The sequence below is a fragment of the Leuconostoc falkenbergense genome (assembly GCF_014634805.1).
In the GTDB taxonomy this organism is placed as follows: Bacteria; Bacillota; Bacilli; order Lactobacillales; family Lactobacillaceae; genus Leuconostoc; species Leuconostoc falkenbergense.
The window spans coordinates 57672-101702 of sequence record NZ_BMBS01000002.1 but is presented as its reverse complement, the minus strand read 5'-3'; the positions used below and the strand labels follow the sequence as shown (position 1 = coordinate 101702).

General features: G+C 39.1%; 42 protein-coding genes and 1 pseudogene (1 of these 43 cut by a window edge). 38 read left to right on the top strand and 5 right to left on the bottom strand.

Annotation, left to right across the window (positions count from 1 at the left end):
• Positions 1 to 76 precede the first annotated feature (76 nt).
• From IEU71_RS01210 to ntdP, 4 genes and pseudogenes are all read left to right on the top strand, one after another.
• Positions 77 to 1000 (top strand): annotated as a pseudogene (locus IEU71_RS01210) (glycosyltransferase family 2 protein); the annotation flags it as partial.
• 14 nt (positions 1001 to 1014) lie between these two features.
• Positions 1015 to 1293, top strand: coding sequence for a hypothetical protein (locus IEU71_RS01205; protein ID WP_004912020.1), 279 nt, complete (start codon positions 1015 to 1017; stop codon positions 1291 to 1293).
• Between the two features lie 56 nt (positions 1294 to 1349).
• Positions 1350 to 2150: a recombination regulator RecX gene (gene recX / locus IEU71_RS01200; RefSeq protein WP_004912023.1), complete on the top strand. Its 801-nt coding sequence runs from the start codon at positions 1350 to 1352 to the stop codon at positions 2148 to 2150.
• A 53-nt stretch (positions 2151 to 2203) separates the two neighbouring features.
• Positions 2204 to 2773, top strand: a complete 570-nt coding sequence (gene ntdP, locus IEU71_RS01195; protein ID WP_004912026.1) for a nucleoside tri-diphosphate phosphatase — start codon at positions 2204 to 2206, stop codon at positions 2771 to 2773.
• Positions 2774 to 2863: 90 nt separating this feature from the next.
• On the opposite strand, the gene IEU71_RS01190 is transcribed toward ntdP, so the two are convergent.
• Positions 2864 to 3157, bottom strand: coding sequence for an AFWIR motif membrane protein (locus IEU71_RS01190; RefSeq protein ID WP_004912029.1), 294 nt, complete (start codon positions 3155 to 3157; stop codon positions 2864 to 2866).
• 118 nt (positions 3158 to 3275) lie between these two features.
• Between IEU71_RS01190 and IEU71_RS01185 the strand changes: the two genes are divergently transcribed.
• Together IEU71_RS01185 and IEU71_RS01180 are read left to right on the top strand one after the other, a co-directional pair.
• Positions 3276 to 3959, top strand: coding sequence for a rhomboid family intramembrane serine protease (locus IEU71_RS01185; protein WP_004912032.1), 684 nt, complete (start codon positions 3276 to 3278; stop codon positions 3957 to 3959).
• Positions 3960 to 4131: 172 nt separating this feature from the next.
• Positions 4132 to 4389, top strand: a complete 258-nt coding sequence (locus tag IEU71_RS01180; RefSeq protein ID WP_004912035.1) for a hypothetical protein — start codon at positions 4132 to 4134, stop codon at positions 4387 to 4389.
• A gap of 159 nt (positions 4390 to 4548) precedes the next feature.
• Here IEU71_RS01180 and IEU71_RS01175 read toward each other — a convergent pair whose 3' ends face one another.
• A complete protein-coding gene (locus tag IEU71_RS01175) occupies positions 4549 to 4773 on the bottom strand; it encodes a hypothetical protein (protein ID WP_004912037.1) in 225 nt (74 codons plus the stop codon).
• Between the two features lie 310 nt (positions 4774 to 5083).
• On the opposite strand from IEU71_RS01175, the gene IEU71_RS01170 reads away from it, so the two are divergent.
• From IEU71_RS01170 to nrdG, 5 genes are all read left to right on the top strand, one after another.
• The gene (locus tag IEU71_RS01170) at positions 5084 to 5428 is read left to right on the top strand and encodes a hypothetical protein (protein WP_004912039.1); all 345 of its coding nucleotides are present in this window, start codon (positions 5084 to 5086) and stop codon (positions 5426 to 5428) included.
• A gap of 108 nt (positions 5429 to 5536) precedes the next feature.
• Complete coding sequence (locus tag IEU71_RS01165) at positions 5537 to 5743, top strand: YqgQ family protein (protein WP_004912041.1); 207 nt, start codon at positions 5537 to 5539, stop codon at positions 5741 to 5743.
• Between the two features lie 160 nt (positions 5744 to 5903).
• Positions 5904 to 6863 carry an ROK family glucokinase gene (locus IEU71_RS01160; protein WP_004912044.1) on the top strand — a complete coding sequence of 320 codons (960 nt, stop codon included), beginning with the start codon at positions 5904 to 5906 and terminating at the stop codon, positions 6861 to 6863.
• Positions 6864 to 7099: 236 nt separating this feature from the next.
• Positions 7100 to 9310 carry an anaerobic ribonucleoside-triphosphate reductase gene (nrdD, locus tag IEU71_RS01155; RefSeq protein ID WP_036086247.1) on the top strand — a complete coding sequence of 737 codons (2211 nt, stop codon included), beginning with the start codon at positions 7100 to 7102 and terminating at the stop codon, positions 9308 to 9310.
• A complete protein-coding gene (gene nrdG, locus IEU71_RS01150; RefSeq protein ID WP_036066633.1) occupies positions 9246 to 9827 on the top strand; it encodes an anaerobic ribonucleoside-triphosphate reductase activating protein in 582 nt (193 codons plus the stop codon). The genes nrdD and nrdG overlap by 65 nt, the downstream gene beginning before the upstream one ends.
• Before the next feature lie 133 nt (positions 9828 to 9960).
• On the opposite strand, the gene IEU71_RS01145 is transcribed toward nrdG, so the two are convergent.
• A complete protein-coding gene (locus tag IEU71_RS01145; RefSeq protein WP_004916071.1) occupies positions 9961 to 10575 on the bottom strand; it encodes a DsbA family protein in 615 nt (204 codons plus the stop codon).
• A 138-nt stretch (positions 10576 to 10713) separates the two neighbouring features.
• Between IEU71_RS01145 and IEU71_RS01140 the strand changes: the two genes are divergently transcribed.
• From IEU71_RS01140 to mgtE, 4 genes are read left to right on the top strand one after another with little or no spacing between them, the layout of a single operon-like run.
• Positions 10714 to 11289 carry a GTP pyrophosphokinase gene (locus tag IEU71_RS01140; protein WP_004916070.1) on the top strand — a complete coding sequence of 192 codons (576 nt, stop codon included), beginning with the start codon at positions 10714 to 10716 and terminating at the stop codon, positions 11287 to 11289.
• Complete coding sequence (locus tag IEU71_RS01135) at positions 11286 to 12080, top strand: NAD kinase (RefSeq protein ID WP_004916067.1); 795 nt, start codon at positions 11286 to 11288, stop codon at positions 12078 to 12080. Before IEU71_RS01140 ends, IEU71_RS01135 begins: the two co-directional genes overlap by 4 nt.
• A 59-nt stretch (positions 12081 to 12139) precedes the next feature.
• A complete protein-coding gene (locus IEU71_RS01130) occupies positions 12140 to 13042 on the top strand; it encodes an RluA family pseudouridine synthase (RefSeq protein WP_004916065.1) in 903 nt (300 codons plus the stop codon).
• Positions 13043 to 13044: 2 nt separating this feature from the next.
• Positions 13045 to 14406, top strand: coding sequence for a magnesium transporter (gene mgtE, locus IEU71_RS01125; RefSeq protein WP_004916063.1), 1362 nt, complete (start codon positions 13045 to 13047; stop codon positions 14404 to 14406).
• Positions 14407 to 14452: 46 nt separating this feature from the next.
• Here the strand turns inward: mgtE and IEU71_RS01120 are convergent, their stop codons facing one another.
• Together IEU71_RS01120 and ade are read right to left on the bottom strand one after the other, a co-directional pair.
• Positions 14453 to 14941, bottom strand: coding sequence for a hypothetical protein (locus IEU71_RS01120; RefSeq protein ID WP_004916062.1), 489 nt, complete (start codon positions 14939 to 14941; stop codon positions 14453 to 14455).
• Positions 14938 to 16611, bottom strand: a complete 1674-nt coding sequence (ade, locus tag IEU71_RS01115; RefSeq protein WP_004916060.1) for an adenine deaminase — start codon at positions 16609 to 16611, stop codon at positions 14938 to 14940. Before ade ends, IEU71_RS01120 begins: the two co-directional genes overlap by 4 nt.
• Before the next feature lie 206 nt (positions 16612 to 16817).
• Here ade and glmS point away from each other — a divergent pair, with 206 nt between their 5' ends.
• The 23 genes from glmS to IEU71_RS01000 form a co-directional block, all read left to right on the top strand.
• A complete protein-coding gene (glmS, locus tag IEU71_RS01110) occupies positions 16818 to 18623 on the top strand; it encodes a glutamine--fructose-6-phosphate transaminase (isomerizing) (protein WP_004916058.1) in 1806 nt (601 codons plus the stop codon).
• A gap of 118 nt (positions 18624 to 18741) precedes the next feature.
• Positions 18742 to 19515 carry an undecaprenyl pyrophosphate synthase gene (gene uppS, locus IEU71_RS01105; protein ID WP_004916056.1) on the top strand — a complete coding sequence of 258 codons (774 nt, stop codon included), beginning with the start codon at positions 18742 to 18744 and terminating at the stop codon, positions 19513 to 19515.
• 6 nt (positions 19516 to 19521) lie between these two features.
• Positions 19522 to 20316 (top strand): phosphatidate cytidylyltransferase, encoded by a 795-nt coding sequence (locus tag IEU71_RS01100; RefSeq protein WP_004916054.1) that lies wholly within the window; start codon positions 19522 to 19524, stop codon positions 20314 to 20316.
• A 13-nt stretch (positions 20317 to 20329) separates the two neighbouring features.
• Positions 20330 to 21583: an RIP metalloprotease RseP gene (gene rseP, locus IEU71_RS01095; RefSeq protein ID WP_004916053.1), complete on the top strand. Its 1254-nt coding sequence runs from the start codon at positions 20330 to 20332 to the stop codon at positions 21581 to 21583.
• 37 nt (positions 21584 to 21620) lie between these two features.
• Positions 21621 to 23339, top strand: a complete 1719-nt coding sequence (locus IEU71_RS01090) for a proline--tRNA ligase (protein ID WP_004916051.1) — start codon at positions 21621 to 21623, stop codon at positions 23337 to 23339.
• Between the two features lie 61 nt (positions 23340 to 23400).
• The gene (locus IEU71_RS01085) at positions 23401 to 27714 is read left to right on the top strand and encodes a PolC-type DNA polymerase III (protein ID WP_004916050.1); all 4314 of its coding nucleotides are present in this window, start codon (positions 23401 to 23403) and stop codon (positions 27712 to 27714) included.
• Between the two features lie 29 nt (positions 27715 to 27743).
• Positions 27744 to 28151: a phosphate-starvation-inducible protein PsiE gene (locus IEU71_RS01080; RefSeq protein WP_004916048.1), complete on the top strand. Its 408-nt coding sequence runs from the start codon at positions 27744 to 27746 to the stop codon at positions 28149 to 28151.
• A 107-nt stretch (positions 28152 to 28258) separates the two neighbouring features.
• Positions 28259 to 29260, top strand: a complete 1002-nt coding sequence (locus tag IEU71_RS01075; RefSeq protein WP_004916046.1) for a VOC family protein — start codon at positions 28259 to 28261, stop codon at positions 29258 to 29260.
• Between the two features lie 116 nt (positions 29261 to 29376).
• Positions 29377 to 29736: a hypothetical protein gene (locus IEU71_RS01070; protein ID WP_004916044.1), complete on the top strand. Its 360-nt coding sequence runs from the start codon at positions 29377 to 29379 to the stop codon at positions 29734 to 29736.
• A 133-nt stretch (positions 29737 to 29869) separates the two neighbouring features.
• Entirely contained in the window at positions 29870 to 30784 is a 915-nt protein-coding gene (gene rbsK / locus IEU71_RS01065) for a ribokinase (RefSeq protein WP_036067300.1), read from the top strand.
• On the top strand, positions 30781 to 32199 hold the full coding sequence (locus IEU71_RS01060; protein ID WP_004916040.1) for an RsmF rRNA methyltransferase first C-terminal domain-containing protein: 1419 nt from the start codon (positions 30781 to 30783) through the stop codon (positions 32197 to 32199). Before rbsK ends, IEU71_RS01060 begins: the two co-directional genes overlap by 4 nt.
• A gap of 63 nt (positions 32200 to 32262) precedes the next feature.
• The gene (locus tag IEU71_RS01055; protein WP_004916037.1) at positions 32263 to 32760 is read left to right on the top strand and encodes a hypothetical protein; all 498 of its coding nucleotides are present in this window, start codon (positions 32263 to 32265) and stop codon (positions 32758 to 32760) included.
• 210 nt (positions 32761 to 32970) lie between these two features.
• Positions 32971 to 34086, top strand: a complete 1116-nt coding sequence (locus tag IEU71_RS01050; RefSeq protein WP_004916036.1) for a BMP family lipoprotein — start codon at positions 32971 to 32973, stop codon at positions 34084 to 34086.
• A gap of 72 nt (positions 34087 to 34158) precedes the next feature.
• Positions 34159 to 34500 carry a DUF1831 domain-containing protein gene (locus tag IEU71_RS01045; protein ID WP_004916034.1) on the top strand — a complete coding sequence of 114 codons (342 nt, stop codon included), beginning with the start codon at positions 34159 to 34161 and terminating at the stop codon, positions 34498 to 34500.
• 44 nt (positions 34501 to 34544) lie between these two features.
• Positions 34545 to 35198: a histidine phosphatase family protein gene (locus IEU71_RS01040; RefSeq protein ID WP_004916032.1), complete on the top strand. Its 654-nt coding sequence runs from the start codon at positions 34545 to 34547 to the stop codon at positions 35196 to 35198.
• Positions 35198 to 37603 carry an SF1B family DNA helicase RecD2 gene (recD2, locus tag IEU71_RS01035; RefSeq protein WP_036067610.1) on the top strand — a complete coding sequence of 802 codons (2406 nt, stop codon included), beginning with the start codon at positions 35198 to 35200 and terminating at the stop codon, positions 37601 to 37603. The genes IEU71_RS01040 and recD2 overlap by 1 nt, the downstream gene beginning before the upstream one ends.
• A 51-nt stretch (positions 37604 to 37654) precedes the next feature.
• Positions 37655 to 38626 (top strand): ribose-phosphate diphosphokinase, encoded by a 972-nt coding sequence (locus IEU71_RS01030; protein ID WP_004916026.1) that lies wholly within the window; start codon positions 37655 to 37657, stop codon positions 38624 to 38626.
• Positions 38623 to 39513 carry an SGNH/GDSL hydrolase family protein gene (locus tag IEU71_RS01025; protein ID WP_004916025.1) on the top strand — a complete coding sequence of 297 codons (891 nt, stop codon included), beginning with the start codon at positions 38623 to 38625 and terminating at the stop codon, positions 39511 to 39513. The genes IEU71_RS01030 and IEU71_RS01025 overlap by 4 nt, the downstream gene beginning before the upstream one ends.
• Positions 39513 to 40505, top strand: coding sequence for an aldo/keto reductase (locus tag IEU71_RS01020; RefSeq protein ID WP_004916023.1), 993 nt, complete (start codon positions 39513 to 39515; stop codon positions 40503 to 40505). The genes IEU71_RS01025 and IEU71_RS01020 overlap by 1 nt, the downstream gene beginning before the upstream one ends.
• Positions 40506 to 40632: 127 nt before the next feature.
• Entirely contained in the window at positions 40633 to 41391 is a 759-nt protein-coding gene (locus tag IEU71_RS01015) for an NADP-dependent (R)-specific alcohol dehydrogenase (protein WP_004916020.1), read from the top strand.
• 173 nt (positions 41392 to 41564) lie between these two features.
• On the top strand, positions 41565 to 42803 hold the full coding sequence (gene purD / locus IEU71_RS01010; protein ID WP_036067297.1) for a phosphoribosylamine--glycine ligase: 1239 nt from the start codon (positions 41565 to 41567) through the stop codon (positions 42801 to 42803).
• A gap of 275 nt (positions 42804 to 43078) precedes the next feature.
• The gene (locus tag IEU71_RS01005; RefSeq protein WP_004916016.1) at positions 43079 to 43219 is read left to right on the top strand and encodes a hypothetical protein; all 141 of its coding nucleotides are present in this window, start codon (positions 43079 to 43081) and stop codon (positions 43217 to 43219) included.
• Between the two features lie 230 nt (positions 43220 to 43449).
• A protein-coding gene (locus IEU71_RS01000) for a formate--tetrahydrofolate ligase (RefSeq protein WP_004916014.1) crosses the window boundary here: on the top strand, positions 43450 to 44031 show its beginning. 1083 nt of this gene lie beyond the right edge of the window; the window shows 582 of its 1665 coding nt (coding positions 1-582); its start codon is at positions 43450 to 43452; the stop codon falls past the right edge of the window.

Sequence of the window (44031 nt, the reverse complement as noted above, 5' to 3'; positions counted from 1 at the left end):
GAATATTTAGACATAGAAAAACCCAATAACTTTCTGGACATTTTTTTATTTTGTCCAAGTTATTGGGTTCACTTCAGCACATGCTTTTAATATCGGGTTATCTTTTTGTCGTGGTGACTATATTTTGAGTAATGATGCGGATACGGTTTGTGCGCCAGACGGATTATGGAAATACATGAATTATTTTTTGCGACCTGGTGGTCAAAATGTTGCTGCTGTCACAGCTAATATGGATGTCCAAAATCGCTCTTTGCTATTGGAAAAATCGCAAACCGTTGAATTTTCCAGCATTGTGGGTATCATTAAACGCTCTCAAATGGGTGTTCTCGGCAATATGTACGCGTACTCCGGCGCTAACACAATGTATCGCAAGGATGCCGTTCTTGATTGTGGGGGATTCCGTCAGGATCGTGCAACCGAAGACATATCGATTGCTTGGGATCAACAATTTAGCGGATGGAAAGCCGTATTTGCACCAGATATTATGTTTTATATGAATGTACCAAGCACGTTAGGTATGCTATATAGTCAAAGAAAGCGGTGGGCAAAGGGTGGCACAGAAGCATGGGTGACTAATTTTTCGCGTATTTTTAAGCATCCTATCAAAAATATTGCTAAAATAGTGCTTCTATTGGATCAAACAGGTAGTATAATATGGAGTTTTTATTATTTGATATTCACTGGTTGGTTGGCGCTCAAGTTATTTTATTTTGTTTTCACTAATGACACGGAGCAACTCATTCACACGTTAGACATGGTTTTTGTCTTCTCAGCATTTATCTCAATGGTTGGGATTTGGCAGTTAGTTGCGTCCTTGGTGCTTGATAATCACGGTGCAAAATTAAAATATCTCTTATTTGCACCCATGTACATGGCTTGGTATTGGCAAATGAATGCCATTACAATAGCTGTCACTTTCATTCCAGCCCTGAAAAGTGTCTTGGGATTAGCTGGACAAGGAACATGGGTTAGCCCAACCAGAACAAAAATGAAAAAATAAATTTGGAGGCAATCATGATTTTGCTAGGAGCAGTGCCACAATTGACCCAAAATACACAGATTAATTTTTGGGTGAGCGTTGCTGTACTTGTATTGTGCTTTTTTGGTATGATATTAGCCAGTATAGTATGCAATCAAAATCGTCGAGAATGGTATCACAAAAGAAATGAAATCACGCAGAAACATCAGTATTTGGTTAATAAAGACTTTGTTGTTAGTGTGTTGGTAGTGGCACTATGTTTGCTTTTTTTCATTTTGATGTTCATGACTTTTGGCGCTCACTTGGTGAGTTGAAACTTTATTGTGTTTCAGGCTGATTTTGGTTGACAGAGGAGAAATATCACATCGTTATGAAAATAATAACCAAAATTTCAGTTCAAAAACAAGCTGGTCGATATAACATTGATTTAGATAATCAATTTGCGTTTGGTGTATCTGAAAGTGTCCTGATTAAATATGGATTAGCGAAAGGGCGCGAACTAGATGATGACTTGATTGCTGATATTAAATTGAGCGACGAAGTAGCGAAAGCAATGCGCGTTGCCCTGAACTATCTTGGTCATTCGCTTCGAACAATAAAACAAGTTCAGCAAAAAATGCACGATAAAGAAATTCCTGAACAAGTGCAATTGCAAGTGATCAGTCAATTAGAGGCGCAACATTATCTTGATGATCTTAATTACGCCATCCATTATGTTGCCACTAAAAAAACAATTAGTCCAAAGGGACCAATTGTCATTAAAATGGCGCTTAAACAAGCGGGTGTGTCGGATATCAATATTGAAGAAGCATTAGCAACATACACTGATGAGGAACAAATCATCATTGTAACACAACTCGCCAAGAAAGCAGCTGTCACGTATAAACGAGAATCAACACGCAGTAAGCAACAAAAAATCATTGCGGCACTTGCTAAGAAAGGCTTTTCTTTTGATATTGCACAAAATGTTGTGAGTGATTTAGAGGCAGAAAATGATGAGCAGTCAGAGATAGAAAATATTCAAAGAGAAGCCGATAAATTATGGCGACGCTATCATCGTGACGATAATTCAAAACGCCAGTTTAAAACGAAAAAGGGCCTTTACGCAAAAGGGTATCCTTCCGATTTAATTGACAGTGTGTTGACCAATTTAGTGCTGGAAGACGACTAGTAAATTGTGGTATACTGAAATAGAAATTCGGTGTTAGAAGAGTAGGTAGCGTTATGAGCGTTGATAAACCAGGTCGCGGGCCACGCGAAGGTGATTTCATCACGATCAAAAGCTATAAGCACGACGGCTCGTTGCATCGAACTTGGCGCGATACCATGGTTTTAAAAACTAGTGAGAACGCGATTATTGGCCTAAATGATCATACTTTAGTGACTGAAGACGATGGTCGGCGTTGGGTGACACGCGAACCAGCCATTGTTTATTTCCACAAAAAGTATTGGTTTAACATCATTGCGATGATTCGTGATAATGGCGTATCGTATTATTGTAATCTCGCATCTCCTTATGTATTGGATAAAGAGGCGCTTAAATATATTGATTACGATCTTGATGTTAAAGTGTTTCCAGATGGCGAAAAACATTTACTGGACGCTGATGAATATGCAGCTCACAGTAAGAAATGGCATTATCCACCAGAAATTGATAAGATTTTAAAAGCACATGTCAAAATTTTGGTTGATTGGATTAACGCTGGCACAGGTCCGTTTTCGCAAGGTTATGTAGACGTTTGGTACGCAAGGTATCAGTATTTGATGCAACAGCGGTTGAAAGATCGTCGTTGAAATAAAGCATTTGATTATTTGAATGCTTTTTTGTTTGGTCATTTATATGCAAATAAAAAGGCTCAACTTGATTAAATTGAACCCAAATAATTACTTGTCTTTATCTACTTCTTCGAACTCGCCATCAAATGTCGATGGGTCTTGTTGCGTTTGATGATTCATGTGTGGTTGAATAAACCTCTGGCGAATCCAGAAAGCAAATGCAATTAATACAATGAAACCAACGACAGCCCAGAAATTTTTCACGATAAAAGATAGTAATAATATAATCACGATGGCAAAAATGAGTCGCGAAACAACACCAAATGTATTAACGAACATAAAAGTGATTAAATAAATAAAAGCTATCAAAATAAAGAATGGGACTAATAGAATACCAAGCATTGGTTGTTCTCCTTACATAACTAATTGTTGTCATTTTAACATAGGACTATTAAAAATGATATGAAGGTAGAATAGTTTATGCAAGCAACAATGGTTATAATCTGTTAAAATGGGGACTATGAAAACGTTAAAAACACATTATGTAGTTGCACCAGTAACCACGATATTATTGACGGTAACAGTTGTTGTTTTTTTGATTGAGCTGGTCGTCAGTGGTGGGACAACCGACAATAGCTATTTTTTGGTCCAAGTAGGTGCTAAGTGGGGGCCTTATATCAAGGGCGATTCGCAATATTGGCGTTTAATCACGCCTATATTTTTACACGCTGGTTTTATGCATATTGCCACTAATATGCTGACTTTATGGTTTATTGGTCCGATAGCAGAAGACGCTTTTGGTAGCCGCAAATTTTTAGGCTTATACTTCTTTTCCGGTATTTCCGGTAATATTTTTTCGTATTTATTTTCGCCAAATACGATTTCAGTGGGTGCCTCGACAGCATTATTCGGCTTGTTTGGTAGCTTAATGATATTTGCCTATCAGTACCGTCATGACCCCAACGTAAGGGCATTAGGATCAATGATGGGATTGTTTGTTTTATTGACATTGTTGTCAAGTTTTTCTGCTACAAACATTGATCTTTGGGGTCATCTTGGTGGCTTCATTGGCGGGGTAATGTTTGCCATGATTTTTGGTTTTTATAGTCGTAACGGGAAATTCAGCTGGCATGTTCGGCTAGTGATGGTATTATTGACATTGTTGTTAATCGGATTGACTGTCTTTATGGGCGTAAAATCATGAAAACTTCTAAGCTCAGTTCATAATTTTGAATTAATTACATATATACTAAATATATAAATGTCAGTAAGAGCGGATGGTTGTTTAGTTTGGTATTTAACATAAAAATACAATTAAAGTCATAATTTGCGACACTAATAGCCTTGGCGTAAAATCAGTGTCAAGAGGTGACAACATGAGCGAGCGAAAAAACAATTTAATTGATGAGTTAATAACAATTTCAGTTAATGAAACAGAACAAAAATTTGTCAGTAAAGCGATACATCAATTAAGAGATGAGCAACAGAGCGAAAAAGTCGTTGTTAAAAATTTAGTATATGATTTGAAATCAGTTATTATTAATAATCAGAAACTTTCTGAGCCTGCGTTAAAATTGTTGAATCAGCTAAACAAACCAGACGTTGGTTTTTCAAGATATTTTGGCATGTTCTAAAATATCTTGATCTAAAAAAAGGCACTGGTTACGTTATGTCATTAAACAAATAACTTAACCAGATTACAAGTCAGATAGAACGACCGCCTTTATACTGACAATTTTTAAAGTCGTTGATCTCACAAAAAAACATCATCAAGTATGACGATGTTGAACAGGTTATTTGCCGGCATTGAAGCCATCTTTATATCCTTGGATAATATCTGGCATCTCATTAGTAAAAAATGAAATGATAAATGAAATAACAACAGACACTACCAGAATTGCTACCCATATCTTCTGTGTTTTAGTAAACGTATTGAATAGTGATTTCAATACAATAAAACTTCCAATCGCACTCACAAAAATTACAAGATGTAACACCGAAACGACAACATCTAACATATTTTCCCTCCTTCTAGCCAACTATCAGTATACAACTAAACAATATACTGATTGATTAGTTAAGAAGATTTTAAAAGGATATTAAACGAACTCGCACAACAAAGGGGATGAGTTAATTAAATTGAGACATGATGAATTACAAGTGTAGTGCCTTTTATTTGGCTGATAGCGGACATAATCTTATTCAAAAAATGAATTTGAAAAATCCTAAAAAATAACTTTGTCAGGAAATCACTGTGATGGCTATTTATTGAATAGATGTGATATGTTTACTTGGTGTATCTGTATAAATTAAGGGGGATTTACAAATATGAGTAATAGTGATGTGAAGTATGGTATTTTTGAAAAACATAGTTGGAAAGATGTTTTGTGGAATATTGGAAACAGGACAGCGGGTTTTACACGTCGCTATTATTTTTATCGGGAAACTGACGGAGAACGAACGCTATTGTCTAAAAAAGCATTGTTGGTCTTGTTATCGGCAAATGAAGATATGAAAAATTGTATCTTAAAAGATGAGAGATATAAACAGTATATATCTCCTGATAATATTGTGATGAGTGAGAATGGTGAGTTTTTTGCTGGTTTAATTAATATGGACTATGTTAAAAAGATTGTTAACTATTTGAATTCAAGAGATGAAAGCAATAATTAATTATAAGTACATATCAGTTTACTAACAAAGAAATGCCAAGAGAGCATAAGTGAACTAGTAAACTCAAAAAATATCTTAAACGTTGATATATAAGGAGCGTTGCAAATCATGAAAACTTTTTATGATGTTCTACAATATTTAAAAGAATTCGGTGTGTATATTCATGTTGGAAAGCGGCTATGGGATATCGAAATGGCTGCCTTAGAAGTGGACAATTTATATAAAGCAGATATTATTCAACCAAAAATGTATGCAACAATGAAAGTCATTTTGGCACACGAACACCGATTGGAACTTGAAAGTCCCAGTGATTGACTATCATTGTTTATTTAGACTGTGAAACCGCTTGCACTTGGCTAGTCATATCTGTTAGAATGATTAAGTAATCAATTCATACGGAGGAAATATGTTGCCTTCATTGAGGCTGTCCAGTGAACTTGCAGTCGTTAGATCGGGCAACATTATTATAATTATCATGGCAAAAGATAAGCTTATCGGTGTCGATCTTGGTGGTACAACTATCAAGTTTGCAATTTTGACAGATCAAGGTGAAATTCAGCAAAAATGGTCAATCAAAACAAATATTCTAGATGATGGTTCTCATATTGTTCCAGATATTGTGGAATCAATTAATCACCACCTTGATTTGTACCAACTGGATCATGATCGTATTATCGGTATCGGAATGGGAACACCAGGTACTGTTAATCGGGTTACTGGTACGGTAACAGGGGCTTTTAACCTTAATTGGAAGACAGAGCAGCCAGTTAAAGCAGATATTGAATCTGGTACTGGATTTACATTGACGATTGACAATGATGCTAACTCAGCAGCGCTTGGCGAAGCTTGGAAAGGTGCCGGAAACAACGATGATGAAGTGTCATTTGTGACATTAGGCACTGGTGTTGGTGGTGGTTTGGTGGCAAATGGTCAGCTGATTCACGGTACAGTAGGTGCCGGTGGTGAGGTCGGTCATATGGTTGTTGAGCCAAATGGTTATTTGTGCACATGTGGTAATCGTGGTTGCTTGGAACAATATGCTTCCGCAACGGGTGTGGTCCATTTGGCACAAGACTTGGCAGAAGAGTATGTCGGTAACTCCAAGTTGAAAAAGATGATTGATGACGGCGAGGAAGTGACATCAAAAATTGTCTTCGACTTAGCAAAAAACGGTGACTTTTTAGCTAATGAGGTTGTCAACAAAGTGTCATATTATCTCGGATATGCTACGGCAGCAATGTCAAATATTTTGAACCCATCTGCAATTGTTATTGGCGGTGGTGTAGCTGCTGCTGGTGAATTTTTGCGAGCTCGTGTTGAAGAAAATTGGAAAGTGTTTGCTTTTCCAACTGTTCGTAATTCAACACGCGTGAAATTAGCTGAATTAGGGAATGATGCTGGTGTGATTGGTGCAGCAAGCCTTGCACGTGCATAAATAAAAAAGACAAATCAGTGGGTAACTGATTTGTCTTTTTTTGTGGTGTGTAACAAAACATTTGAGTTGAATGTCTATTATTATAAATTTTTTTAACCCTTAGAACACGATTATATCAATAGTCTTGAGATTAATGCGGTAATAGGGGACACTTTTTGTCCTATTCTTATGCAAAGAATAGTTGTAACATCTTAATTATAACAATTCAAAAAAGCATTGGAGGAATTAGTTTAGTAATGAGCGATACGATGAAACTTAGCAATTTACCCCATTTAACAGTCATTAAGCAAAGTGGTGAAGAAACACAATTTTACGCGTACAAAATTAATTTTATTTTGACGAAACTCAATCTATCAAACTATATTATTGATGCGATTAGTCATGATTTGTATCAATATTTGGATTCTCAAGTGAGTGTGACAACTTCTGAAATTCGTAATCTATTATGTTCGTTACTCACAAATTATGAACAATTAGATGCTGTTAACGAATATGAGTCATACTATCAAGCTGAAAAACAAAATTTTTCGGATGCCGCTAATGTCCAAAAAAGAATCGAAAAATTATTTTCACGAGATGAATCAGTTGTGCATGAAAATGCAAATAAAGATAGTCGCGTGTTCAATACGCAACGTGATCTGGAAGCTGGGGCAGCTAGTCGGGCCTTGGGACTACAAATGTTACCGCCACTTGTTGCTAAAGCACATTTACGCGGCGACATTCATTGGCATGATTTAGATTATTCACCTGTGACGCCAGCAACAAATTGTTGTTTAATCGATTTTGATAATTTGCTGACGAATGGTTATAAAATAGGCAATGCGTGGGTAGATTCACCACATTCTATTCAAACAGCGACAGCACAGATGGCGCAAATTATTGCTAATGTCGCTTCGTCGCAGTACGGTGGTTGTTCAGCAAATCGTATTGATCAATTATTGGCACCATATGCGCAGATGAATTATGACAAACATATTGTCGAAGCCAAACAATGGGTAGTTGCAGACAAGCGTGACGCCTACGCTAAAGAAAAAACACGCAAAGATATTTATGATGCAATGCAGGCTTTGGAGTACGAGATTAATACAATGTACTCATCACAAGGACAAACACCATTTACCACCGTTAATTTTGGATTGGGGACTAGTTGGATTGAACGTGAAATTCAAAAAGCAATTTTGAATATCAGAATTAAGGGATTAGGAAAAGAAAAGCGAACTGCTATTTTTCCAAAGTTGATTTTCACATTGAAAAAGGGATTAAATTTTGCTCCTACTGATCCAAATTATGACATCAAGCAATTGGCGCTTGAATGTTCAACAAAGCGGATGTACCCAGATTTGTTAATGTATGACAAAATTGTTGAACTAACTGGTAGTTTTAAAACACCAATGGGTTGCCGATCGTTTCTACAAGGCTGGCAAGATGAAAATGGTGTCACAGTAAATTCTGGCCGAATGAATTTAGGGGTTGTTTCGGTGAATTTGCCACGTATTTCTCTATTTGCGAAAGGTGATATGGCACTATTTTGGGAAATTTTTGATGAAAAAATGGCGCTATGCCACGAAGCTTTATCGTATCGTATTGAACGAACAAAAGAAGCTGTTCCTGAAAATGCACCACTGCTTTATATGTACGGCGCTTTTGGGAAAAGGCTCAAGGCAACTGATAAAGTTGATGAAGTGTTTAAAAATGGACGTGCTACAATTTCATTGGGCTATGTTGGATTATACGAAACGTGCTTAACTTTCTTTGGCGCAAATTGGGAAAAAAATCCCGAAGCACATGAGTTTGCCGAAGACATTGTTAAAAAAATGAACGAATACTGCCAACAATGGGAAGCGGAAAGTGGTTATCATTATAGCTTATACTCGACGCCAGCCGAATCACTAACAGACACATTTTGTCACCTCGACAAGCAAAAATTTGGTGATGTGCCTGATATTACTGATAAAGAGTACTATACCAATAGTTTTCATTATGATGTTCGCAAGCATCCGACGCCATTTGAAAAAATAAGCTTTGAAGAGACTTTCCCAAAATATGCGTCGGGCGGATTTATTCATTATTGTGAATATCCTAACTTGAAACAGAATCCACAAGCATTAGAAGCTGTTTGGAATTGGGCTTATGATCATGTCGGTTATTTGGGCACGAATACTTGTATTGATAAATGTTTTAAATGTGGATTTGCTGGTGAATTTAAGGCAACTGCTCGTGGCTTTATGTGTCCTGAATGTGGCAATCACGACCCAGAGCTATGCGATGTTGTTAAGAGAACGTGTGGTTATCTTGGCAATCCACAGCAACGGCCTATGGTTCATGGACGACATATTGAAATAATTTCGCGTGAAAAGAACCTAACCAAGGAGATGATTGAAAATGCCGCGATCTATGCGAAAACCAAACAATCCGATGCCCAAAGAATGGACGGCGCAGAAGTATAGTCAGAACTATATTGCTGACTACAAAGCTTTTAATTTCGTTGATGGTGAGGGTGTGCGTTGTAGCTTATATGTAAGTGGTTGTATGTTTCTGTGTCCTGGTTGTTATAACGTTGCTGCTCAAAATTTCCATTTTGGACAGCCTTACACGCAAGAATTAGAAGACCAAATTATTGAAGATTTAAGTCAAGATTATGTTCAAGGCCTAACTTTATTGGGTGGAGAGCCGTTTCTCAATACGGATGTTTGTCTAAAATTGTGTCGTCGAGTCCGTAAGGAGTTTGGCCATTCAAAGGATATATGGTCTTGGACAGGCTACACTTGGGATGAATTGCAAAACGAAACCTATGATAAAGCGCGTTTATTGTCGTTAATTGATATTTTGGTTGATGGTCGTTTTTTGGAAGAAGAAAAGGACTTAACATTACAATTCAGAGGTAGTGCCAATCAAAGAATCATTGATGTACCAAAGTCATTGGCAGCCGACCAAGTTGTGATTTGGGACAAGTTGGTGAAGTAACAGCGTCATACAAAAAAGCTTAATGATTCATCTGTATTGATGAATTATTAAGCTTTTTTGTGTTTACTGATAACTGTGTTAAAATTGTGAGTCATTTTTTTTTTGGGGGGTGATGGCGTTTGATGAGAAAAAGTTAAGCAAAGGTCTTGGTGTTTTCCGAGGAGACCAAATCTTTTGTATTAACAACAAATTGCTGGCGTGAATGTGTGAAGTGTGTCGTTAGAGATTCTTTTGAAAAATTCGTCAATAGGTTGGTTTCAAGTGTATTTGAGTCATCAATTGCAATTGTAACTTGGTATTTTTTCAGTAAGCGCCATGCTAATTTTTGATCTATTATTAACGCGTGAACGACTTCTTGACTCATACGATTTTTTAAAAAGTCGTCGGGATTTAGTCCGATCTGTGTGGCAATGGCAGTAATCAATGAATGAGAGTAAACTTGTTTTTTGTTAATCAATGCAGTCTGTAAGGCTAATAAAAAAGGTCGCGCTTTTTTATTGCCTTCAATTTGTGCCGCTTTAAAATCAAGAATTACACGACAAATGAGGGATTCTCTGTCATAAGGTATGTCCATTAACGGCAATGATTGCTCACCTTGGATTAATTTGGCACTGACTTGTTCATTGATGAGTGGAATAAAGCGTAAGCGCGCCTTTTGGAAAACTGTATGAGTGAGTTTTTCAAGGCATTCTTCGGTGGCTAAACAGTTTTCTGATAAAGGATTAGCGAAGTGGTAAATGTCGATCATGATGTTTCTCCTACGTAAAACAATATAAATATCCAAGATATTAGTATAACCGTCAATATTGGGATTGACAAATGGTAGGCTCAAAAATATGTTAAAATGTAATAGTAATGTTTTAAATTGTATAAAAGGGGTAGTAATATGGATTGGGAAATCTTTTTTACACCATACGTTCAAACTGTATCAGAATTAAAAGTTAAATTACGCGGATTACGCGATCAATATGAAAAAAACGGTGAGGATTCACCGATTGAATTTGTGACAGGCCGTGTCAAATCACAGGCCTCTATTGAAGAAAAAATTGTGCGACGTCATTTAGACGAAAATCGTTTATCACTTGATTTACAAGATATCGCTGGTGTACGAATTATGACCAAGTACGTGGAAGATATCTATACTGTGGTTGATTTGCTAAGACAACGTACGGATTTTCAAATTTTAGAAGAGCGAGATTATGTGACTAATGCCAAGCCGTCAGGCTACCGATCATATCATATCGTCATTGAATATCCTGTTCAAATGTATAGTGGTGAACTAAAAGTACTAGCGGAAATTCAAGTTCGTACAATGGCCATGAATTTTTGGGCAACAGTCGAGCATGATTTGCGTTACAAACACGGTGAATTAAGTGATAATTTGGCTGATCGCCTCACCAAATTATCAGAATCAACATTTGCTTTAGATCAAGAATTAAGTGAAATAAGAGCGGTCGAATGAAGTATGCTATTTTCAACAATGAAGATGTTAGCAGTCGTGTTGTTGCCAAAAATCTTGCTTTAGAAATGCGAAAACAGGGTTTGACTGTTGATAATGATGAGCCTGATATTGTCGTCTCTGTTGGTGGGGATGGCACCCTTTTGGGCGCTTTTCAGCATTATGTCAACCGAATTGACCATATTAGATTTGTTGGTTTACATACTGGACATTTGGGATTTTACACTGATTGGTTAAGCACAGAATTAGATCAATTAGTAGCTAGTTTAAGCCACGACAACGGTCAAAAAGTCAGTTATCCGTTGTTAGAATTGACAGTTATTCAAACGAGTGGTGAGAAGAGCCAATATTTGGCATTGAACGAAGCCGTCATTAAACAACCACTTGGTACGCTAGTCGCTGATATCTATTTAGGTGGCGAAGTTTTTGAACGTTTTAGGGGTGATGGTATTGCTGTGGCGACGCCGACGGGTTCAACTGCCTACAACAAGGCTAATGGTGGGGCTGTTTTGCACCCTGCTTTACAAGCAATTCAAATGTCGGAAATTGCTTCAATTAACAATCGTGTTTTTAGAACGTTAGGATCACCATTGATTGTACCTCGTGATCAAGAAATTGTAATGAGGCCGCAGAGTAATAACTTTTTGGTGATGTATGATCAGGGAGAAATTGCCAGTGATCATATTTTAGAGTTGCGATTTAGAGTGTCTGAAAAATGTGTCCATTTTGCTAGATACCGTCACGTCGATTTTTGGCGTCGCGTACAAAATGCCTTCATCAATGACATTGAATAAATATTTTAAATTTTTTAGGAGAAAAATACACGTCGACAAATGATGTGTATGATAAGAATATGCAGTTTACTTGGACTTATACTGGATCAGAAGCGCGCAAAGTGCGTACGTTTCTACAAAAACATGGCGTTTCTCACCGTATGTTTAGTCAAATGAAACATAATGGTGGGGCGATTTTGGTCAATGAGAAGCCAGTTTATACGTCTGATTATTTAAAAGATGAGGATAAAGTGACGATTGTGATGCCGGTAGAAGAGAGTAATGATCTCGTCGTACCTGATTACAAACCTCTAAACATCATTTTTGAAAATGAGCATTGGCTGGTAGTTGATAAACCGTATGGTGTCACAACAGTGCCAGGACATGCTGATCGGCTACACACATTGGTTAATCAAGTTAAGGGCCATTTGGAACAAATTGAGGCACAAGATTTGGTTCCTCATGTAGTGACACGACTTGATCGGGATACATCAGGTATTGTTTTGCTGGCAAAACATCGATTCGCCCATGCTGTATTAGATCAACAGTTACAAGATCATACTGTGGAAAAATTTTATCTGGCTTATCCGTCTGGTATTATATCAGATGATCACGGGGATATTAACGCCCCAATTGGTCGTGTTGAGGGCGATTTTATTAAGCGTGAAGTTCGTGATGATGGTAAACCATCTCGAACAGAATACTGGGTTGAACGCCGTTATGATGAAGATGGACAACATCCCATGACGCGTGTCAAGGTACAATTGCACACTGGGAGAACGCATCAAATACGGGTTCATTTTGCAAACATTGGGCATCCATTAGTGGGTGACGATCTTTATAATGGACCACTTTGGTATGGGCTCCAACGTCAAGCGTTGCATGCCTATCATATGAAATTTTACGACCCATTTATTGAAGATTTTCGTGAGTTTAATACAAAATTACCTGAGGATCTCAAAACATTAAGGGATATTGATTAAGTTTGGAAGAAACTGCAGAACAATTACAAAAGACTGTCACTCACTTGGCCGATTTAATCCATTCAGGTCAAGATGAGGATTTTGTGGTCTCATTTAAAGCGTTGCACGATTTTGAAATGGGCCAAGTTTATAGTAGTTTGCCTGAACAAATGCGAGCAGTCGCATGGCGCTTACTAGATGATGAGACTTTGGCAGATGTCTTCGATAATTTGGATGCGGATGATGACGACATTGGGGAATTACTCCAAGAAATGCCGCCTCAAAAAGCGACTGAAATTTTGCGTAACATGTACGCCGATAATGAGGCGGATGTCTTGCAAAATCTACCATCTCGTTTGGTTGCAACGTACTTGAGCTTGATGCCTAAGGATGAAGCAGATGAAATGCGTAAGCTGATTGATTATGACGATCAAACAGCTGGATCTTTGATGTCAACAGAGTATTTGGCTGTGACTGAGGATTTGCGAGTTGTTGAAGTGATGCGATTGGTTAAACACCAAGCTGCTGAAGCTGAAGCGATTAGTTACGTGTATGTTCTAGATAACCAAAAACACTTGGTCGGCGTTATTTCATTGCGTGATTTGTTGACACACCCTGATGATATGTTGGTGTCAGATATCACTAATGATCGAATTATTAGTGTTAAAGCTGGCGATGATCAGCAAGATGTGGCACAAATTGTGGCTGATTATAACTTTCTTTCTATTCCAGTTACTGATGATAATGATTTGTTGCTGGGTGTGATTACGGTTGACGATATTGTTGATGTTATTGATGAAGAAGCGGTGGAAGATTATTCTGGTTTGGCCGCCGTTAACGTTAGTCAAACAGACGATACACCATGGCATTCAGCGATAAAACGTATTCCGTGGCTGATTGCCTTGCTATTACTAGGTATGTCCACGGCTACACTGATCAGTTCATTTGATGGTTTAGTCAAGCAAGCTTCTATTTTGGCGGTCTTTATTTCGCTCATTACCGGTACAGCGGGTAATGCTGGAACGCAGGCATTAGCGCTGGCGGTACGTCGATTGGCAGTGGGAACCGACAATACAGCTTGGAAAAACTTTTGGAGCGAAGTGTTGGCGGGGTTGTTGGTTGGGACTGCGACAGGTGCTTCAGTGTTTGCAATCGTGACAATTTGGAAACACAATTTTGAACTTGGATTAGCTGTGGGCATTGCTATGGCGATTGCAATTATGGTTGCCAATTTGGCGGGATATCTTGTCCCGGTATTAATTGACAAATTAGGGTTCGATCCCGCGGTTGCGAGTGGTCCGTTTATTACGACGCTGTCAGATTTGACTTCTGTTTTAATCTATTTTAACGTCGCACAATTGTTTATCTCTCATTATTATTGGTAATTAAAAACGTATCATCCAGAACTTGGATGATACGTTTTTATGTAACTTAATCAAACATTGGTTTGATTTGAGCTGCAAATGAGCCGTCGGGATCATTGACGAATTGCGCATAAGTTTGCCAATAGTCATCAGACAAAATGATTGGGGCGGCAATTTCATTAGGAATATAGTTACGCGGAATCCCGCCATTTTTTGCACGTGGGCCATCGTAATTTTTAGCAAAATCGCTCATCTTTTTTTCAATGACTAGTGCTTGCGGACCAAACCAATTGACGGGTTCGCGTTGAATTAGTTGATTGTCAACTTCAAATAATTGCGCTTCCGATGCTATTTTAAAAGGATGAACTAAACTGACTAATGTGAGCTGATTCTCTTGAATTTCAACGATTGCACCGGCCATTTCTGATGGTAAGTGGCGTTGATCATTTTTATTGGCCGCGATTAATAATTGACCGGTATAGGGAACCATTAAAGAGGTTTTTTGACCCAAAAATACTGACAATAGGTCTTGTGGCGTTATACTAAAGGCTTTCATGACTTAAATTCTCCTGCATCTTGAATATCAATAAAACTAAATTTATCAAAATCAAACAAACCTTGATCTGTTATTTTTAAACTTGGAATAACAGGTAAAGCCATAAATGAGAGTGTTAAGAATGGATCAAATGGCACATCACTGATTTTTGAAAAAGCTTTATCTAAAGCGCGATTTTGATCAATAGTCGTTTGATAATCTTGATCAGACATTAGGCCACCGATTGGAAGGGGCATTGCGGTCACTTGACCATTGATCACGACAACTTGTCCGCCGCCGATTTTCTTTAACGTTTCAGCTGCTAATAACATATCCTTGTCATCAACACCAGCAATAATGATGTTATGTGAATCGTGAGCTACCGTAGAACCGATTGCACCAGTTACCATGTCGAAGCCTTTAATGATACCTAAACCATGTCCTAAGTCGTGATAACGCTCAGCCACAACAACTTTAGCAAATGTTTTATTCGCCTCAAAGTGATTATTAACGACTGGCACGTTTTCAACGGTGTGCTGGGTTGTAATATGATGAGGCATAATGTTGATAACATGTGCAGGAACGTTGTCTGCCAGTGGCAAGATTAAATCAGTAGCGGATAATGTGAAATTTAGGGACTGATTTGCTAATGGTGTCACAGTTGAAAACTTATTTTCATACCAGTGACCATCTACCATAACTTCTTGGGCTTTGAATTGTGTTAATGTATCAAACACAACCAAATCAGCAACGAATCCGTCCGTTAATGCGCCGACGTTTTTTAAATTATGGGCTTTGGCAGCATTATAACTTGCCATAGTAAAAGCGATTTCCGGCGCAATACCATTTTGAAGTGCGAGGTTAATACTAAAGTCAATTGACCCCTCATGTTGAATGTCACTAGCAGTTTTATCATCGGTGGCAAATGAAAAATGTGCGTGATTGGCTGTTGTAATAGCTGGTAATATGGCTTCCTCATCACGTTCTACCGTACCTTCACGCACAAAGACAGAAAATCCTGCATCGACTCGTGCTAAGGCTTGAGTAGCGTTTTCACTTTCGTGATCGGTATCAATTCCGACTTGACGATAAGTTGAAAGTTGTGCGCGGCTTAAACCGGCACCGTGGCCATCAACGTGTTTACCTGCTGCTAAAGCGTCGTTGATTTTTTCAAGCATATCTGTGTCACCGTTCGCAACAGCAGGATAATCCATCACTTCGGCTAGACCATTTACTTCAGGAATGCTGTAAAAAGGTTTGAGGGCTTCGGCATGCAGTGTTGCTCCAGCGTGTTCAAAAGGCGTTGCAGGGACTGAGGATGGTAGCATGTAGTGAATGTGCAGTGGTGTTTGTCGTGCTTCTTCGAGCATATATTGGATGCCTGATATACCTGCTACACTAGCGATTTCATGCGGATCAGCAATGACACAGGTAACACCATGAGGTATTACTAATTTTCCAAATTCACTTGGTGCGAGTAGGGAACTTTCAATATGAAGATGTGCGTCAATCAAACCGGGGACAATATATCGACCGCCAGCATCAAATGTGTGAGTTGCAGCAAGATCATCTCGAGGACCACGATAAACAATCATGTTATTGTCAATCCAAAGCTCGGTGTCATCGAATTTAAGATTAAAAACATCCAAAATTTTAGCGTTTTGAATATGCCAAGTTACAATTTGTGTCACAATAGATCTCACTTTCAGGTTTTTTCTATCATACCATAATGGCAGGGTTTGTATTTTGACACTATGTTATTTTTAAATTATACCAATTATAAAAATAGGACTATACCAATTTATTTTTATTGTTTGACAAAAGTTTACAAAGACTGTAAAATAGCTACTGTTAGTTAAAAATAAAAAGTAAACCATTTTTGGTAAAGAGGCTATATATGTGCGGAATTGTCGGATTTACAGGTGTTAATCAAGTGTTACCTAGTTTGTTAAAAGGGCTAGAAAAATTAGAATATCGTGGGTACGATTCAGCTGGTGTTTATGTGAATGACGGCGATAAAGGCGATTTTCTTGTCAAAGAAAAAGGTCGCGTAGCTGATTTGGAACGTGCAACAGAAGGTAAGGGTATTGAAGGTACTGCGGGTATCGCCCATACACGCTGGGCAACTCACGGTGGTGTATCAGTTGAAAATGCGCATCCACACATGTCCGAGGATGGACGTTTTTACTTGGTTCACAATGGTGTTATCGAAAATTATGAAGCATTGCGTGATCAATATTTACAAGGCGTTCAGCTTCACTCACAAACAGATACTGAAATTGCTGTCCAATTGATTGACAAATTTTCAAAGGAAAACCACTTGTCGACATTTGACGCATTTCGCAGAATGATTAGTTTGTTAGATGGTAACTCAGCGTATGGCTTTCTTTTAATGGATCGTCAGACACCCGATTTGATGTATGCGGCTAAGAAAAAGAGCCCTTTATTAATTGGTGTTTCTGAAGTTGGCAACGTTGTGACATCAGATGCAACAGCAATGTTAGACGTGACCCATGATTTTATTGAATTGATGGATGGGGAAATTGCTGTCATTGACAAGCAAAAGATTGATTTGTTTGATCCAAATGGCAAACAAATTACCCGTGAGGCCTTTCATTTAGATATTGATGCTTCTGAAACAGACAAAGGAATTTATCCTTACTATATGTTAAAGGAAGTTGATGAACAGGCCATCGTTGCACGTACTTTGTCACAATACTATTTTGACGATGAAGGGCAGGTGCAAAATATTGCTCCTGAAGTTATTGAGGCTATTCAGGCAGCAGATCGCATTTATATTGTTGCAGCTGGAACATCATATCACGCGGGACTTGTGGGGCAACGATATTTTGAACAGTGGACACAAACACCAACAGAAGTTCATATTTCGTCGGAATTTGCTTATGAGCAGCCCTTGTTGAGTAAAAAGCCATTCTTCATTTTCTTAAGCCAATCTGGGGAAACAGCTGATTCACGTGAAGTACTGGATAATATCACAAAACAAGGTTATCCAACTTTAACCATTGCTAATGTCATGAATTCAACATTGACTCGTGAAGCGGACTTTGCCTTACCATTGTTGGCTGGCCCTGAAATTGCTGTGGCCTCGACAAAAGCCTATACAGCACAAATTATTGTGACAGCTATTTTGGCTGCAGCGGTTGGTCATACACCATTTGATTTAAAAAATGAGTTAGCAAAAGTTGCTGTTGAAATGCAAGTGATTATTGATCAAAAAGACACTTTCAAATCAATTGCTGAAAGTGCCTTAAAGAATCGTCGTTCAGCATTTTATATTGGACGTGGCTTAGATGCAGCGGTTGCTGTTGAGGCGGCGTTGAAGCTAAAAGAAATATCATACGTTCAAACTGAAGGTTTTGCAGCTGGTGAGCTAAAACATGGTACAATTTCTTTGATTGAAGAAGGTACACCAGTATTTGCTTTGCTGACTCAGACTAAAACTGCTGGACTTGTCCGTGGTGAAATTGCACAAGTTGCAGCACGAGGCGCCAATACGATTATTATTGCCGCTAAGACTTTGGCTAAAACAGATGATGCTTTTGTTCTCCCTGAGGTCAATGAGCTCTTAATGCCATTGCTGACAGTCATTCCGGCACAATTGATTGCCTACTATGCGACCCTTGACCGTGGCTTAGATGTTGATCGACCACGTAATTTGGCAAAGAGTGTTACGGTTCAATAATTTTAATGATTCGATAGGATAATTCTTATCGAATTTTTTTGTACCTTGCGCGCCATTCTGGTAAAATAGGTTAGATACAATATATGCATTCAGTGGTTGCATACGAAGGAGGAGCGTTTTGGCGCTTTTTAAAATTAAAAATGAGGAGACGAAGACCGTCTCCCAGCTCAAAATTCCGCGACATGTTGCCATTATTATGGATGGTAATGGTCGTTGGGCAAAACAACGTTTTATGCCACGTGTTGCTGGCCACAAAGCGGGTATGAAAACTGTCAAAAAAGTTGCGATTGCAGCCAGCGACTTAGGTATTGAAGTATTGACACTGTACGCTTTTTCAACCGAAAATTGGTCACGCCCGAATGACGAAGTTAACTTTTTGATGCAATTACCGATTGATTTTTTTAATGATTTTGTACCAGAATTGATTAAAAATAATATTCGTGTTGAAGTTATGGGCGATGTTGCGGGCCTACCTAAGGGTACGCAAGATGCCGTGCAGCGCGCGATTGAACAAACAGCGCAGGGTACGGGGATGATTTTGAACTTTGCTCTTAATTATGGTGGTCAAACCGAAATTGTGGCAGCAGCGAAATTACTAGCACAACAGGTCGCGTCAGGTGATCTGACCGCTGAAGAGATTGACGCTAATCATTTTGCCAGCGCCCTTCAAACTTCACCTTTAGGTGAATTAGCGACGCCTGATTTGATGATTCGTACGTCGGGTGAATTGCGCTTGAGTAATTTTTTACCTTATCAATCGGCATACGCTGAACTATACTTTACGGATGTTTTATGGCCAGAATATTCAGGTGAAGACTTGATAGAAGCTATTACATCTTACACTAAAAGAGATCGTCGTTTTGGCGGTCTTAATGACGAAAGCGAGAAATAGTAAGCCATGAAAACACGTGTGATTACGGCAGTAGTTGCTTTGATTATCTTTGTTCCTCTTTTAATCATGGGCGGCGCACCACTTCTGATTTTGACATTGATTATGGGTGTGATTGCGATGAGTGAAATTTTGCGGATGAAACATCGTTTTTTTGTTTCTGCCGAAGCTTGGGTTAGTTTTATAGGTGTTGTGGCACTTATTTTGCCAAATAGTTTTTGGCAAGACGTCCCACTCATTAAAAGTGCTCATATATTCTTTTATATACTAGCATTTCTCTTATTACTACATACAGTCTTTAGCCGCAACCATTTTAATTTTGATGATGCTGGGACATTGACTCTAGCCATGCTGTATATTGGTACTGGATTTCATTATTTTTTCCAAGCCGACACAAAAGGATTGGCAACGGTGATGTTTGGTATGCTAATTGTTTGGTTAACTGATTCAGGTGCTTATATGGTTGGCCGAGCTATTGGCAAACACAAACTCGCCCCCAAAATTAGTCCTAATAAAACTTGGGAAGGATCCATTGGTGGTAGTTTGGTAGCAGTAATTGTTGTGGCATCTTTGTACACTATATTTAATTGGTTGCCAGCATACAATTTCATTGAACTCTTACTATTTGCAGTTGTCTTGTCTATTGCAGGTCAACTTGGTGATTTAATCGAGTCAGGTTTGAAACGCCATTTTAACGTAAAAGATTCAGGCAATATTTTACCAGGGCATGGTGGTATTTTAGATCGTTTTGATTCAATGTTAGTTGTTATGCCACTGATGTCTATTTTAGGCATGTTAATTTAAAGCGAGATTTGGAATGAGTTTAACGGCGATAATTGCATTCATATTTGTTTTTGGTGTATTGGTTACAGTACATGAATTTGGGCATTTTTTTGCTGCCAAAAAATCTGGTGTATTGGTTCGTGAATTTGCAATTGGTATGGGGCCAAAGTTATTGAGCTGGAATCGCAATCATACTGCCTATACAATCCGTATATTACCTGTTGGTGGATATGTACGGATGGCTGGAATGGATGAAACACCGGATTTAGAAGCAGGACAGCGCTTACGATTACGCTTTGATCAGGTGGGTAAAGTTACCGAAATTGACACACGGATTGATCAGGCGGGTCAAGGTGTACCATTTCAAATCGACACTTTCGACTTGAGTGATGACCTGACGCTGACAGGTTACCAAGCTGATGATTCAGAGATGAAAGTGTTATCTGTTAGTCATGATGCGACCATCATTGAAGAAAATGGTGTGACTGTTCAAATCGCACCACGTGACACATGGTTTCAAAGTGCAAAATTATGGCGACGCGCGTTGATTAATATTGCCGGACCATTTATGAACTTTGTCTTAGCCTTAGTGGTTTTTTCAGGACTAGGCTTCACCTTACCAAGTGTTACACTTAACGAACCGATTGTAGGCACAGTTCAACACAACATGCCAGCTCAAAAGGCTGGACTGCAAGCAGGTGACCGAATTACCGAAGTGAATGGACATAAAACCACAACTTGGGAAAATGTAGCAACCGTTATTAGCAGTGTTGGACACAAACAAATGACGATTGATATTGTCCGTGACGGTAAACAAGAGACTATCAAAGTCACACCCAAATTGGTTACGGTTAATGGTGCAAAAACGCCGTTAGTGGGTATCACAGAGAAAACACACCAGAGCTTTGGTGCACGTATAAAGTATGGTGTTTACACAACCGCTTCGACAACTAGCCGGATTTGGTACGCGCTGACACATCTGTTTAGTGGCGGGTTCAGTTTGGATAAACTAGGTGGTCCAGTTTCAATTGCCAAAACAACGTCTACTGTTGCTAAAACAGGATTTTTGAATATTCTATTCTATATGGCATTTTTGTCGATTAACTTAGGTATTATGAATTTAATTCCAATACCAGCTCTAGATGGTGGTAAACTAATCTTGAACTTACTGGAAGCGATTCTAAGGCGTCCATTGCCAGCATCATTTGAAAATGGTGTCACCGTGGTAGGTGCAATTGCAATGGTAATTCTAATGATTGCTGTTACTATTAATGATATTTTGCGATAAAATAAATGAGAGTACATTTAATAAAAGAGGAGTTTATATGAAACAGTCTAAATTACTGATGCCAACTTTACGAGAAGTTCCGGCGGAAGCAGAGGTTAAAAGCCACCAATTATTGTTAAAAGCAGGTTATATCCGCCCCGTTGCAGCTGGTATGTTTTCATATTTACCTTTAGCCAAAAGGGTTTTAAACAAAATTGAAGCCATCATTCGTGAGGAAATGGCGCGAATCGACGCCAATGAGATGTTAGTTCCAGAAATTTTACCAGCAGAATTGTGGCAACGCTCAGGTCGTTATGCGACATATGGTCCAGCGTTGTATAAATTTAAAAACCGGCAAGATCGTGATTTCATATTAGGACCAACACACGAAGAAACCTTTACTCAGTTGATTGCTGATGAAATTAAGTCATATAAAAAATTGCCTTTAGTGGTTTACCAAATCCAACCAAAGTTCCGAGATGAAAATAGACCACGTTTTGGGTTACTTCGAACACGTGAGTTCATTATGAAAGATGCTTATTCGTTTAGTGCCGACCAAGATGGCCTTGATGATGCCTTTCACAATATGGAAAAAGCGTATGTCAACATTTTTAATCGACTTGGTCTGCATTATCGGGCAATTGTCGGTGATGCCGGCGCTATGGGAGGATCGGATTCAAAAGAATTTTCGGCTCCTGCAGCTGCTGGAGAAGATACCATTGCTTATTCTGACGCGACTGACTATGCGGCAAATTTGGAAATGGCCAAGGATTTCTATGAGAGAAAAATCACCGATGCAGAATTATTGGCGTCGAAAAAAGTTGCAACTCCTGAAGTAAAAACAATTGCGGAAGTGGCAGAATTTTTGGGTAAATCATCCAATGAACTTGTTAAAACAATGATGTTTATTGCTGACGATCAGCTTGTAGCAGTTGTGACAACAGGTGATTATGATGTTAATGAGGTTAAGGTCCAAAATTTCTTGAATGCTGATAAATTTGAATTAGCTGACGAAAACCGTGTCCGAGATATTGTTGGTGCAGGTTTTGGATCATTAGGACCAGTCGAACTACCTGAAAATGTGCAACTTTTGGTCGATGAACGGGCTGCCGATTTGGTAAATTTTGTCGCTGGAGCCAATGAAGATGGTTATCATTTGACTAATTTGAATTGGGGACGAGACGTCCAAGTTGAGGAAACAAATATTGGCGATTTTCGTGTCGCTAGAGAAGGTGACTTGGCTGTTGATGGCAAAGGGCACTTAGTATTTACTTCCGGTATTGAAATTGGTCATATTTTTAAACTTGGTACGCGTTATTCTAAGTCGTTAGGCGCACAGGTTTTAGATGAAAATGGTCGCCAAACTGATGTTGTAATGGGCTCATATGGTATTGGTGTTTCACGTTTGTTGAGCGCGATTGCAGAACAAAAAGCTGATGAGGCTGGGTTAGTTTGGCCAGCCAGTGTTGCACCATTTGATGTCCACATTGTACCGGTGAATACGAAAGATGCCGATCAAGTGCGTGTTGCTGAACAACTTGAATCGTTGCTAGAGGCAAAGCATTTGGAAGTTTTGGTTGACGATCGTAAGGAACGTGCAGGCGTCAAGTTTGCTGATGCTGATTTAATTGGATTACCAATTAGAATTACAGTAGGTAAAAAGGCGAGTGAAGACGTTGTTGAAGTGAAAGTTCGTGCAAGTAATACTAATATTGAGATGCGAGTGAGTGAAGTGGTTGACTCAGTTTTAGTTTTGCTTCAAGGCGACAGTGAATAAATAAGTGAGTAAACATTTGGCCGATGATTGATCGGCTTTTTTACTCAAATTAGGGGGACAAATGGCGTTAACCCATGAAGAACAATTAAAGCATTTAATTAGTCAGATTCAATTATCAGACGAAATTGTATCCTTTTTTGAAGGTGGTCAGCTAACTCGCGTAGATGTATCAGCTAGACAGAGACAGTGGGTATTCCACATTCAATTATTGCAACCGCTGCCAGCCAACGTATATATGCAATTTCAGCAATATTTGAAAAAAGCATTTACTAATATAGCTGACGTGTCAATAATGATTTCCAGTCAATCGCAAGCAATTAATCAAGAAATGATGGCACAATACTGGCATTTGGCTTTAGATCACTCTAAATTAAACCATGCCAAGGCGCAACAGTTAGCAAGTAACACGATTCTTAAATTATTAAATGATAACGAATTCAGTGTTGCAGTTGGTGCGCAACTACTATTTCAATCACTAGATAGTCAGGCGGTTGCCTCAATAATTTCAGCATATGAAAGTTTTGGTTTTCCCAAAATCACATTAGTGCCACAGCTCGATGAACAACTGGCACAAGAAATTCAGGAAAATGTTGCACAGCATCACGCTAAGGCCCGTGAAGACTTGCAAAAAGCAATTGAAGCTAACAAACAGGCTAAACCAAAAACAACATCAGAGGGTGTGCCGCTAACGCTGGGTCGTAAAATTTCAACTGATGCTGAAATTACGAGATTAGAAGACATCGATGGTGAAGAAAATCGTGTGGTGGTTGAAGGCTATATTTTTGCTGATGAAATCAGAGAATTGCGTTCAGGGCGACAACTTCTCACTATCAAAATAACTGATTATTCAAGTTCCATTTCAGCCAAAAAGTTTTCTAATAATGAATCTGATGAAGCTGTGTTTGAGGGATTGAAGGCTGGTTTGTGGGTTCGGCTAAGTGGTAATGTTCAAGAAGATACTTATGCCCGCGAACTGGTTATGAATATCTACGATTTACAAGTCATTGATCATGCTAATCGTCAGGAAGATTATATTGGAGAACAGCAACGCATTGAGTTACACGTTCATACAAACATGTCGACCATGGATGCTGTGACAAACTATTCAGAAGTTGCAAAGCTCGCAAAAAATTGGGGCCAAACAGCTTTGGCTGTTACTGATACTGGAAATGTTCAAGGCTTTCCTGAGGCGGTTGCTGCGGGTAGTAAAAATAACCTCAAAATGATCTACGGTATGGAAGCTAATTTGGTCGAAGATGGTGAACCAATTGCCTTCAATCTGCGACCAATTTCACTATTAGACAAAGGCACAACTTTTGTCGCTTTTGATTTGGAAACTACTGGACTTTCGGCAGTAACAGATAAAATCATTGAACTATCCGCTGTTAAAATGCAAATTGGTAACGTTGTTGATAAGTTCTCAGAATATATTAATCCAGGTTTTCCATTATCTGAATTCACTACCAATTTGACATCAATTACTGATGCTATGGTAGCAAATGCTGACAGTGAAGAAAACATAATTCGACGTTTTCGAGAGTGGTGCGGTGATGCTATTTTAGTGGGTCATAATGTAACATTTGATATTGGCTTCATGAACGCCGCTTATGCGCGTTATCAACAATCCCAAATTAGTAACCCTATTATTGATACGTTACCGTTTACTCGTTGGTTATATCCTGATTATAAATCCTACCGACTTGGCACGATTGCTAAACGATTTAATATTAATTTAGAGCAAGCTCACCGTGCCATTTTCGATTCTGAAACTACTGGACATATCGCATGGCGCTTGATGAAAGAGGCGAAAGAACGTTTTGATTTAAACTACCATAATCAACTTAACGACCACATGACTGAAGGGGACGCGTGGAAGCATGGGCGGCCGGTTCATGTGACATTGCTGGTTCAAAATGCGACTGGGTTAAAAAATCTTTATAAGCTGGTCTCCCGTTCAAACATTGAGTTTTTTGCTCGGGTACCTCGAATTCCGCGTTCCATCTTACAGCAATATCGTGAAGGTTTACTAGTAGGAACAGGTGATACTGGCGGAGATGTCATCATTTCTCTCATTGAAAAAGGAAAAAATGAGGCGACTGAAAAAGCTAAATATTATGATTTTATTGAAATTCAACCAACCGCAAACTATCAACCAATGATTGAATCGGCACTAATTTCCGACCAAACAAAACTGCAAGAAATTTTAGAGGAAATGATTGCCATTGGTGACGAATTAGGGAAACCAGTGGTGGTCACTGGTGATGTTAAATACACCAACCCTGAAGATAAAATTTACCGTAATATTTTGATTGCAACACAACCAGGTAATCCACAAAATAGAACTGCTTTACCTGATAATTATTTCAAAACGACCCAAGAATTGCTCGATGATTTTGCTTTTGTTGGTGACGAAACAGCAAAAAGGATTGTGATTGAGAATACGCATCTTATTTCTGATATGCTTGACGATATTGAACCGTTGAAAAGTGGTTCCTATCCGCCAAATATTCCTGGTGCAGGTGATGAACTCACTGAAAAAACTTACCGGACGGCAAAAGCTTGGTATGGTGATCCAATTCCACCAGAAATACAAGCACGCATAGACCAAGAGTTGAAAGCAATTATTGGTAATGGTTTCGCGCCACACTACATGATTGCCCAACGTTTGGTAGCTAAATCTGTTAAAGACGGTTATTTAGTTGGGTCGCGAGGATCCGTAGGATCCTCGTTTGTCGCCACAATGTCGGGTATAACTGAAGTTAACCCGTTGCCGCCTCATTATCGATCCGCGCATGGTGATTATTTCGAACTAGTTGATCCGAAACAATATGAGTCTGGTTATGATTTGCCTGAAAAAGAAGATCCCAATCATCCAGGTGAAATGTTGATTGGTGATGGACAAAATATTCCGTTTGAAACTTTTATGGGCTTCACCGGAAATAAAGTGCCAGATATTGATTTGAATTTTTCTGGTGATTATCAGCCAATTGCTCATAATTACATGAAAGTACTGTTTGGCGAGCATAATGTGTACCGTGCCGGAACGATAGCGACAGTGGCTGAAAAAACAGCTTTTGGTTACGTGAAAGGCTATGAACGGGATCATGATAAACATTATCGTGGGGCAGAAATTGAACGATTGGCCCAAGGAATCACAGGCGTCAAACGGACAACAGGACAGCATCCCGGTGGTATATTGATTGTGCCACGTGAATATGAAGTCTATGATTTCACACCGATTCAGTATCCTGCTGATGATCAAAAATCTCTCTGGCAAACAACTCACATGGATTATCATTCTATTCATGATAATTTATTAAAAATGGATATTTTGGGACATGATGATCCGACAATGGTGCGAACATTAAAGGATATGTCTGGCATTGATCCGCAATCAATTCCAGCAAACGACCCGGGTGTTTTAAGTTTATTTACTTCTACTGAAGCACTTGGTGTGACGCCAGAGCAAATTTTTTCAAAGACAGGTACACTGGGATTGCCTGAATTCGGCACTAATTTCGTGCGTGGTATGTTGGAAGAGACGCAACCGCATACTTATTCTGAGCTATTACAAATTTCTGGCCTATCTCACGGGACTGATGTTTGGTTGGGCAACGCTAACGAGCTGATTGAAAACGGAACGGCCACAATTGGTACTGTTATTGGAACGCGTGATAAAATCATGACCGATTTAATTAATTGGGGCTTCCCAGCAGCTGATGCTTTTAACATTATGGAAAAAGTCCGTAAAGGTAAAGGCATCACTGATGAGTACCAAAAGCAGTTACGTGAAGCAAACATTCCAGAGTGGTACATCCAGTCGATGCTCAAAATTAAGTATATGTTTCCACGGGCACATGCTGCGGCCTATGTTTTGATGGCATTGCGGATTGCCTATTTTAAAGTTTATTTCCCCACAATTTATTATGCAACTTACTTTTCGGTTCGTGCGGATGCTTTTGATGTTGTTGCGATGAGTCGGGGTAAAGAAGCAACCAAATCTGCTTTAAAGAAATTACGTGAACTTGGCAATGATGCGACTGTTGGAGATAAGAATTTAATGACAGTTCTTGAAATGGCTAACGAAGCGCTTGAGCGGGGAATCAGCTTCAAAATGGTTGATTTAAACCGATCGGAAGCACTTGAATGGGTGATTGATGGCGAAACATTAATACCACCATTTATTTCTCTGCCAGGATTAGGTGACAACGTGGCTAAACAAATTGTTGCTGCAAGAACAGAAAAACCTTTTTTGAGTAAAGAAGACCTCAAAAAACGAGGTAAAGTGTCACAAACGATTATTGATTTTATGACACAGCATTCCGTTCTAGAAGGACTACCAGATGAAAATCAGTTGAGTTTGTTTGATTTTTAACGTGATAAATATGAAAAGGCGGTGAATAAATGAAGCATGAGTGGCATCAAAAAGTTGCAGGTTACTTCGAGTATGTTTTAAATGCAGTCATGATTGTTATTGGCGTCGTGATATTTGGATTTTTGCTACGAGAGTTGTTGAATCTCGCTCAAATGTTGTGGATGACCGATATCGCTGGTCATTTTACAGAATTGGCCGAAGAAATATTGGTTGTATTTTTGTTTTTTGAGTTTTTGAGTTTGGTGCGTGAATACTTCATAAAAGACGCACACATTTCAACTGGCAACTTCTTATATATTGGCGTGACAGCTTTAATAAGAGCAATGTTAGTTTACCATGATCAAACCGATAAAACGTTAATGTTAGCTGCAGCAATATTCTTATTGGTAGTTGCGCAGGCAATATATCGTTATTTTAGACCAAAAATGGATAATTAGCTTCTAAAAAGTAAGCAAAATGCTTGCTTTTTTATTTAGGGCATATATAATTTAATCAACAATAAAAATAGAAAGGCGCGCCTTTTGACGCGCATGGCGATAAGCATATGAAAACGCATCACGTCTCTCTTTTAACAGGTAATTTTAAACAAAATGCACATTTTTATGTTGATATTTTGGGTTTACGCTTCATAAAAAATTCTATTAATCAGGCTAATCCTCACATGCGGCATGTTTATTATGGTGATTTCATTGGCACACCGGGTACTGTGGTCACTTTTTTCCCAGATGCAAAACTTGATCGTCCTCGTGTCGACGGTAAAATGTTTTTCAATGGGCTACATTTTGGTGTGCCAGCAGGTGCGTTACCATATTGGCAAGAACGATTGTTATCATTCAACTTACCAGCAACGATTGATGGCCGTGGTATACTACACACACAAGACTTTGATGCTATTCCAATTGAAATTAAGGCAGTCAATCAGCAACAATTTGACTGGCATATCAACTTTATGTCAGATGTTCCAGCGAACAAACAAATCACAGGTATTCTAGGTGCTGAATTACATGTTCCTGATGTTGTGGCGACTGCGAATTTTTTTGAACAACTATTCAGTGACTATGGCGTTGTTGTTAAGGGCAACGTTATTAATTTGGCAGATGAACAGGCCATTTATTTGTACGAAACACCTAACGATGCCCCAGAATCAAAATTTGGCAAAGGATCAACTGATCATTTTGCTTTAGCCGTCGAATCTTCGCAGGATCTAGATTACTTGTGGGCGCGTGCAGAGGAACAAGGTTGGCGTCGTGAAGTCTATATTGATCGTGGCTATTTCAATTCTATATACTTTATTGAACCAGGTGGTAATCGCGTTGAGGTAGCAACTACTAATCCCGGTTTTACACTAGATGAATCTGTCCAAGATTTAGGAACAACATTTGCGTTACCACCAAGATTTGATGCCAATAAAGAAGTTTTAAGAAAATGGTGGGCTGATCAAGGTGTTTTGTTTGATGATTATCAACCATATTCTGGCACAGGGCGAGTTAATAATGCCAAAGTTGTAGCAATTCACGATCAAACGGGCAACACTCGCAATGATTAGCGTTTAAAATATACCATTTTTAATATTAAATGGGTAATATTGTTCAACTTGTCCATTTTTAAATATAAATATTTCCTTTATAATAATTATCAAAGTATTAAAAAGGATGGTAAAAAATGGAAACTAGAGCACATTATTCATTAAAAACGCGTAACGAAGTTTGTGACAAAATCATTAACCGCCATCAATCTGGAAAATCAGTGGCTTCTGAATTTGAGATTCCCTATAACACGGTCATGCGGTGGGTGCGTCAAGAACGTGATACCTTTTCAGAGTCTGTTTACACAGGTAATAAGCAACCATATCACCAAGTATTTGGCTATCAAGATAATACAACCGACGATTTAGCTGAAATGAAACGCCAGATCAAGGCGATGCGATTTGAATTGCAAGTACTGACAAATCAAAATCAAGAGTTAATGGAAATGCTGCGTATTATGATCGAAAATGGTGGCGATATTCAAAGACACGCTTAAGACGAGCGTGTCTTTTTTGATGACTTTCCAAGTGTGTGATAATAAATGATATAATTAACTTTATGCAAAAATAATGTTTGATAACCAATTGTGTTATCAACTTTATTTGACATTAATGAGATGGATGAAAGTTATGACAAAAAAAATCGTTGTTCTTGGAAGTTTGAATGTTGATAGCATTATGAAAATGCCGCGAATGCCACTAGTCGGAGAGACAATGGCTTTGACTAATGTGACTACTGCACCGGGTGGAAAGGGCGCCAATCAAGCCGTTGCAGCGGCAAGGCAAGGGGCCAATGTGTCCTTTATTGGTGCAATTGGTAATGATGCCAATGGTCAATTCATGCGCGCTACTCTTGTCAATAACGGGGTTAACGTCGATCAATTAAAAACTAATGGTGATGTACCGACTGGGTCTGCTTTTATCATGTTACAAGATGATGGCGCCAATACAATTCTAATTCATGGTGGTGCTAATCAAGCTCTGACAACTGCCGACTTAGATCGCGACTTAATTATTGATGCCGATTTGATTATTGCGCAGTTTGAGGTACCGTATGCTGTTATTTTGGCAGCCTTTGAGCTAGCACATAACCATCAGGTTCAAACTGTTTTAAATCCGGCTCCAGCAGTGTACGAATTAACGCCCGAATTAATGGCTGTTACAGACATTATTTTGCCAAATGAGACAGAGGCGCAACTGTTGACAGGAATTGAAGTTGTAAATGACGAAGGTGTTTTAAATCGTGTGACGGATGCGTTGCAAGCAAAAGGCGCAAAGCGAAGTATTATCACGCTTGGCGCCGCAGGATCTTTTGTTGCTGATGGCCAAAGAAGATGGTGGGCACAACCTGAAAAGGTAGTCGCACAAGACACCACAGCGGCGGGAGATACTTTCATTGGCACATTAGCGAGTGTTATAGCACCTGATTTTAATAATTTAGATGATGCTGTAAAACGTGCTAGCATAGCTAGCGCTATCGCTGTAACAAGACCGGGAGCCATTCCTTCAATTCCAACATTTGATGAGGTTGAAGCATACTCATGAACTTACCTGAAGATTTCAAAAAAAAGTACACACGTTTGTTAGGACAGGAAGCAACGGATTTTTTTAACAGTTTTGAGACTATCCATCAAAAGGGCTATCGACTTAACCCTTTGAAAGCAAATCCAGTGTCGCATGATACACCAAATGATGGAAAAGTGCCTTATGGTCAATGGGGATACTTCGGAACGGTTGATGGTCATTCAAAAGATCATGTTACCGGTGTTGTCTATTCTCAGGAACCGTCTGCTCAATTTGTGGGTGAGGTTCTTGCCCCAAAACCTGGAGAAAAAGTATTAGATTTAGCTGCAGCACCGGGTGGAAAATCAACTCATTTGGCGGCTTTTATGATGCAAAAAGGCTTGCTGTGGTCTAATGAAATTTTTATGTCGCGTGCTAAAATATTAAGCGAAAATATCGAGAGACTCGGTGTTCAAAATGCAATTGTCAGTTCACAGACACCGGCGGAATTGAGTGCACGACTACCATTATTTTTTGACAAAATTCTACTAGATGCCCCATGTTCAGGTGAAGGGATGTTTCGAAAAGACCCGGCAGCAATGGCTTATTGGCATTCAGATTACCCTGCTGAAAACGCACAACGGCAACGGGAAATATTACATGAAACAGTTAAGATGTTACGGCCTGGCGGTGAGTTAGTTTATTCAACTTGCACTTTTTCACCTGAAGAAGATGAGCAGATGATAGCTTGGTTACTTGATACTTATCCAGAATTTGAGCTGATGCCAATTGATAAGCCGATTAACAGTGGCATTAGTGATGGGCGTCCAGAGTGGGCTGATTCTGATTTTGTCAGTGGCGTGACAACAACTAGTCAAACGCAAAATCGTTCTGAGCTCCTAAAAACAGCGCGTTTATGGCCACATCATTTAAATGGTGAAGGGCATTTTGTAGCAAAATTGGTCAAAAGGGCTAAAGAAGTAGAACCTACTGAGAATGTGATAAAAGCGCTCAAACCAGCCGAACTTAATCGTGAGCAACAAAAAGTTATTGCTGATTTTTGGGAATCAACTTTTCAACAGTTTGACATTGAAAATCGTCAATTTTTGCTGTTTGGTGATCGGTTATTCCTTGCGCCTGATGCGACACCTGATTTGAATGGGTTGAAGATTGTGCGCCCGGGATTGGAAATAGGTACCTTCAAAAAAAATCGTTTTGAACCAGCACATGCTCTGGCTTTAGCTGTGTCACCAACACAAGTTAAGCAGCAATTTAATTTAGTGGATCAAGACTGGGCTGATTATGCTCATGGCGATGTTATTAATACTGATGATCCATTATCTAAGGGGTGGATATTGATGGTGGTTAACGGCAATGGTGCTGGTTGGGGTAAATTTGTGACCGGACAAATCAAAAACTTTTTGCCAAAAGGGTTACGCTTTGCTGTGCGTGCATAAGTGAGAAACGCACTAAAAATAATGTGCCAATAAGCAATTAAATCAGAGAAAGCGGTTTTTGACATGATAATTGATAATCCTGATAGTGTTTTGACAGCTGCTTTGATACGTGAACAATATGCTTTACAGCAATTCAGGCGATTGTTTCAGTTAACTGATTTGAATTGTGATGAGGTTGTTTTAACTGATGAAAAGCAATATTTAACAGAGCAGTGGACAGTAAAAGACTATTTGAGTGACATTGTATTTTGGCATGAAAGTTTTGCAAGAAACATCGCAGATGTCGGCTCATCAGTGAAACCTAATTTGATTAAATTATCATTACGCGCAGCAACCGCCTATGGTGTTGAATCAAATAAAAATGAAACGGTTTCGCAGTTACTTCGAAGATTAAATAAAGCGCAACGCATCATTGAGGCACACATTTTTAACCAAAGTATTTTAACAGTACCTTATCGACAAGGCAGTCGTTTGTACACAAAAACTGAGTATTTGGATATTAGAACAAGTGAATTAAACTGGCATTTTTGGGCAATTATTCGTTCAGCTCTGCAAAAGTAAGTAACTGTAAGTGTGTTCTTAAGATCGTTAAAATAAAAAAGCAAGGACCACTATGGGCCTTGTTTTTTATTGCCACTAATGTAAAATCAATAGCTGGAACTAATTGAAAAAAGTACAGCTTATATTTAGTTAGTCAAAAATAATTGGGTCGGTGCTACGCGTCAGCGTACCCAATGAAAAAACGTGAGAGCGTAATAGAGGAGAATCACCATGAATCAATCAACAAAAATTATTGCTGGTGTCGTAGCAGTTGCCGTGATTGGCGGCGGTATTTATGCGGCTACTAGCCATAAATCAACATCATCAACTGATACTAGTAAGGCAGCAACATTAGGCCTTGTTTTGGATGTTGGGGGTGTGGATGACCATTCATTCAACCAATCTGCATGGGAAGGCGCACAAGCTTATGCTAAGAAAAATAATTTGAAGTCTGGTCAAAATGCCCCTGTGACTTATTTTAATACAGCTGATCATTCTGACCTTGATCAAAATTTTAATTTGGCAACAAAGAGTAAGAAGTACACGATTGTTTATGGTATCGGTTATTCATTGAACCAATCAATCACAAAATCTGCTAAATTGAACCCTAAACAAAAATTTGTTTTGGTAGATGACATTGTTAAAAGTCGTAAAAACGTCGCAAGTGTCATGTTCCGTTCTGAACAATCATCATATCTCGCTGGTGTTGCTGCAGCAACAAAAGCCGACGCCAACGGTGAAAAAACAGTTGGCTTCATTGGTGGTATTCACGGTAACATTATTGATGCCTTTGATGCAGGGTTTGAAGCTGGTGTAAAAGCAACTGATTCATCTTTGAAAGTTGAAAAGCAGTATGCTAACTCATTTACTGACTCTGCTAAAGGAAAAACAATTGCAGCGACGATGTATGCTTCTGGTATTCGTACTATTTTTGCGGCAGCTGGATTTGTTGGAAATGGCGCATTTTCTGAAGCAAAGGCAGAAAATGCTAAGTTGAACGCAGATTCCAAAGAACGTCTCTACATCATTGGTGTTGACCGCGATCAAAAGTCTGATGGGGCTTACACTTCAAAAGATGGTAAAAAGACGACATCGACATTAGCTTCATCAATTACGTCAGTAGGCGATGGTGTCAAAAATGTTGCGGATAATTACAACAAGACCAAAAAATTCCCTGGTGGTAAAACAATTGCTTATGGTTTGAAAGAGCATGGTGTTTATCTCACGGATTCAGAATTAACTTCTGCCGAAAAGAAGGCTGTTAATAAAGCTAAAAAGGCAATCATAAATGGTAAGATAAAAGTCCCTAACCATCCAAAGGGATCTGAATTTAATCAAAAGTTTTAAGTCAATCAGCGCCACGATAGTGGTGCTTTTTTGCTATAATGGTAGTTAGACTAACTGAGGAGCTACAAAATAATGGCATTTGAGAAAAGTGTAACAATCGCCGGAGACGCGACTTATCAATTGAGTGATCAACTAAAAAAATATACGCTAGGTGATTTAGGATTTGTCACTAACAATGCAGGAATTCATGTTTTGCATCGAGCATTAGAGCCAGAAAAAGCATTAGCTAATTCAATTCAGCTTAAAGTATCCGTTAATCAAGATTTGACTGGTTTCAAAATGAGCACGGTCTCAGCAGGGGATGTGGTTCGCGTGGATATTTTCAAAAACAATAATGCTGAAGAAATTGTCAAGTTGTATCATTTTTTTATTGATGAATTGGTGCAACGCGGTGTTATTACAAAGGTTAATTAGAACGCATTGTCATCATCAATTTTTTTGGAGGTAAATCAATCAATATGACTAAATTTTATTTTGTTAGGCACGGTCAAACGGAATGGAATCTCGAACGACGCTTTCAAGGTGGCAATGGTGATTCAGAGTTACTGCCATCAAGTTATGCGGATATGAAAAAAGTAGGCGGATTTTTGAGCGACGCCAAATTTGCTCACATCTATGCTTCGCCGATTAAACGTGCTCGGATTACTGCTACAAAAATTGCGCAATTTTTAAAGGCATCACCAGCCTTATCACTAAGATCTAATTTGGCCGAAGTTGGTTTAGGCGAATGGGAAGGTGAATTAGTTGCAAATGTGCAAGAACGTTATCCAGAGGCCTACAATAATTATCGTCATGATTTGAATCAGTTCGAGGGTCAGGAATTTGGTGGTGAAGGTTATACCAAAGCGACCAAACGTTTTGTGCGAGTAATTAAAGATATAGCACAACAATATCCAAACGACAATATTTTGATTGTATCGCACGGTATGGCACTTTCTTTTGGATTGAATGGTTTATTACAGCAACCACGAATGAGCATCCGCGAACGTGGTGGTTTGAGCAATACCTCGACAACTGTATTATCAACTGTTGATGGTGAACATTATCAAATTGAAGATTGGAATAATACGAGTTATCTCAATAAAAAGCAAGATGACTCGACAACAATTTAATGGCATTAGTAACGACAGAATTGGATAAAGTTATTGGCACATTACAATCTGTAATTTTTACGTCAACGGATTCCTATTTTAAAATTTTATCTGTGTCAGTAGAAGAGACGTCACTTGACGACTGGGACGCGCCTGAAATCATTGTGACGGGAACTTTTGGTGATGTCCAAGAAGGTAGAGTTTATGCTTTTTATGGTCAAACAGTGCGCCATCCCAAATACGGGCAACAATTCAAGGCGGAACGATACGAAAATGAATTACCACCTGATGAAAATGGATTAATTAAATATTTTGCTAGTGGTCAGTTTTCAGGTATTGGACCAAAATCTGCACAAAAAATTGTTGATCATCTCGGGCTAAATGCTGTGGATTTGATTTTAGCAGATGTTACTGTTTTAGACGGTATCATTAAGGATTCAACCGCGAAAAAAATGGCGAAAACGCTGCAACTCAACCTTGGTTTGGAGCGTTTGTTCCAAATTGGTAATCAATTTGGCATTGGGGCTGACCTAGCAGGTCGCTTATATGACCAATATGGTAATCAGGCACAAGATATTTTAATGCAAGATCCATATCGTCTCGTATTCGAATTTGAAGGCATTAATTTCAAAAAAGCCGATGAAATAGGTCGCCAAATTGGTGTTGAAGATTCGGATCAAAAACGTTTACAAGCAGCTGTTTATGCGGCGGTTATGCGAGTCAGCTTTCAGCACGGTCACACTTATCTGTATCATGACCAATTACGTTATGCGGTTGCTCAAATGATTCATGAGCAGGGTCAAAGCTTTGAAACACAAATTGAAACAGCGATTGCGCGTTTGATTAGTAGTCATATTTTAGTGAATGATGATGGTCGTTATTACCCTAACACACTATTTGAAGCGGAAGTTCAAGTATCGAATGATATTCAGCGTTTACAAACAGCCACGCCACCATTTGAATTAACAATGTCAGACATTGACCAAGCTTTTGTGACGCCAGGCAATATGACCTTAGATGAAACACAAATTTCAGCTGTTAAAGAGGGGTTAAACGCACCCATTTTTTTGCTGACGGGCGGACCAGGAACTGGCAAGACAACGATTATTCGAACGATTGTTGCAACATGGCAAAAAATAGTGCAGCAACGTGCAAGTACCGCTGCAGATGGGCAAAAGCTGTTAAAACAATACCAAGTACGGATGGCATCGCCAACCGGTCGCGCTGCAAAACGTATGACTGAGGTGACCGGACATGAGGCCTCAACAATTCATCGTTTGTTGGGAATTTCTGATTTGGATGAACCAGAATTTAATGCGGATAATCCAATTGCCGGTGGTTTGCTTATTATTGATGAGGCGTCAATGTTAGATATTGAGCTGACCGCTAAGCTGCTTGCGGCTGTACCAAACGGTATGAAGCTGATTGTTGTTGGCGATAGTGATCAACTACCGTCTGTTGGACCCGGAAATGTGCTTGCTGATTTAGTCAATTCTCAAAAAATTGCACATGTGGAACTCGCCATCATTTATCGGCAGGGTAGAGGTAGTAGTATTTCTGATTTGGCAGCTAATGTTAAAAAGGGCCGACTTCCAAGTGACTTTTTAACACATCAACCTGACCGATCGGCTTTTATGGTGGGGGCAGATCAAGCGTTGACCGCCATTCAACAGATAGTCACTTCTGCTGTTAAAAAGGGTTTCACGCAAGATGACCTACAAATTTTGACACCAATGTATAAGAGTTCTGCAGGGGTGAATGCCTTAAATCAAATGGCGCAAGCCTTGTTTAATCCCATTAAGCCAACTCAAAAAAGTATTCAGTTTGGTGCCTTGATTTTTCGCAAAGGTGACAAGGTGTTGCAGTTAGAAAATGACAGCGAACGTGATGTTTACAATGGCGATATGGGGAAAATTATCGCTGTTCAGTATAAAAAAGATCCTAGCAATGATGATAATGAAGATCGCCTGATAATTGATTTTGATGGGAAAGAACTGGCTTATCCAAAAAAGAACTTAAATCAATTGACACTAGCGTATGCCACCACGGTTCACAAGGCACAGGGTAATGAGTTCAAATTAGTCATTTTGGCGTTAACCAATCAGTTTGGCCTAATGCTAAATCGAAATCTTTTGTATACTGGCTTGACACGTGCTAAAGAAGCTTTGATTTTGGTGGGGGAGTACGCCGCGTTTCAACGTGCCGCTGAAACTTTAGTACCCCCACGTCAAACATTTTTGCAACAACGATTGAATTTTGATGGCGAAAAAACGATGCCGTTACCCGAAAAAAATGTTGCTATAACGGCAAATCAGTTGACGCAAGCAGCAGTGTCAGCTAATCAACTCACTGTTAATCAGATCATTGATGGTAGTATTGATCCAATGATTGGGATGGCAAATATATCACCCTATGATTTCATGTAATCGTTTTCATATAGTATAATAAAATCAGAACGATAATGAATGGAGAATCACATGACCCCAGCCTATCAATTGTTTAATCTTGGTAGTAATAACCAACTTGCACAGGAAATATCAACTATTTTGGGCAAGCCGCTCTCCCCAATAGATGTGAAAACTTTTGCTGACAATGAAATTTATGAGCGCATTGAAAATACTGTTCGTGGCCGTGACGTTTATGTTATCCAAGGCATTTCAGATCCCGTCAATGAAAACTTTATGCGTTTGATGATATTCATTGACGCTGCCAGACGAGCCTCTGCTAATTCAATAAATGTGGTGATTCCATACTTTGGTTACGCGCGTGCAGATAGAAAAGCACGCTCACGAGAACCGATTTCGGCACGATTGATTGCAGACATGCTTGAGTCTCAAGGTGTTAAACGCGTTATGACGATGGATTTGCACGCAGATCAGGTACAAGGATTCTTTGACATTCCGGTGGATCATTTGATTGCCATGCCAGCACTTGGTCACTACTTTTATGAAAATAATTTGCTCGGGGATGATTTGGTAGTGGTTGCGCCGGGACACACAAGTGTGGCGCGCGCTCGTAAATTTGCTAAATTGTTGCATGCTGAATGGGCTATCGTCGACCATCGTTTAGATAAGAATACGAATGAATTCTCCTATCAAATCACAGGAAATGTCGCCGGTAAGCGTGCTATTTTGGTTGATGATATTATTGATACTGGGGCAAGTATGGTTCAGTCGAGTAAGGCACTCAATGCTGCTGGGGTTGATGTCATTTACGCTGTTGCGACGCATGCTGTTTTATCTAACAAAGCGAGCCAATTATTGGATCAGTCTCACATCAAACAGCTCATTGTTACAAATACAATTGAAGTACCTGCTAAAAAGGAATTTAGCAAGCTGATTAAGTTATCTGTGGCGGCGCCGTTTGCTGAGGCTCTCAAACGTGTCGATGCCTTTGAAAGTATTCAAGACGTGCTGAAAAGTCAAGATAATATGGACGTCACATTATGAGGATTGATTTAAAACCACTGTTATCTCCCGAGTGGGCGCAACAGGAAGATTACTATGTTACAACACAGCAGGGTGCTTCGTTAAGTTTTATAACTGATGGTGTCAAAAAATTACAAATTGTTTTTGACAACCCATATAGTGTTATTACGTTAGCATACTCCTCTAATGACAATGATTGGCGAGATATTGTTGTCGATTCAACTGGTCGCGCTACAATATCCATTCAAGACGGTCGTCATTCTCTGATGTTACGAACTTGGCAAAAAGATCAAGCCTTATTTTGGACATCTCCGTTAAAATTATTGTCAATGTCGATTGATAATGGTTTGGTTTCTCCCATTACGCAGTCGCAACCATTTCTTACCTTTGTCGGTGATTCGATTACGGTAGGTGAGGAGATGGCATCAGATGGTGATCATCCTGAATTGAGTTATCCGGTGTTGGTTTCTAAAGCACTACAAAAACCATTGGCACGCATTGCTTATGGTGGCTCAGGGTTAACACCTTTTGCACCGTTTCAAGTACCAACTGCAATTGAATCATTATGGCATGTTGCGCTCAATGTGCCACGGCCATTGGTTTCAACCGATATAGTAGTCGTTAATTATGGTACCAATGATTTGAACTATGGGGCCAGTCCTCAGGACTTTGCGTTTGGCTTACGTGTCTATTTACTAGAGATTATCAAGCGTTTCCACGATGCAAAAATTTTTATATTACTACCGTTTAATGGCGCATTTGAAACTGTTTTTCGAAACGAGATGTCACGATTTGAAGCGTTGACTTTTATCAATACAAACAACTGGCAAATTGCCACTGATCGTGTTCATCCAACTGTCGCCGATCATGAACGTATTGCAAAATTAATTTTGGAGGAATTGAAATAATGGTATATGCAGCAGATGAGCAACGTTATGAAAAGTTACCTTATCGTCGGGTGAGTGATTCAGGGTTAATTTTGCCAGCAGTTTCTTTTGGTTTATGGCGAAATTTGGGTGATCAAATGCCCTTAGAAAACTCAAAAAAAGTTATTTTAAAGGCTTTTGATAGCGGTATTTTTAGCTTTGATAATGCTTCTAACTATGGCCCAAGTAATGGTACAGCCGAGGAAACATTTGGACAGGTATTTCGACAGGACTTAAAGCCATATCGTGATGAATTGGTGATTACGACTAAAGCCGGCTATCATATGTGGCCTGGTCCGTTGGGTGAATTTTCTGGTAAAAAAACGTTGGTGGCAGCGTTAGACCTCAGTTTGCAGCGAATGGGATTGGATTACGTTGATATATTCTACGCCCATCGTTGGGATCCAAACACACGTCTTGAGGAAACAGCGCGTGCGTTAGATCTGATTGTTAGGCAAGGCAAAGCATTGTACGTGGGTGTTTCAAATTACAATGCTGAACAAACAGCTGCAATTGCGAAAATTTTTGAGACGCTAGGAACGCCATTTATCGGCAACCAAGTTTCATACAACATGCTTAATCGCACCGCAGAAAACGACGGTTTATTAGAAGTTTTGGATCAAAATCATGCTGGTCTCGTTGCCTATGGACCATTAGCTGAAGGCTTATTAACATCAAAATATCTCAATGATATACCAGATGATTATCCAATTCACCGTACAAATGCCGTATTATTTGAAAAAGGTAAAGTAGCTTTAATTGACAAATTAAATGCTTTGAATAAGATTGCCCAACAAAGAGAACAGTCGCTTTCACAAATGGCTTTAGCTTGGTTGCTAAAAGATCGCCGCGTTGCAAGTGTTGTAATTGGGGCAAGCAATGTCACACATTTGATTGATAATTTAAAGTTTTCAGATAATTTGACGTTTTCTGACGATGAATTAACAACAATTGAATCAATCTTGTCAAAGTAAAGCCAACGAAAGTTGGCTTTTTTAATGATCAAAAATTGAAATGAATGTGAACGCTTACAAAGATAGTGAATTTTTTAACAATTATTGTGATATAATAAACTATATAAAAGAAAAAAGGGGAATTCTCATGGTAGATCGTTTAAAGAACAAAGTTGCAATTGTTACAGGTGGTACGCTTGGTATTGGATTGGCTATTGCTCAGAAGTTCGTTGAAGAAGGTGCAAAAGTTGTTATCACAGGACGTCGTGCTAACGTTGGTGAGGAAGCTGTAAAGTCAATTGGTGATGAATCAGTGGCACGATTTGTACAGCACGATGCTTCAGATGAGCAAGGCTGGATTGATTTGTTTGAAAACACAATTAAGTGGTTTGGACATGTTGATACTGTGGTAAACAATGCAGGTATCGCAATTGCGAAGAACATTGAAGAAACAACTTTTGAAGACTGGAAATTCTTGCAATCAATTAATTCTGATGGTGTATTTTTGGGTACTAAGTACGGCATTCAATATATGAAGAATCAACCTGGCGGTGCTTCAATTATCAACATGTCATCAATTGAAGGATTTGTTGGTGACCCTAACTTGGCTGCTTACAATCACTCAAAGGGTGGTGTACGAATCTTGAGCAAGTCAGCTGCATTACACGCTGCACTAAATGATTATAATTTGCGTGTTAACACAATTCACCCAGGTTATATCAAGACGCCACTGGTAGAAAATATTCCTGGTGCTGAAGAAGCACAATCACAACGTACACAGACACCAATGGGCCACATTGGTGAGCCAAATGATATTGCTTATATGGCTGTTTATTTGGCTAGTGAAGAGTCAAAGTTTGCGACAGGATCAGAATTTGTTGTAGACGGTGGCTATTTGGCACAATAATAAGAAAACTTTCGACGTCATCTTAACGATGGCGTTTTTTAATGTTCGTATTTTGACTTGGTTTGCCAAATAAAAACAAAAAATTTTACTTAAATAATTGTATTAACCGTACAAATCAAACGCATTTATTGTTAAAATATGTAGGTAGGAAATAAAAATTATGGATGGTAATTATGTCAAAAGTACTAATTGTTGGTTCTGGTGCACGTGAGCACGCACTTGCGCAGACTTTTTTGCGAAGCCCCCAAGTAGATGAGGTGATTGTTGCACCAGGCAATGATGGCATGTTGAGAAGTGGCATTATTTGTCAAGATATTGCTGTCACTGAATTAACAACATTGCGCGATTTTGCGCGTGACAAAAAAATCGATTTGACATTTGTTGGTAGTGAAGAACCATTGACGTTAGGAATTGTCGATGTTTTTGAGGCGTCCGGCTTGACAATATTTGGACCATCAAAACAGGCGGCGCAACTTGAAGGGTCCAAGTCGTTCACAAAAAATATTTTGAAGAAGTATCACATCCCCACAGCAAACTCACAAACTGTCACATCACGTTCGGCGGCTCAAGCCAGCTTAGAGTTATTTGATTTTCCTGTCGTGTTCAAGTTGGATGGTTTGGCACTGGGAAAAGGTGTCACGATTATCAATAATAGAAACGATGGGGAAACTTATTTAGATAATCTTTATCAACAACGAGTTAATGCGAAACTGGTTATTGAAGAATATTTGGACGGTGTTGAATTTTCGGTTTTCACGCTAGTTGGTCGTAATGGTCAAATGACCCACGCCCCGTTGGCGCAGGATCATAAACGCCGTTTTGATGGTGATAAAGGACCAAATACTGGTGGCATGGGAGCATATAGTCCAGTGACTTGGATTTCAGATGACATTCGACGTCAAACGATCAATATGTTAGTTGAGCCTACTATTAAAGCCATGTTGTCTGAAAAAATACCATTTTCAGGTGTGCTATATACTGGCGTGATGTTAACAGCACAAGGGCCAAAAGTAATTGAATTTAATGTCCGCTTTGGTGATCCAGAGGCACAGGTTGTGTTGCCACAGTATACAGGTGATTTTTATGACCTAATTATGCAATTATTACAAGGCAATCAACCTACTCCAAAATGGCAGGAAGAAGATATCTATCTTGGTGTGGTGCTAGCATCCCCCGGCTATCCTGAAGCACCACAAAATGGCTTAACAGTTCCAGAAATACCTTATCCGGTTAATTATGCTGGTGTGTCATTGCAAAATGGTCAGTTGGTGACCAAGGGAGGTCGTGTTTTAACGGTTGTTCACCATCAAAAAACTGCTGCTGTGGCTCAAAAGCAATTGTATGAGGCGCTTGATAAGATTGACATGGCACTTGTATTTCGACATGATATTGGCTATCAAGCTGTTGAATAATCCAAGCTGACAACGCTTTCAAAAGCAGACTCATCAAATATACCCTTTTGATGGTGGTAAGAAACCTGACAAAAAATCCGACATTACAACTATAATAGTTTACACTAATGTTGTGATACTCCCTGTATTGCTAGCCCAACAAACGACATATGTTTATCCTGATATAGTCTTCGTTTGTTGGGCTTTTTAGTTGCTTTCACATATTTGATGGTATACACTGAGGTTGTCAAAACAGAAATTAGTGTTAACGTTAAAATGCAAGGAGGCAAATGACGATGACAAAAAATAAGTTGATAAGCAATGCTGGTAAGTCATCCGCTAATGTTGTTAAAAAGGCAGTTAATACTGTAGAAGATGCTGTGGAAGAAGCTGCCAAAGATTTCCGGAAAGACAGTAAGAAAGAAATTGACAAATAGTATTAAAAATGTAACTGAAAAATAAGTTGATGTGACAAATGTTTGCAGGCTGATTTTTCAGTTTTTTCTTTAGAAATTCGCTTTAAAGTTGACTTCAGCGCATCAACTGACTGATTTGTTATAATAATTGTCGTAGAGGTGGACTTTAGTTTATAATGAATTTAACGGAAATACTAACCAGCGATCACATTATATTTTAGATGTGTACCACGTTCAAAGAGGATAAATTCATGCCAACAGATATTGAAATTGCACAAGCTGCTAAAATTACACCTATCTCTGAAATTGCTGCCAGCGCGGGATTACAGCCCCAAGAAATCGAACCATACGGTTATGATAAAGCTAAAATTAAGTTAGATCCTGAGGTTAAACGTCCAACCGATTTGGGTAAACTCATTTTGGTTACTTCAATAAATCCAACACCTGCTGGAGAAGGTAAATCAACCGTTACAGTTGGTTTGGCTGATGCACTTAAATTAGCTGGTAAAAATACGATGATTGCGCTTCGTGAACCATCATTAGGCCCAGTTATGGGATTAAAAGGTGGTGCAACGGGTGGCGGCTATGCGCAGGTTGTGCCAATGGCGGATATTAATTTGCACTTTACTGGTGATTTCCATGCGCTTACTTCGGCACATGATACTTTGTCGGCAGTGATAGATAACAGTTTACATCAGGGCAATCCACTTAACATTGATCCGCGTCGCATTTTATGGAAGCGTGTTGTGGATATTAATGATCGCGCTTTACGTCATGTGACTATTGGTTTAGGGGGGCCGACTTCTGGTGTGCCTCGTGAAGATGGTTTTGAT

Bases quoted from the DNA above. Each gene is read 5' to 3' on its own strand.
- IEU71_RS01120 (WP_004916062.1), bottom strand. From the start codon at position 14,941: ATGAAAGCCTTTAGTATAACGCCACAAGACCTATTGTCAGTATTTTTG.
- IEU71_RS01085 (WP_004916050.1), top strand. From the start codon at position 23,401: ATGGCGTTAACCCATGAAGAACAATTAAAGCATTTAATTAGTCAGATT.
- IEU71_RS01055 (WP_004916037.1), top strand. From the start codon at position 32,263: ATGATAATTGATAATCCTGATAGTGTTTTGACAGCTGCTTTGATACGT.
- IEU71_RS01145 (WP_004916071.1), bottom strand. From the start codon at position 10,575: ATGATCGACATTTACCACTTCGCTAATCCTTTATCAGAAAACTGTTTA.
- IEU71_RS01070 (WP_004916044.1), top strand. From the start codon at position 29,377: ATGGAAACTAGAGCACATTATTCATTAAAAACGCGTAACGAAGTTTGT.
- IEU71_RS01190 (WP_004912029.1), bottom strand. From the start codon at position 3,157: ATGCTTGGTATTCTATTAGTCCCATTCTTTATTTTGATAGCTTTTATT.
- IEU71_RS01160 (WP_004912044.1), top strand. From the start codon at position 5,904: ATGGCAAAAGATAAGCTTATCGGTGTCGATCTTGGTGGTACAACTATC.
- IEU71_RS01060 (WP_004916040.1), top strand. From the start codon at position 30,781: ATGAACTTACCTGAAGATTTCAAAAAAAAGTACACACGTTTGTTAGGA.
- IEU71_RS01135 (WP_004916067.1), top strand. From the start codon at position 11,286: ATGAAGTATGCTATTTTCAACAATGAAGATGTTAGCAGTCGTGTTGTT.
- IEU71_RS01080 (WP_004916048.1), top strand. From the start codon at position 27,744: ATGAAGCATGAGTGGCATCAAAAAGTTGCAGGTTACTTCGAGTATGTT.
- IEU71_RS01090 (WP_004916051.1), top strand. From the start codon at position 21,621: ATGAAACAGTCTAAATTACTGATGCCAACTTTACGAGAAGTTCCGGCG.
- IEU71_RS01045 (WP_004916034.1), top strand. From the start codon at position 34,159: ATGGCATTTGAGAAAAGTGTAACAATCGCCGGAGACGCGACTTATCAA.
- IEU71_RS01050 (WP_004916036.1), top strand. From the start codon at position 32,971: ATGAATCAATCAACAAAAATTATTGCTGGTGTCGTAGCAGTTGCCGTG.
- IEU71_RS01130 (WP_004916065.1), top strand. From the start codon at position 12,140: ATGCAGTTTACTTGGACTTATACTGGATCAGAAGCGCGCAAAGTGCGT.
- IEU71_RS01025 (WP_004916025.1), top strand. From the start codon at position 38,623: ATGAGGATTGATTTAAAACCACTGTTATCTCCCGAGTGGGCGCAACAG.
- IEU71_RS01165 (WP_004912041.1), top strand. From the start codon at position 5,537: ATGAAAACTTTTTATGATGTTCTACAATATTTAAAAGAATTCGGTGTG.
- IEU71_RS01015 (WP_004916020.1), top strand. From the start codon at position 40,633: ATGGTAGATCGTTTAAAGAACAAAGTTGCAATTGTTACAGGTGGTACG.
- IEU71_RS01170 (WP_004912039.1), top strand. From the start codon at position 5,084: ATGAGTAATAGTGATGTGAAGTATGGTATTTTTGAAAAACATAGTTGG.
- IEU71_RS01020 (WP_004916023.1), top strand. From the start codon at position 39,513: ATGGTATATGCAGCAGATGAGCAACGTTATGAAAAGTTACCTTATCGT.
- nrdD (WP_036086247.1), top strand. From the start codon at position 7,100: ATGAGCGATACGATGAAACTTAGCAATTTACCCCATTTAACAGTCATT.
- IEU71_RS01140 (WP_004916070.1), top strand. From the start codon at position 10,714: ATGGATTGGGAAATCTTTTTTACACCATACGTTCAAACTGTATCAGAA.
- IEU71_RS01180 (WP_004912035.1), top strand. From the start codon at position 4,132: ATGAGCGAGCGAAAAAACAATTTAATTGATGAGTTAATAACAATTTCA.
- IEU71_RS01040 (WP_004916032.1), top strand. From the start codon at position 34,545: ATGACTAAATTTTATTTTGTTAGGCACGGTCAAACGGAATGGAATCTC.
- IEU71_RS01185 (WP_004912032.1), top strand. From the start codon at position 3,276: ATGAAAACGTTAAAAACACATTATGTAGTTGCACCAGTAACCACGATA.
- IEU71_RS01005 (WP_004916016.1), top strand. From the start codon at position 43,079: ATGACAAAAAATAAGTTGATAAGCAATGCTGGTAAGTCATCCGCTAAT.
- nrdG (WP_036066633.1), top strand. From the start codon at position 9,246: ATGCCGCGATCTATGCGAAAACCAAACAATCCGATGCCCAAAGAATGG.
- recX (WP_004912023.1), top strand. From the start codon at position 1,350: ATGAAAATAATAACCAAAATTTCAGTTCAAAAACAAGCTGGTCGATAT.
- IEU71_RS01030 (WP_004916026.1), top strand. From the start codon at position 37,655: ATGACCCCAGCCTATCAATTGTTTAATCTTGGTAGTAATAACCAACTT.
- glmS (WP_004916058.1), top strand. From the start codon at position 16,818: ATGTGCGGAATTGTCGGATTTACAGGTGTTAATCAAGTGTTACCTAGT.
- recD2 (WP_036067610.1), top strand. From the start codon at position 35,198: ATGGCATTAGTAACGACAGAATTGGATAAAGTTATTGGCACATTACAA.
- ntdP (WP_004912026.1), top strand. From the start codon at position 2,204: ATGAGCGTTGATAAACCAGGTCGCGGGCCACGCGAAGGTGATTTCATC.
- IEU71_RS01205 (WP_004912020.1), top strand. From the start codon at position 1,015: ATGATTTTGCTAGGAGCAGTGCCACAATTGACCCAAAATACACAGATT.
- rbsK (WP_036067300.1), top strand. From the start codon at position 29,870: ATGACAAAAAAAATCGTTGTTCTTGGAAGTTTGAATGTTGATAGCATT.
- IEU71_RS01175 (WP_004912037.1), bottom strand. From the start codon at position 4,773: ATGTTAGATGTTGTCGTTTCGGTGTTACATCTTGTAATTTTTGTGAGT.
- rseP (WP_004916053.1), top strand. From the start codon at position 20,330: ATGAGTTTAACGGCGATAATTGCATTCATATTTGTTTTTGGTGTATTG.
- IEU71_RS01100 (WP_004916054.1), top strand. From the start codon at position 19,522: ATGAAAACACGTGTGATTACGGCAGTAGTTGCTTTGATTATCTTTGTT.
- purD (WP_036067297.1), top strand. From the start codon at position 41,565: ATGTCAAAAGTACTAATTGTTGGTTCTGGTGCACGTGAGCACGCACTT.
- IEU71_RS01075 (WP_004916046.1), top strand. From the start codon at position 28,259: ATGAAAACGCATCACGTCTCTCTTTTAACAGGTAATTTTAAACAAAAT.